Genomic DNA, 57,671 nt, shown 5'->3' with positions numbered 1-57,671 from the left:
GCCGAAACGTAGACGCCACGATGAGATCGGGCTTGAGTAGCGCGATGGTTTCCAGACTGGGTTGTGTTTCCAGCCCGACCAGCGTCACGCCTTGTAATGCGGGGCGAAGGTAGCGATAAATCGGCTTCTCCGTCCATGATTCCACCACGCCAATCGGCTTGATTCCCAGTGCCACGGCAGAGTCGGTTGCACCCTGAAACAGCGTCACGATACGCAGCGGCGTCCCGTCCACGGTGGTCACGCCCAACGCATGATGAATCTGACGCGGCGATTCCGCCGCCTGCACGAACGTCACCAGCAGAAAAGACAACAACACGGCCAGCGTAAAACGCTGCCGTGTTGCTGAATTGAGAACGGAATTAAATCGGTTAAGCTTAGAAATCAATCGAATAACCCAGCGTTACCGTGCGGCCGCGCCCAGAGAAATAGCGCGTATCGTTAACAAGCCCCGCCTGCGAATAGTAGGTGATGTACTGTTTATCCAGCAGGTTCGCCACCGCAACGTTGAGGCGACCATACGGCAGCTTGTACCCCACGGCAGCATCCATCAGCAGGTAGCCGTCAAACGCCATCCCCGCATCGTCAAAACTGCGGCCAAAGGCGTAATTCGCCTGCACGAACGAACTCCATTTATCATTCCAATTCGCCGACCAACTGGTGATCAGACGATCCGGCGCGATATTCAGGCCGTTGAATTTTTTATCCACTTTGCCATCTTTATTGTCGTCATACTTTCCTTCACTGTGCGCATAGGAAGCATTAACTTTGTGCTGCTCGTTGATCTGATAGCCCGCAGTCACTTCAACACCGCGAATCTGTGTGCGCTGGCGTTCGGACAAAAATACGCCACCGCTCTCCGTCACGTTTTCGCCCAGTTTCGATTTGGACTCATAATAGCTGGCTTCAAAATCAAACTTATCCCGCTTAAAACGGAACCCCGTCTCTACGTTATCTGTCACAATCGGCTTAAAGCCGTCAAAGTTTTTCAGACTAACACCTGAACGCCTGATGGAACGCAGCGCACGCCCCACATCCGGCATACCAAACCCTTCCGAGTAGTTGGCAAACAAACTCAGTGAATCCGTTGCAGCATAGACGATACCCGCGTTATACAGCGTTTCATTAAATTTAGGGCTACCGCCTTGTACCGTCACGCTATTGTTGGACGCCAGCGTTTGATAGTCACCGACCTGAAGCTTAGCGATCTCGTGGCGTACACCCGCGTGCAATGTGACGTTATCCAGCAGTTGATATTCACCCTGAATAAACGGTGAATAGTTGGTGTACTCCATCTCCGGCACATAGGTACGCTTGGTCAGGTAGAGGTCTTGTTTACCCTTATCGTACAGCGTATCGAAACCGACCGTGACTTTCAGCGTGTCATCCAGCAAGTCGTCTTTAGTCAGCGCCAATTTAGTGCCGTACTTATTGGCTACTGAGCGAGATTGATCGTAAAGCGTCCCGCTGGGCGCTATCGCAGGGTCTTGAAACGTGTTCGAGTTCGTTGCGCCGAATAGCGCCTCATAGCGCTGATTAAATACCAACGCAGAGAGTTTCATTCCTGCCAGATCGTGGTGTTCATAAGTTAAGCCGGTCGTCCATATGCTGTTATGTGGCGCTTCACCCGGTGGTGTGCCACGCACTGAAGTAGTAGGAATACCCTGATTACGAATACCATTCACGCTGAGGTAGTTATTCTCATTTTTAATGTTATAGCGGTTTACACTCAGTTGAATGCGCTGATAGTCATCCAGCCAGTACCCGACTTTCGCTAACAGGTCATAAGAACGGGAGTCCATGGTGTCGCCCTGGGTGTTATCCACACCAACAGGCCGATTGTTGCCGTCCAGATACAGCCCCTGATTCTCATAGCCAATCGCGAACAGATAGTCGAGATAGTCTTCACGCCCATCGACCCGATAGGTAGTTTTATAGCTGGCGGTTTCACCGCGAATCTTTTCGGTGGGAATTGTGGTTTGCACGTTGACGTGCTGATTAAATGAGCCGTTTTCCGGTCGACGGGTAATGATGTTAATCACGCCCCCCGTTGCGCCCATGCCGTTGGTGGCGTTCGCGCCATGGATCACTTCGATGCGCTCGACCATCGAGTAGTCTATCGTGTGCATCTCACGCCCGGTCGGACGTAAGGGGTTGGACTGGGGAATACCGTCGATCATCACCAGCGCGGCACGACCGCGGAAGGTTTCACCGCTGCCGCTCATTTTTTGACGGCTGGGGGAGAACGAAGGCAGCAAGTTGCTTAGAATTTGTGACGAGTCGGAGGTGACCTGCATCTGCTGCTCGATTTGCTCTTTGGTAATCACCGTGACCACCTGCGGCGCTTTCTGCTGCTGGATATTCGAGCGTGAGGCGGTAATCACCATCTCATCACCGCTCGTCTCATCCTTTTTGGTCGTGTCATCCTGTGCATACGCCGGAGCAATCAGCACGCATGGCATCAATGCGAGTAAAGTGCGCATCTGGTTCACTGTCCTTCCCCTTTGGTTATGTATCCAACCGTCAATAAAAGTCACCGTCCGTGACGAGGTGCTTAACTGGAAACCACCGCCTCGGCACAGACAAAAAAATGCCAAAATGCTTCGTCTCACGCGAAACATCTTGGCGGGTATGATCGATTCATGCATAAAACGCACAGTATTTTATTCTGTACGCCGCGATCCTTACTGTCAGGTCACGATGTCAGTACCAATACACATGTAATTACTAATAACAATTATTATCATTCAATTAGATAAATTACAATCCTTTCGAATTATTCCAATTTCTCTAAAAAAATAAAGGTGTTACGCCAAATACGGGCAGTAGTAGGTGAAAAAACCGCCCGAATGCAATGTATTTTTGTGAACTTGATCACTCTATATCGCCATACCCCCTGTAACCCGTCATATGATTAATAGCTTCCAAAAATAAGTGACGAGGCGTCCTCTGAACAGCCTGTGGGATCGCTACCGCTGACAAGCAGACCGCTGATAAACAAGGAACTATTCTTGATAAACAAGGAACTGTGCGTGATGAACAAGAGAAAACTGGCGTTCGTTGCACTGGTTCTTGTCCTGCTCGGTGCGGGTTATGGTTTTTATCACCACCAGCAACAGCAGGAAAAGCCGTTAACGCTCTACGGCAATGTCGATATCCGCACTGTCAATTTGGCCTTCCGCGTCGGCGGTAGAGTGGCCGAGCTGAACGTTGATGAAGACGATGCCGTGCAGACAGACCGGTTCAACGCAGCAGGCGTTTATCGGCGTGTTCGTCTTCCTGATGCCCGCGATTCTGCTGTCCGGCTATGTGTCGCCAGTTGAGAACATGCCGATCTGGTTGCAGCACATCACTTGGGTTAACCCGATTCGCCACTTCACCGATATAACGAAGCAGATTTACCTCAAGGATGCGGATTTCAGCACTATCTGGGGCAGTTTATGGCCGCTGTTCATCATCACGCTGACCACCGGCTCGGCGGCCTACGCGATTTTTCGACGGAATACTGCGTAATAGCAGGTAAGGGAAAAAGATAGGCAGGACGCTATCTGGCGCGGAAAAGCGCCAGATAAATGAGCAAGAATTAACGACGATTGCCGAAAATACGCAGCAGCATCAGGAACAGGTTGATGAAGTCGAGATACAGGGTCAACGCGCCCACGATGGAGTATTTACGGAAGCTGTCTTTGTCATCAACGGACAACTGCTCGCCGATGTTTTTCAGCTTCTGGGTGTCATAGGCGGTCAGACCGACAAATACCACAACACCGATATAGGTCACTGCCCACATCAGCGCTTCGCTTTTCAGCCACAGGTTCACCAGCGAAGCCAGCACAATCCCGATCAGCGCCATGAACAGCATGCTGCCGAAGCCGCTCAAATCACGCTTCGTGGTGTAGCCGTACAGGCTCATCGCCCCGAACATCCCCGCCGTAATCACAAAGGTGCTGGCGATGGATTCACCGGAGTACATAATGAAAATGCTGGAGAGCGTTAGCCCCGTCAGCGCCGAATAGAGCATAAACAGCGACGTGGCGACCGTACCGCTCAGGCGCTGTACCATGCCGGAAATCACAAAGACCAGCCCCAGTTGGGCAATGATCAGTCCGAAGAAGGTGATCTGGCTGGAGAAAACAAAGTTCAGTACGGCGGGCGTATTCGCCGCATACCACGAGACGAACGCCGTCAACAGCAGGCCGCAGGTCATCCAGCCATAAACCTGTGCCATATAGGCCTGAAGACCAGACTGCGAGCGTTCAACGATTGAACCCGAGCGTGGATATCTGTCCATGATGTTACCTTTGCATAAAGTTATCTGATTAACGCGGCGCAAACCGCCCGTTTGAGGAAAGGACACTAAAAAACGCCTTCCCCGCATCCTTTTATCCTAACACAGAAATGGACTACCAGCGCTGCGCGGCCTGCTTATCACTGTCGCGTGATTCCACCCAGCGTTCGCCTTCCGGCGTCGCTTCCCGCTTCCAGAATGGCGCGCGGGTTTTCAGGTAATCCATAATAAATTGGGCGGCATCAAACGCCGCGCTACGGTGAGCGGCACTGACGCCAACGAACACAATTTCATCGCCCGGATAGAGTGCGCCCACCCGATGAATCACGCTTACACGCGGCAGTTCCCAGCGCTCGCGGGCAAGATCGACAATCTCTGCCAGCGCCTTTTCCGTCATGCCGGGATAGTGTTCCAGCGTCAACGCGCTAACGTCTTTCGCCAGATTGTGGTTACGCACCTTACCGGTGAACGTCACGACCGCGCCGTCTTCATCACACTGCGCCAGCCACTGATATTCATCACCTACGTTGAAGTTCTCTTCGCCGACCCGAATACGCGTCTCTGCCACGATCAACCTCCCGTTACCGGTGGGAAAAACGCCACTTCATCACCGTCCTGTAGCGGGTGCGTGAGCTCAACCAGCGACTGGTTCACCGCAGCCAGTAGCTTGCCGGACTCCAGCGCCAGCGCCCAGCGTGCGCCGCGTTGGCATAGCGCCTGCCGGACGTCTTCTACGGTGGCATACTCGGCAGGCAGCGACAGGCTGTCTGTCTCTATCAGTTCACGGACTTGTGCAAAAAACAGAATCTTGATCATGCGCCCTCCGCCGTAAAGTCGCCGGATTTTCCGCCACTTTTCGCCAGCAGACGCACCGGACCAATCACCATGTCTTTCTGCACGGCCTTGCACATGTCATAGATGGTCAGCGCGGCGACGGAGGCTGCCGTCAGCGCTTCCATCTCAACGCCGGTTTTCCCCGTCAGACGACACACGGATTCGATACGAACCCGATTGTTCTCCGGCTGCGCTTCCAGCTCGACAGCAACTTTGCTCAGCAGCAGCGGATGACAAAGCGGAATCAGTTCCCAGGTGCGTTTCGCCGCCTGAATCCCAGCGATGCGTGCGGTGGCGAACACATCGCCCTTGTGGTGGCTGCCGGCAATAATCATTGCCAGCGTCTGCGGTGCCATTTCAACGAAGGCTTCCGCGCGGGCTTCGCGCACGGTTTCAACTTTGGCGGACACATCCACCATCGCGGCTTCACCAGCGGCGTTAATGTGGGTCAATTGTGGCTTAGATGATGACATAATGAATAAGGCTTATCGTTAAGAGGTTTTTTTCACGTGCGGGTAAAAATTGCACGGTTTCTGGCGCGCATCCAGCTGTTCCTGAATGATGCGTTCCCATGCGGTGCGACAGGCGCGAGTCGAACCCGGCATGGCGAAAATCACCGTCTGGTTAGCCAGACCGGCAAGCGCACGGGATTGCAGCGTCGCCGTACCAATATCTTCGTATGACACCATGCGGAACAGCTCGCCAAAACCTTCGATTTCCCGATCGAACAAGACGCCAATAGCTTCCGGCACCACATCCCCTGCGGTAAAGCCCGTCCCGCCATTAATCAAAATGCCCTGCACCTCGTCGCTGGCAATCCACGCCGAGACCCGTGCCCGAATCTGGTACAGGTTCTCTTTCACGATGGCGCTGTCGACGATGCGGTGCCCCGCAGACTGCGCCGCTTCGCGCAAATAGTCGCCGGAGGTGTCATCTTCCGCCGTACGGCGTTCGGAAACGGTCAGAACCGCAAGATTGAGAGAAACAAATTCGCTGCTGACTTTGCTCATGTCAGGCTCCTTTAAGAATCAGTGATGTCGCGGATTAACCGCCGATAAATGACAGGTTTTGCGTGATGCCGCTATTCCCTTCATGCAGGAAGTGGGTCTGCTTCTTCGTCAATAATCCACCCGAGATACGCATTTTCAAATCATCGAGGTGACGATCGTCGGCCAGTAAATCGCGCAGTGGGATACCCTGTTCGCCAAAGAGACACAGGTGAAGATTCCCTATGGCCGAGACGCGAAGACGGTTACAGCTCAGGCAGAAATCTTTCTCATACGGCATAATCAGCCCAATTTCGCCCTGATAGTCAGGATGGCTGAATACCTGCGCGGGGCCGTCGCTGCGTGCACGTTGCTGCTGCTGCCAGCCTTGCTGCAACAGTTGCTGGCGAATTACCTCGCCGGAAACGTGGTGGCGGCGAAACAGATCGCCTCCTTCTCCGGTTTCCATCAGCTCAATAAAGCGTAGTTGAATCGGGCGGTGTTTAATCCAGTCGAGAAAGGTTTGCAGGCTGCCCGCGTTCACATCACGCATCAGCACCGTGTTAACTTTGACCTTGCCAAAGCCACAGTCAAAGGCAGCGTCGATGCCGTCCATCACCTGCCGGAATTTGTCCTGCCCGGTAATGGCGTGAAACTGGCGTGCATCCAGACTGTCCACGCTCACGTTCAGCGCCGTTAGCCCCGCATCGCGCCACTGTGCGACATCCCGCGCAAGGCGATAACCGTTGGTCGTGACCGCCAGCGTGCGAATCGCGGAATTTTCACGAATGGCTGCGATGATATCGACAAAGTCACGGCGCAAAGACGGCTCGCCACCGGTGAGGCGGACTTTTTCCGTCCCTAATTCGGCAAAGGCGCGGCTGACGCGACGAATTTCATCGAGTGATAAAAAGCGATGTGGATTAGTGCCATTGGCCTGATAACCATCCGGCAGACAGTAGGTACAGCGAAAATTGCAGACGTCTGTGATAGACAGACGCAAATAGTAGAACTTGCGCGCAAACGCATCAGTCAGTTGACTCACCATAAACACCTTTCCAAATTCGGGAGATGCAGGCATTTCTGCCTCGCACCCTGGTGACCGCGAAGGCCACGGCCAGGGCACCGTATCACACGCACTACGCGCATCACTTAGGCACCAAGGCTAGGAGTTTGATTCCACTCAGTTATCCGTTAAACAGCAGCGAGATAACCGATCAGGAATCGTGATTTCATTAAGCAGTCTACTGCGAAAAAGCACAGTCAACCACTCTCAAAATCGATATATAATTAAATATATAGCGAATTTTCAATATCTTATGATGTACAGCATACGGAAAAATATGCGACAGAAATTGTCTTAGGTCATGCCTGCGTGAGGATTTTTCGCGTTTTAAGGTGAAATCAGCTACCTTAGCGACAATTGTCACACGTTATTCATATTCCTCTGGCTTATTCATAAGGTTTTCTATGCGCAATCGCACGTTGGCCGACCTCGACAGGGTTGTCGCACTCGGAGGTGGACACGGTTTAGGTCGTGTGATGTCTTCGCTCTCTTCCCTGGGTTCACGGCTAACCGGCATTGTCACGACGACAGATAACGGCGGTTCAACTGGCCGCATTCGTCGCTCTGAAGGCGGCATTGCCTGGGGCGATACCCGTAACTGTCTGAATCAACTCATTACGACGCCCAGCGTGGCATCTGCAATGTTTGAGTATCGGTTTAACGGTAACGGCGAACTTGCCGGACACAATCTGGGTAACCTGATGCTAAAAGCGCTCGACCACCTGAGCGTGCGACCGCTAGAAGCCATTAACCTGATTCGCAACCTGCTCAAAGTGGACGCTTTTTTAATTCCGATGTCCGAGCATCCTGTCGATTTGATGGCAATTGATGAACAGGGCAACCCCGTTTATGGTGAAGTCGAGATCGATCAGTTGGCAGCCTTGCCACAGGATTTGATGCTGTACCCGACGGTGCAGGCCACGCGCGAGGCGATTGATGCCATCGCTAAAGCTGACCTGATTTTGATTGGTCCCGGCAGCTTTCTGACCAGCCTGATGCCGCTGCTGCTGCTGGACGATCTGACACAGGCGCTCCGCCGCACGCCCGCCCCCATGGTGTACATCGGCAATCTGGGCAGCGAGCAGAGCAACCCCGCCGCCCGCCTGACGCTGGCGGAGAAATTGGACTGGATTGAACACAAGGTAGGAAAACCCGTGGTTGATGCTGCGATCGTCGGTCCAAAAGTCGATATCAGCCGGATTGGCGACCGGCTGGCCGTGCAGCAGGCGCTGGCCGCAGAAGATGTTCCTCACCATCATGACCGTGAGTTACTGCGCCAAGCAATCGATCGTGCGCTACAGCTGTTGGGCTCTCAATCCCGCAGCCACGGCGTATAAGTCACGCCAATCAGAATGCCTTCGGGACTCAGGAAACGCGTGACCTGCTGTCCCCAAGGCTCAAGACGATTTTCCACCAGCAACACATAGCCTTGCGCTTTCAGAGTGCTGGTCGCTTCCACCATGTCAACCACTTCGAACTCCAGCCAGCTTTGCGGTTCAGGAAGATCCGTAGGCCAACTTCCGTGCCCGAAACAGGACTCACTAGCCTGTGACAGCGGCCACAGCGCGAAATGCTTTACGCCCTCCATCTCATCACTCACCAGATAGTCGCTCCCTTCCGCAACGGGCTTCAGCGGCAACTTCAGCGTATCAACATAGAGCGCATGGCTGGCAGAAAGTGATTTCACGATCGGCCCGAAACCCGCCACAAACAACACTTCGACACTCGGTATAGTCTGATCCATCATTGATCCTCAGTGAGCGTTTGCATCGTTAAGATACCGCGATAAATTGTGCGCGCAGTGCTTGTACTTCATCGCGTAGCGCGGCTGCCTCTTCAAATTCAAGGTTCTGCGCGTGCGTCAACATCTTGCTTTCCAACTCGCGAATTTTCAGCTCCAGCGCCTTCGGCGTCATAAGTTCATAACGTGCTGCTGGCTCTGCTGCTTTACGATTGCCACGCCCTTTGCCTTTGTTCGCCGACTGGCCCAATTGCAGGATATCGGAAATCTTCTTATTGATTCCCTGCGGCACAATGCCGTGCTCGGTGTTGTAGGCTTCCTGCTTCTCGCGGCGACGCTCCGTTTCACCAATAGCTTTCGCCATTGACGCCGTAATCCTGTCGCCGTAAAGAATGGCTTTGCCGCGCAGGTTACGTGCCGCACGGCCAATCGTCTGAATCAGGGAACGTTCAGAGCGCAGGAACCCCTCTTTATCGGCATCCAGAATCGCCACCAGCGACACTTCAGGCATATCCAGTCCTTCACGCAGCAGGTTGATACCCACCAGCACGTCGAACTCGCCAAGGCGCAAATCACGGATAATTTCCACACGCTCGACGGTATCGATATCCGAGTGCAGATAACGTACCCGCTCGCCGTGTTCTTCCAGATATTCCGTCAGGTCTTCCGCCATTCGCTTGGTCAGCGTGGTGACCAGTACCCGTTCGTTAATCGCGGCACGCAGGCGAATTTCGGAAAGCAGATCGTCCACCTGTGTTGCGACAGGCCGCACTTCGATGATGGGATCGAGCAATCCGGTGGGACGCACCACCTGATCGATCACGTCACCGCCCGATTTTTCCAATTCATAGTTACCCGGCGTCGCAGACACGTAGATCGTCTGTGGTGCCAGTGCTTCAAATTCTTCAAATTTCATCGGTCGGTTATCCAGCGCCGAAGGTAGCCGGAAACCGTATTCGACCAGCGTCTCTTTACGCGCGCGGTCGCCGCGATACATACCGCCGATCTGAGGAACGGTGACGTGGGATTCATCGATGACCAGCAGCCCGTCTGCAGGCAGATAGTCAAACAGCGTCGGTGGCGGCTCACCGGGACCACGACCAGAAAGGTAGCGCGAGTAGTTTTCGATACCGGAGCAGTAGCCCAGTTCGTTCATCATCTCCAGATCAAACTGCGTGCGCTGACTCAGCCGCTGCTCTTCCACCAATTTGTCATTCGCTAGCAGCACCTTTTTACGGTCGGCCAGTTCAACCTTGATGTCTTCCATCGCCTGCAAAATACGCTCGCGCGGCGTGACGTAGTGCGTTTTCGGATAGATGGTATAGCGCGGCACCGTCTGGAGGACGTGCCCCGTCAGCGGGTCAAACAGCGACAGCCGCTCGACTTCCTCATCGAACAGTTCAACACGCAGCGCGATTTCATCAGATTCCGCAGGGAAGATATCGATCACCTCACCACGCACGCGGAACGTACCGCGCTGAAACGCCTGATCGTTGCGGGCATACTGCAATTCCGCCAGACGTCGCAAAATAGCGCGCTGGTCAATCAGCATGCCCTGTGTCAGGTGCAGCATCATTTTCAGATAGAGATCGGGATCGCCCAGACCGTAGATCGCGGATACCGAGGCCACGACGATCACATCGCGCCGCTCCAGCAGCGCTTTTGTCGCCGAAAGGCGCATCTGTTCGATATGTTCGTTAACTGACGCGTCTTTTTCGATGAAAGTATCCGAGCTTGGAACGTAGGCTTCTGGCTGATAATAGTCGTAGTACGACACGAAGTACTCGACGGCATTATCAGGAAAGAATTCTTTCATTTCGCCATACAGCTGGGCTGCCAGCGTTTTATTGGGTGCCAACATCATCGTCGGCCGATTGAGGTCGGCAATCACGTTAGCGATCGTGAACGTCTTACCTGAACCTGTTACCCCAAGCAGCGTTTGGTGCGCTAACCCGTCTTCCAGGCCCTCTTTTAAACGACGAATGGCCTCAGGCTGATCGCCTGCCGGTTTAAAGTCGGAATTCAGTGTAAATACTTTACTCATCGTTAGGCACGCTACTTATCGTTATTACCCATCGCGCAATGCGACGTTCGTGGATGGATACTTTATTTTGAATTCCAATGATGAAATTCGCCACCGCAATGATACTGGATATAAAAACAGCATCAAGGGAATTATCGCTGGATTGGATGATTAATAGACAAATGAATTTCCTAGCACATTCATATTCAATCTACCAGATAAAATCATCATCATTTATCCCCAGACTTGGTAAAAATGTAACATGTGGGGACGCCCGATGACGTTAATTTATGCAACTACGCCCCATTGATGTTCAAGATGCTTGATTTTACTTAAGCATATGATAATAAATAGATTAGCAAAACCGTGGAGAATAGCGCCAACCTAGCGACAACCCGCGCCAGCTCTCGCTTAGGGCGCGTTGTCTATCCATAATACACATAGTTATCCACAGAAATGGTGGATAACTCCCACAACCCCGCATCAGCACTGAGTTAGAGAAATACCCGCTTCATTCGCTATTCCCCCTGACATGGATTTTCTTCACACTCTTTCCGTGATTTATCGCATAAGTATTAGACGGAAAAAGACTAAAAACAGCAGAGAGCTACATCGCAACAATTCAGGCATGGCGCGGAGTTAGGGGAAAACTCAAGAAGGTTTTAGCTATTAATCGACATGAAAATATAGGTTTTATACTCATAAAAAGATGCCAATAAAAAACAATAAAAAACCGGTGCTTGATTAAACGCAGGCGAATGTTAGCAAAAATGATTACTCCGCTAATAACCCAATATCAACGTACTGCCCCAGATCATGCCGTTGAAGATCCGATACATAAGGAATTTCACCCAGCATCGGCGCGGGCAGGCGTTGTTGCAGCGTTTGCAGATACGGCTGGTGCCATTTTCCGGGCGGCGTGATGTCATTAGCAATCCAGCCGCCGAGTCGCAGGCCCGCGTGCTGAATGGCGTGGGCCGTTAACATCGCGTGGTTGATACAACCCAGCTTGATGCCGACCACCAAAATCACGGGAAGCTGTTCTTGAACCACCCAGTCAGCAAACGTATCCTGCGCCGACAGCGGCGTAAACCACCCGCCAGCGCCTTCGACCAGCAGCCAATCTGCCTGCGTTTCTAATGCCCGTAGCCCTGCGGACAACGCGGGGAGATGGATAGGCCGCTGCTCCACCGCACTAATAATATGCGGTGACGTCGGTTCCATAAACGCCAGCGGGTTCACCGCCTGATACTCCAGCCGGACGCTGCTATTGGCCTGAAGCGCCAGCGCATCGCTGTTGCGAATGCCGTCGGCCGTCATTTCACAGCCGGACGCCACGGGTTTATAGCCTACGGTGCGGTATCCAGCCTGATTCGCTGCCTGAAGTAGCGCCGTACTCGCGACCGTTTTCCCAACTTCGGTATCCGTGCCCGTCACAAACCAGCGCTCAATCACGATAAATCACTCCATAAACCAGTTGATAGCTGAGCGGGTAGCCACCCTGCTCTTGCGGATAATGGGCAGACAACGCCGCCAGACGTGTCCGGCTCAATAGTCCCGGCGTACGCCCTTCGTGCAGCCAGGTCGCGCCAATTCCTTTCAGCGATTTCATCAACGTCAATACATCGGGAAAGAGGCAGACTTCACGTTCTTGTACTAAATGATGCCGGTAAGGCTGACAGGCCGCATCGATAGCGGAGAGCGGCAGAAAGCGATTCGTCCGCTGTGTGCCGTCCAGCCGCTGCCACGCCTGTGACAGTTCGCTTAAGGAGCCGTCCGCCAGCGTCGCAAACGCAATCACACCCCCTTCCCGCGTAACCCGATACAGCTCGGCCAGCGCACGCGGTAACGAGTCGCACCACTGCACGGCCAGATTGCTATAGCTGATGTCTACACAGCCATCCGCCAGCGGCAGATTTTCGATATCCCCTTCCTGATAGCAGTCTGCTGCGTCCAGTTCACGGGCATACGCCAGCATGTCTACCGACAAATCCAGCGCGGTCACATAGTGACCAGCCTGACGCCAGTGGCGGCTAAAATGCCCGGTTCCGCACCCCGCATCCAGCACCTGTAGACCGCCGTGCGGCGGCATCAATGCCAGCAGACGTTCTCCGCTGGTACGTTGCAGCTCGGCAAAGCGATCGTAACACCCCGCCGCACGCCCAAACGCCTGCGCAATCGCCTGCTTGTTATAGTTTTCTGTCAGCATGGTGCAATACCGTAAGCAAGCGACTGATATCTTCCGGCTGATGTTCCGCCGTTAGCGTAATGCGCAGACGCGCGCTGCCGACAGGCACTGTCGGCGGACGCATCGCACTGACCCACACGCCCTGTTCACGCAGATGACTCATCAGGGCCATTGCCCGCGCGTTCTCACCGACAATCAGCGGCTGAATCGCACTCTGTGAATCCATCAGTTGATAGGTGGAGTTGGAAAAACCTGCGCGGAACTGGGCGATGTTACGTCGTAGCGCATCGCGCCGCGCGTCGCCCTGTCGGACACAGTTAACTGCCGTACTCAGCGCACAGGCCTGTGCGGCAGGCATCGAGGTGCTGTAAATCAAATGACGAGCGAATTGCAGGAAATACTCGGCCAGCGGTTCGGCGCACAGTACCGCCGCGCCGCTCACCCCGAACGCCTTGCCAAACGTGACAATCAGCAGTTCGGGTTTAACACCCTGCTGCCAACAGCTGCCGCAGCCTTCATCACCCAGCACGCCAATCCCGTGTGCATCGTCCACCATCAGCCAGGCATTGTGCGCTCGGCACTGAGCCTGCAGCGCCGACAGCGGTGCGGTATCGCCATCCATGCTGAAAACGCCTTCGGTCACCACCAGTGTCTGACCGCCCGTTGGTTTTTCCAGCAGCGCTTGCAGGCTATCGACCTGATTGTGTTTAAAACGGCGCAGCGTCGCGGGTGACTGTGCGGCCGCTTCCAGCAGTGAAGCATGGCTGAGTTTATCGGCGAAAATACGGTCTTCCGCCTGTGCCAGCGCAGCCACCACCGCCTGATTCGCGGCATAGCCGGAAATAAACAGCAGCGCACGCGGGTAGCCCAGCCAGTCGGCAAGCTGATTTTCCAGCGCGGCATGGGCATCGGTATACCCCGTCACATGCCCGGAACCACCGCTGCCAATACCGTATTGCTCAGCGCCCTGCTGCCAGGCACGCACAATCTCCGGGTGGTGACTCAGCCCCAGATAGTCGTTGCTGGAAAAATTCAGGTAGCAGCGGTCGCCCTGCATCAGCCAGCGCCCGCTACCGCCTTGATTCACCCGCCGCACACGGTAGGCATCATCGCGCTGGCGTTGTACCAGCGCGGCGTCAATACGTTGCTGCCAGCTCATGATGCAATACACCTTGCCCGACGGTTTGCAGGCTGGAGGTTATACCGCAGCATTATAAAACTGCTCGCTATCGGCATTAACCAGCTGTTCCGCCAACCGCTGTTGCTGTTGGTTATCCCCGTATTCGGTCGCCGTCTGCTGCGGATTCAGACCCAGTTTGAGGAACAGCGCCAGATCCTTGTCTTCTTTCGGGTTTGGCGTGGTAAGCAGTTTGCAGCCGTAGAAAATGGAGTTCGCCCCCGCCATAAAACACATTGCCTGCGTTTGCTCACTCATCTGCTCGCGCCCGGCGGACAGGCGCACATAGGAGGCCGGCATCATGATGCGTGCAACGGCAATAGTCCGAATGAAATCAAACGGATCGACATCATCGTTATCCGCCAGCGGTGTACCTTTCACCTTCACCAGCATGTTGATCGGCACACTTTCCGGCGGCGTCGGCAGGTTAGCCAGTTGCACCAGCAGCCCGGCGCGGTCGCGCACGGTTTCCCCCAACCCAACGATGCCGCCAGAGCAGACTTTAATGCCCGCGCCGCGCACTTTATCCAGCGTATCCAGGCGCTCCTGATACGTGCGAGTCGTGATGATGCTGCCGTAAAATTCTGGTGAGGTATCGAGGTTATGGTTATAGAAATCCAGCCCTGCAGAGGCCAAACGCTCGGCCTGATCGTTGTGCAGCGTCCCCAGCGTCATGCAGGTTTCCATTCCCATCGCTTTCACGCCTTGCACCATCTGTTCCAGATACGGCATGTCACGCTCGTGCGGGTTTTTCCACGCCGCCCCCATACAAAAGCGCGTCGATCCTGCGGCTTTCGCCTGACGGGCCGACTCCAGCACCTGTTCAACCTGCATCAGACGTTCGGTATCAATCCCGGTACGGTAGCGGGAACTTTGCGGACAATACTTACAGTCCTCAGGACAGGAACCGGTTTTGATCGACAGTAGCGTACTAACCTGCACCTGACGGGGATCAAAATGCTGACGGTGGATCTGCTGCGCTTCAAACATCAGTTCCAGAAAGGGTTTATTAAATAAGTCTTGCGCTTGCTCAAGCGTCCAGTACATGCGGTCAGCCACTTCGGCATCTCCAAACTAAAAACGTTTCGCCAGTGTAAATTAACCCGATATACTGTCAACCAGATAGAATCTATTTTGGTTTACGAAAGATCATCATGAGCCCGGAAGACATTGCTTTTGACCAGCGCCACATTTGGCATCCCTACACCTCAATGACCGAACCGCTGCCCTGCTATCCGGTCGTATCGGCCAGCGGCGTCGAGCTTCAGTTGGATGACGGACGTCGCCTGATTGACGGTATGTCATCGTGGTGGGCAGCGATTCACGGTTACAACCATCCAACGATCAATCAGGCAGTACAGGCTCAGCTCAGCCAGATGTCGCACGTGATGTTTGGCGGGATCACCCATCCGGCAGCGGTGGCGCTGTGCCGCCAACTGGTGGACATCACACCGGATGCGCTGGAATGCGTGTTTCTGGCGGATTCCGGCTCGGTAGCCGTCGAAGTGGCGATGAAAATGGCGCTGCAATATTGGCAGGCTCGCAGTGAAATCCGTCAGCGCTTTCTCACTCTACGTCATGGCTATCACGGTGACACCTTCGGTGCGATGTCCGTGTGCGATCCGCAAAATTCGATGCACAGCTTGTATCAGGGCTATCTGCCGACTCACCTGTTTATCGATGCGCCGCCATGCGCCGATATCAACGAAGGCGGTTTTACCGATGACTGGCAGGAAGCGGATATCGCGCCGCTCCAGTCGATGCTGTCAGCGCACGCCCATGAGGTCGCGGCTGTGATTCTGGAACCCATCATGCAAGGCGCGGGTGGGATGCGCTTTTATCATCCGGCCTATCTGCGTCGGGTTCGGGAACTGTGCGATCAATGGGGGATCTTGCTGATTGCCGATGAGATCGCGACCGGATTTGGCCGCACCGGCAAGCTGTTTGCCTGCGAACATGCGGAAATTTCACCCGATATTATGTGTCTGGGAAAAGCGCTTACCGGCGGCTATATGACGCTCTCCGCCACGCTGACCACTCGGACAATTGCGGAAACCATCAGCAACGGCGCGGCGGGCTGTTTTATGCACGGCCCCACATTTATGGGCAATCCACTCGCCTGCGCGGCAGCCAACGCCAGTTTATCGCTGCTGGCGGAGAACCGCTGGCAGGGGCAGGTCAAACAGATTGAACGGCAGCTGCGAGAAGCGCTGCAACCCTGTGCGGACTCGCCGCTGGTGGCAAACGTTCGCGTTCTGGGCGCTATCGGCGTGGTGGAAACACAGCGTCCGGTTAATATGGCGCGGCTACAGCGTTTCTTCGTCGAGCGCGGCGTGTGGATTCGCCCCTTTGGCCGACTCATTTATCTGATGCCGCCGTTTATCATTCAGCCTGATGAACTGCGTAAGCTGACCGACGCGGTCTGTGACGCGATTCGTGACGAGCAGCTATTTGATTAACGACTATTTGGATCAATGAAGTATTTGGATCAATAAAACATTTGGCTCAATAAAGGCTTGGGTGCGACACGTTTGCTGTCGCCCTCAGGCCATTCACCCCATATCCCCTAGCTTGCTTTGCCGCATAACGTTAGCAATGTGCGCTGTGGCACGTAAATTCCATTAGCGTTATGATAATCCCCTCAGCTAATCAGGAATGTCCCATGCGTAATACGTTCATCGTGTGCTGGCAGTATTTACGCGCTTTCGCATTGATTTATCTCTGCCTGCTGGCAGGCAATGCGGTATCCGCGTTACTTCCGTTGACTATCCCCGGCAGTATCATCGGCATGCTGATCTTGTTCATCCTTCTCGCTTCGCAAATTCTGCCCGCGCAGTGGGTAAAACCAGGTTGCCACCTGCTTATTCGTCACATGGCGCTGCTGTTCGTCCCAATCGGCGTCGGCGTGATGAATTATTACGATCTGGTCAGCCAACAGTTTGGCCCTATCGTCGTTTCCTGCCTGATCAGTACCTTTATTGTGATGTTGGTTGTGGGTTTCAGTACCCAGATAATGCAGCGTGAACGAGCCGTGGCTGGCGATCGCACGCCGCCGAAGGATAATGAATAATGTTCAGCTATTTGTGGTGGTCGCTGCCCCTCACTCTGAGTGTCTTTTTCGCCGCGCGTAAACTGGCGGTGCTGACCCGGATTTCCCTGTTGAACCCGCTGCTGGTGTCGATGGCGATTATTATTCCGCTGCTGCTGGTATTGAAGATTCCCTACGAGCACTATTTTCAGGGCAGTAAAGTCCTTAACGATTTGCTGCAACCGGCGGTGGTCGCGCTGGCGTTCCCGCTTTATGAACAGCTGCACCAAATTCGCGCGCGCTGGAAGTCGATCATCAGTGTGTGCTTTATCGGTAGCCTGACTGCCATTATCTCCGGCACGCTGGTGGCGCTGTGGATGGGCGCATCGCCAGAAATCGCCGCCTCGGTGCTGCCTAAATCCGTCACCACGCCGATTGCGATGGCCGTCGCCAGCTCGATTGGCGGGATTCCGGCTATCAGCGCCGTCTGCGTGATTTTTGTCGGTATTCTCGGTGCAGTCTTAGGCCACAGTCTGTTCAACCGCATCGGTATTAAAACCAAAGCCGCGCGCGGGCTGTCGATGGGCACCGCCTCACACGCACTCGGTACGGCGCGCTGCGCGGAAGTTGATTATCAGGAAGGTGCATTCAGTTCGCTGGCGCTGGTCATCTGCGGGATCATCACGTCGCTGATTGCGCCGTTTGTCTTTCCTCTCCTCTTGCACGTCGCTGGCTAAATCTGGTGGGGCGGTGCGTACCTCGCATCTCCCCGCCATAAAATTGAGATACATCTCGCATTTAGTAGTTAATTTGCAGTCATTTCATTCAATAAAGAGATTTTGATCACAATTTATTGCTACTCTGCTACCTAACATGACGTCATTGACGGGTAAAAAGAGTAAGCCACTATGCATCCACGATTTGAAAACGCCTTCCAGCAATTACCTGCCAACCTGCAAGCCGCGATCCGCCCATTGCTCGATAAACCGGATTTCGCCGCCATGCTAACCGCGGACGAGGTGAATGCCGTCTGTGAAGCCAGCCAGTTAGACACCGATGCATTGGCCTTTGCGCTATTGCCACTGGCCGCCGCCTGCGCACAGGCGCCTATCTCGAATTTTCAGGTTGGCGCAATTGCGCAAGGGCTTAGCGGCAATTTCTACTTTGGTGCCAACATGGAGTTCAGTGCCGTTCAGCTTCAGCAAACGGTACACGCCGAGCAGAGCGCCGTCAGTCATGCCTGGCTGCGTAATGAGCGGGGATTGCAGGCTGTCACCGTGAACTACACGCCATGCGGCCACTGCCGCCAGTTTATGAACGAATTGCGCAATGCGGCATCGCTGCGTATTCAACTACCGGGTCGCCAGCCTGCCGTACTCAGCCACTATCTGCCGGATTCCTTCGGCCCTGTCGATCTGCAAATTGATACCTTACTGATGGATGACGTCAACCACGGTGCCACCTTGCAGAATGTGAATGCACTTGCGCGTCAGGCGCTGGATGCCGCCAACCGTAGCCATGCTCCCTATAGCAAAGCTATTAGCGGCATTGCGTTGGAAACGTCAAGTGGCAATACCTATACCGGGCGCTACGCAGAAAATGCGGCATTCAACCCTAGCCTGCCGCCTTTGCAAGCCGCATTAAATCTGATGAACCTTGCTGGGGAAGATCTGTGCACAGTGAAACACGCCGTTGTCGTTGAACGTCGCAACGCGGTTGTCAGCCACTGGGCTATTTCGCAAATTATGCTAGCCGAGTTGGGCTGCACCGACGTTGAACACCACTTTATTGAGGAATAACAGCGGAGGGATGTGCAGGATTTCAGCAAAGGGAAGTGTGAAAAACGAGAGGTGAATCGATAAAGCCTGCATTTCAACTAAGATGCAAGCCATCTGTAACTATTTTAATTAACAATTTCTGTACATATTCTCTGGGTAATTTAAGATCCGCAACAGTTTTTATCGACAACACCTGAGTTTTTTTCTGTTATCCGAGAGTAAAAAGTCATGGAATTAGAATACGAAAGCAAACGTCCTCTCCATATTCCCTACGCTGGCCCAATCTTGCTTGAATTTCCCCTGCTGAATAAAGGCAGCGCGTTTACCGAAGAAGAACGCGCTAACTTTAACCTGCATGGTCTGCTGCCTGAAGCCGTCGAAACCATCGAAGAACAGGCAGAACGCGCCTGGCGTCAGTATCAGGAATTCAAACACGATATTGAAAAACACGTTTACCTGCGCAACATTCAGGATACCAACGAAACCCTGTTCTACCGCCTGTTGGACGGTCACCTCAGTGAGATGATGCCTATCATCTACACCCCGACCGTTGGCGAAGCCTGTGAGCACTTCTCCGATATCTATCGCCGCGCCCGTGGCCTGTTTATCTCTTACCCTAACCGCGCACATATCGATGATATGCTGCAAAACGCCACCAAACAGAACGTGAAAGTCATCGTTGTGACCGACGGTGAGCGTATTCTGGGTCTGGGCGATCAGGGCATTGGCGGCATGGGGATTCCAATCGGTAAGCTGTCGCTGTACACCGCGTGTGGCGGTATCAGCCCAGCCTATACCCTGCCCGTCGTTCTGGATGTCGGCACCAACAACCCGCAGCGCCTGAACGATCCGCTGTACATGGGCTGGCGCCACCCGCGTATCACTGACGATGAATACTATGAATTTGTTGACGAATTCATTCAGGCCGTTAAACGCCGCTGGCCGAACGTGTTGTTGCAGTTTGAAGACTTCGCACAGAAAAATGCGACGCCGCTGCTGAACCGCTATCGTGATGAGATCTGTAGTTTTAACGATGACATTCAGGGCACCGCCGCCGTCGCGATCGGCAGCCTGATTGCCGCCAGCCGTGCAGCAGGCACTCAGCTACGCGATCAGACCGTTGCCTTCCTAGGTGCGGGCTCCGCAGGTTGTGGTATCGCTGAGCAAATCGTCGCGCAGATGAAGTCTGAAGGGCTGAGCGAAGAAGAAGCACGCGCACGCGTCTTCATGGTAGACCGCTTCGGTCTGCTGACTGACAAGCTGCCGAACCTGCTCGATTTCCAGAGCAAGCTGGTGCAGAAAAGTGAACTGCTGGCTGATTGGGATTGCAACAGCGACGCGATTTCACTGTTGGAAGTGGTACGCAATGCCAAGCCGACCATCCTGATCGGTGTATCCGGCCAGCCGGGTCTGTTCACGGAAGAAATCATCCGTGAAATGCACAAGCACTGCGCGCGTCCTATCGTGATGCCGCTGTCTAACCCGACATCCCGCGTAGAAGCCCGTCCAGAAGATATCATTCGCTGGACAGAAGGCGCAGCGCTGGTCGCAACCGGCAGCCCGTTTGCTCCGGTTAACTATCAGGGCAAAATCTTCCCTATCGCCCAGTGCAACAACTCCTACATTTTCCCAGGTATCGGGTTAGGTGTACTGGCGTCGGGTGCCAAACGTATCACTGACGGTATGTTGATGGCCGCTAGCCGTGCGCTGGCTGACTGCTCGCCGCTGGCGAATAACGGTGAAGGCGCGCTGCTGCCGGATCTGTCCGATATCCAGCAGGTGTCCAAGCGTATTGCACTGGATGTGGGTAAAGCCGCACAGTTGCAAGGTGTGGCCGTCGTCACCTCTGCCGATGCATTGCAGAAGGCGATTGAGCACAACTTCTGGCAACCGCAGTACCGCAGCTACAAACGTACCTCGTTCTAATGGTGTGTGGCTGCAAAGGCCGCCAAGCGGCAGTAACGGATAGATCGTAAAGACGCTACGAGTACGTCCATGTAAGCTCGGATTGCGCCATCCTTGGCGCAAACGCTTTACTCTTCTATTCCGTTACTCCCGTTTTCGTTCGGCAAATAGGTTTGTCAGTGGTCTGAGCGCGGCACTTGCCGCGCTTTTTTATCACTGCTTTTTATTTATTCAGCTTTTCAATTTTGGGTCGAGCGCATCGCGCAAACCGTCACCCAGCAAATTAAACGCCAGGACCGTCAGAAAGATCGCCAGACTAGGGAAGATCGCGACGTGCGGGGCAATCACCATATCCGACCGCGCTTCATTCAGCATCGCACCCCACTCCGGCATCGGCGGCTGTGCACCCAACCCCAGAAATGACAGGCTGGCTGCCGTGATGATCGACATCCCAATGCGCATCGAGAAAAACACCACGATGGAAGACACCGAGCCGGGCAGAATATGCCGAAAGAGGATCGTCCGGTCGCTGGCACCAATGCTGCGGGCCGATTCAATATAGGTAAGTTGCTTCAGCACCAGCGTATTGCCGCGCACCAGACGGGCGAAAGCCGGAATGCTGAAAATCGCGACAGCAACAATCACATTCGCCATCCCACTGCCCATCATCGCCACAACGGCAATCGCCAGCAGAATACCGGGGAAGGCAAACAGCACATCGCAGAGGCGCATGATGATCCTGTCCGCCCACCCTTCGTAGTAGCCCGCCACCAGACCGAGTGTCGTGCCGATAATCATCCCGACCAGCACCGAAAGAATGCCCGCCGCCAGCGAGATACGCGTCCCCATCAGGATCCGGCTGAAAATATCACGTCCTAATGAATCCACCCCCAGCCAGTGTGCCGCCGACGGGCCTTCATTCAGGCGTTCATAATCGAAATAGGTCTCGGCATCATAGGGGATCAGGTACGGTGCCAGAAACGCGATCGCAATCAGCAGTAGCACAAACACGCCTGCAATGACCGCGACATGTTGCCGAAGAAAGCGCCGCCAGAATTCACGCCACGGCGTACGAACCGATTTATCCCTAATGACAGGGAGCGTCGCCAGCATAGCGTTACGTCGCCAGTGTCTCATTCCCTTTCCTTATTTATAACGAATGGCTGGGTTAATCGCGGCATACAGCATATCCACCAGCAGATTGATCAGAATAAACTCCAGCGAAAACAGCAGCACCTCTGCCTGAATCACCGGATAGTCGCGCATCTCCACCGCATCCACCAGCAGCCGTCCTAGCCCCGGCCAGTTGAAGACCTTCTCCACGACGATTGAGCCGCCGAGCAAGAAACCAAATTGCAGCCCCATCATCGTAACCACCGGAATCAGCGCATTGCGCAGCCCGTGCTTCACCACCACCAGCGATTCGCGCACGCCCTTTGCCCGCGCCGTACGCATATAATCTTCTTGCAAGACATCAACAAACGACGCACGGGTAAACCGCGCCATCACTGCTGCGACCGCTGCACCCAGCGTCAACGAGGGCAAAATATAGTGCAGCCAGGTGTCTGCCCCCACCGTCGGCAGCCATCCCAATTCAACAGAAAAGACCTGCATTAACAGCATGCCGAGCGCAAACGCAGGGAAAGAGAGACCGGAGACCGCCAGCGTCATCCCGATTCTGTCCGGCCAGCCGTTGCGCCACACGGCAGACACGATACCGATCGCCATGCCAAAAATTACGGCCCACACCATGCTGCACACCGTCAGCCAAAACGTCGGCATAAAGCGCATGGCAATCTCTTCGGTAACCGGTCGTTTCGAGACTATCGATGTGCCAAAGTCCCCTTTCAGGATATTGGTAAAGAAGTGCCAGAACTGGTGCGGCAGCGGTTTATCCAACCCCAAATCCTGCCGGACCATCTCAATAACGGCAGCATCCGCTTCCCGCCCGGCAGCTAAACGCGCCGGATCGCCGGGTAACAGATGAACGAACAGGAACACCAGCACCATCACAATCAGGAGCGTGGGAATCAGTCCCAGTAGTCGTTTAATAAAATAATTCAGCATGAACAGTTTTCCACAGACATGCGTCGGACTCCCTATAAGTGAACGTGTGTTGACCACCGCGGGCAGCCTTACGGCCACCCGACTCCCTGGTCATTCTTTTGCGGTGAATTATTCCTTCAGGTCGGCCTCTTCAAAACTGAACAAGGTATCCGGCATCACGTAAAACCCGGTCAGTTTTTTGCTGTTGGCCGAGACTAAACGCTCTGTCGCCAGGAAAATCCACGGCGCATCTGCCCAGATTTTGTCCTGTGCATCCTGATACAGTTTCTGTTTTTCCGTCCGATCCGTGGTTTTCAGCGCATTCGCCAGATCCGCATCAACCTGTGGGTTGCTGTAAAACGCCGTGTTGAACTGCACGGGTGGCCAGGAAGCCGTCGCAAACAGCGGCGACAGCGCCCAATCCGCCTCACCCGTCGACGCTGACCAGCCGGTGTAGAATAGGCGAACACCCGTTTCTTTCACGCCTTTACCTTCCACTTCCGCCGCGCGCTGCCCTGCATCCATGGCGGTCACCTGCACTTTCACGCCGACCTGCGCCAGCTGTTGCTGTGTGAACTGCAAGACTTTCTGCGCCGTACTGTGGTTATGCGACGACCAGAGCGTGGTGCTGAAGCCGTCAGGATAGCCCGCTTCTTTCAGCAGCTCACGCGCCTTCGCCGGATCGTAAGGCCACGGCTGGTATTTTACTGAATAATCAATGCTGCCCGGCAGTGGCCCTTCGGCGGGCGTCGCATAGCCGGAGAACGCGACTTTAATCAGCGCCTCTTTGTTGATCGCGTAGTTCAGCGCCTGCCGGACTTTCGGGTTATCAAACGGTTTCTGCGTCACGTTCATGCTGATGTAACGGTGCAGAATTGACGGCGACGCCACCAGCGCCAGCTTGTCATTTTTCTCCAACACCTTGGCCTGCTCGAACGGGATGGGATAAGCGAACTGTGCTTCGCCGGTTTGCAGCAGTGCCGCGCGCGTGTTGTTATCCACGACCGGACGCCAGGTAATGCTGTCCAGCTTCGGCAAACCCGCCTTCCAGTAGCCGCTGAATTTCTCGACTTTGACAAAATCGGTCTGATTCCAGGCCACAAAACGGTACGGGCCGGTGCCTACCGGATGGAAGCCAATATCCTTGCCGTACTGCTTTAATGCCGCCGGAGAAATCATCACCGCCGCCGGATGCGCCAGATTGTTAACGAACGCCGAGAATGGCGTCTTCAATGTAATTTTTACCGTCAGATCGTCAACCACGTCGGTTTTTTCGATCATCTTGAACAGGTTATATCGCTTCAAGCGGTTGTCTGGATTACTGGCGCGATCCAGATTCACTTTCACTGCAGCGGCGTTAAACGCCGATCCATCGTGAAATTTGACGCCAGGATGCAGCTTAACGGTATACGTCAGGCCATCCGGACTCACGTCATAGCTGTCCGCCAGCACGTTCACCAGCTTCATCTCTTTGTCGAAGCCAAATAACCCCTGATAGAAGGACTTCGCTACCGTCTGCGATAGCGAATCGTTGGCATCGTACGGATCCAGACTGGTAAAAGTGGAACCCACGGCGATAACCGCATCTTTGGCTGCCCAGACGGGTGAAGCCGCCATGGCAGCGGTTACCCCTGCGGCGACTAACCAGCCCCGTTTTATCGTCATTACGCTCATGCTACGTTCTCCTTGTGAATCCCTGTCAGTAAGCGCCGGCTATCGGATGGTGTGCAACAAAATGTCGCTCACCTACCTGCACCAGAGGCGCCGTGATCGGCTCGTTGCCAAGCGCCCGAATCGGGCTGGGTATTTCGTCAACCAGCAGCACCTGCTCACGCTGGCGGCATGAGGGATCGGCAACCGGTACTGCCGACATCAGCTTGCGGGTATAAGGGTGCCGAGGGCGCTCGAAGACATCTTGCCGCGAGCCAATCTCGACAATTTGTCCCATGTACATCACCGCCACGCGATGGCTAATACGCTCAACCACCGCCATATCATGTGAAATAAACAAGAACGCGATGCCGAATTCACGTTGCAGTTCCAGCATCAGGTTGATGATTTGTGCCTGAATCGACACGTCCAGCGCGGATACCGCTTCATCCGCAATCACGACTTTCGGGTTCAGCGCCAGCGCTCTGGCGATGCAAACGCGCTGGCGCTGGCCGCCGGAAAATTCATGCGGATAGCGGCGAGCGTGTTCCGGCTCCAGCCCTACGCGCGACAACAGCCACTCAACGCGTTTTTCCGCTTCCTGCCGACGGCAAATGTTGTGCACCAGCAGCGGTTCCATAATGGAGAAACCGACCGTCAGACGGGGATCCAGCGACGCATAGGGATCCTGAAAAATCAGCTGAATATCACGCCGCAGGTGTTGTAACGCCGCCCCTTTCAGTTGATGGATTCGCTGACCATTAAAGGTAATCTCGCCCTTCTGGCTTTCAACTAGCTGGAGCAACGCACGGCTGGTGGTGGACTTGCCGCATCCCGATTCACCGACCAGCGAAAGCGTTTCCCCCGGCCAGAGATCGAAGCTGACGTTTTCCACCGCATGCACTTGTCGGGTCACGCGGTTCAATAAACCACTGCGAATGGGAAAACGCGTCACCAGATTGCTCACCTGTAAGATCGGTTCTGACTGCGCGGGAACAGTATCCTGCGGGTCGTTGTCCGCAATACGCCCCGAGTGTTGATCCAGCAGCGGAAATTTTTCCGGGAACGGTTGGCCGCGCATAGACCCTAATGCCGGTACCGCCGCCAACAGCCCCTGCGTATACGGATGCTGCGGTGCAGTAAAGATCTGCCCAACGCTCCCCGCTTCGACGCTTTCCCCACGGTGCATAACCAGTACGCGCTCGGCCATTTCCGCCACCACGCCCATGTCATGGGTGATAAAAATCACGGCCATTTCCATTTCACGCTGTAGCACACGAATAAGCTGCAGAATTTGCGCCTGAATGGTGACATCCAGCGCGGTCGTCGGTTCATCGGCAATCAGCAGCGACGGCTTGCAGGAGAGCGCCATCGCAATCATCACCCGTTGGCGCATACCGCCAGACAACTGGTGGGGATAGCGATCCAGCACGTTGCGCGCTTCCGGTATTCTGACCAGATCCAGCATACGCAAGGTTTCTGCCCGCGCGGCGCGTCTGTCCATCCCCTGGTGCAAACGAATCGACTCGGCAATTTGTTCGCCGACGGGAAAAACCGGATTCAGCGACGTCATCGGCTCCTGGAAAATCATCGCCAGATCCGCCCCACGCAATACGCGCATCGCACGCTGACGGGCACCGCGGATATCCAGCACCTGCCCATCGCGACGGCGAAATAGCATGTCGCCCTGATGAATCACGCCGCCCGCATGTTCAACCAGCCGCATCAGCGCCAGCGACGTTACCGACTTACCCGATCCCGATTCTCCGACGATAGCCAGCGTCTCGCCCCGATCGACAGAGAACGTCAAATTACGCACCGCATCTGTCCGCTGCCCCTGCTGCTCAAAATAGACGCTCAGGTTGCGCACCTCCACCACCCGTTTTTCAGGCAAAATCAGCCCCGGAACAGGGGAAGACAGCGAGGCATAATGATCCTGTGTGGGCGACATGAACGGCGAATCTCCATATAAATGCGGCTGGAATCAGCGCAACGCGGTCAGGGACAAATTATCAGCGATTTTCGACTATATTTAGCGCAAGGTATGATGTAAAGCGGAAACTGAAATCGGCACGGTGAAAAATTTCTTTTTATAACATTAAGTTAATTGTCATAAAGACACGCCATCAGGGGCAATATGTCCTGCAAATCCGTCCACTTTTGCCCGAAATGGTTCGACTTGTGGGAAAAAAGTGACGCTTTCGCACCCCGTCCCTGTCGTTTGATGCCTGACGAGTCATGCGCTATACCCTAAATAATTCNNCAAGAGAAGGCATCCCGATGAGCTGACTCAAGTAAGTGATTCGGGTAACTAAGCGCAGCCAACGCACATGCAACTTGAAGTATGACGGGTATAAAAGCCCTATTCATTGACCTGCGTACATTCACCCACGTTACGAACTCTGACATAATTAATACTGGCATAGGAAACGAGTTTTCGCCCATGAATGACGCGTTGCCGGAACACGATTCTTACTGATGAAATAAATCATATTAATGAAATCAGTCGTATTGATGAAACACACTGTGGAGTGAAGATGGAAAGCGTTAACGCAGGTTTACTGACTCTTGAACAAGCTCTGGAAAACATGTTTTCTCAGGTTCCTTCCCTTACCGAGACAGAGCGCGTATCCCTGTTCGACGCCGCAGGACGGATTACCGCCAATGCCATCGCCTCCCCGATTAACGTCCCACCTTTCGCCAATTCCGCGATGGATGGCTATGCCGTACGCTGCGCCGATTTGTCCGCTTCAACAACGCTGCCGCTGGCCGGCAAAGCGTTTGCTGGCGCGCCCTTCACCGGCGACTGGCCTGCTGGAACCTGCATTCGCATTATGACCGGCGCGCCGATTCCCGCAGGAGCCGACGCCGTCATCATGCAAGAACAGGCTGACGTCAGCGAGGACGGCATCCGCTTTCCGCACGAGGTAAAACCCGGCCAGAATATTCGTCTGGCGGGAGAGGACATTCAGGCAGGTGCCAGCGTGCTGCCTGCGGGCTGCAAGCTTGGCGTGGCGGAGCTGCCGCTGTTGGCCTCGCTGGGGATTGCACAGATTGACGTGGTACGCCGCCTGAAAGTCGCGGTGTTTTCAACCGGTGATGAGCTGCAACCCGTCGGCGAACCGCTGGCAGACGGCCAGATTTATGACACCAACCGTTTCGCCGTCCGTTTGATGCTGGAACAGCTAGGTTGCGAGGTTCACGACCTGGGGATTATCCGCGACGATCCGGCAGCGCTGCGCGCCGCTTTTCATGAAGCAGATAAGCTTGCCGATCTGGTGATTAGCAGCGGCGGCGTTTCCGTTGGCGAAGCGGATTACACCAAACAAATGCTGGATGAGCTGGGCGATATCCATTTCTGGAAGCTGGCGATCAAACCCGGTAAGCCCTTCGCTTTTGGCAAACTGCAACACGCCTGGTTCTGCGGCCTGCCGGGGAATCCGGTTTCTGCTGCGCTGACGTTCTATCAACTGGTTCAGCCACTGCTGGCTCGCCTGTCTGGCTATACGCAATGGCGCTTACCGCCACGGGTTCGCGTCAAAACCACCAGCGCACTGAAAAAGACACCGGGGCGCACCGATTTCCAGCGCGGTGTTTTCAGTCGCAACGCACAGGGTGAGCTGGAAGTCAGAACCACCGGGCATCAGGGTTCACATGTTTTCAGCTCGTTCAGCCTCGGTAACTGCTTCATCGTACTGGAGCAAGATCGCGGTCGCGTCGCCGCTGGCGAATGGGTCGAGATCGAGCCCTTCAACGCGCTGCTGGGGCACTGAGCATGTTGCCGGAGCTGAGCGATGAAGAGATGCTGCGCTACAATCGACAGATTGTGCTGCGCGGCTTTGATTTTGACGGGCAGGAAAAGCTGAAGGCGTCACATCTGCTGATTGTCGGACTGGGTGGGCTAGGCTGTGCCGCCGCGCAGTATCTGGCCGCGGCGGGCGTCGGCTATTTAACACTGCTGGATTTTGACACCGTCTCTCTGTCTAACCTGCAACGTCAGGTTCTGCATCGCGATGCCCGTATCGGCATGGCGAAGGTCGAATCGGCGCGTCTGACGTTATCCGATATGAATCCCCACCTTTCGCTCGAGACGGTTGATGGCGATCTCGATGACGAGGCGTTGAGCGAACTGGTCAGCAAACACGATGCCGTGCTGGACTGTACCGACAATGTCACCATTCGCAACCGCCTAAACCGCATTGGCTTTCAGCTCAAGAAGCCGCTGATCTCTGGGGCAGCAATTCGGATGGAAGGCCAAGTCAGCGTCTTTACCTATCAGCCCGAGGAGCCTTGCTATCATTGTCTCAGCCGTCTGTTCGGTGCTAATGCGCTGACCTGCGTCGAGGCAGGCGTGATGTCGCCGCTGGTAGGCACCATCGGCAGTTTGCAGGCGATAGAAGCCATTAAGCTGCTAACCGGTTACGGTAGGCTAGTGACAGGCCGACTGCTGATGTTCGATGCGATGACGCTGCAATTTCGCGAAATGATGCTGCCAAAAAACCCGCACTGCGACGTCTGCGGCGGAGCGGGCTGAAAAAGGAAAGATTGGCATCCGGCACGATAAGCCATTGAATACGGCGAAAATCAGTGACACATTATCAAGGCGAATCATCACGTAAACTGAGGAACACACCATGAGTAATGCTTTTTTGCAGTCAATCAAGGCCCGTCGTTCAATCTATGCCATCGGCAATACATTACCGATATCAGAAGATCAGGTTACCGCCCTCATTACCGAAGCCGTTAATGAAAGCCCCTCCTCTTTTAATTCACAAAGCTCACGCGTTGTGATTCTGTTCGGCGAGCAGCATCACAAACTGTGGGATATTGTTAAGCAGCAGTTGAAAAAAATTGTACCAGCGGACGCTTTTGCCCCGACAGAAAATAAACTGACTTCCTTTGCCGCTGGCGCAGGTACCGTCCTGTTCTTTGAAGACACCGCCGTGATTGAAGCGCTACAGGAAAAATTCGCGCTTTATGCCGATAACTTCCCGGTCTGGTCTGAACATTCAACCGGTATTGCTCAGTTTGCCGTGTGGTCTACGCTGGCGCAGGAAAAAATTGGTGCCTCCCTCCAGCACTACAATCCGCTGATCGATGATGATGTTAAAGCACAGTGGAATCTGCCAGCTAGTTGGAAACTGCGTGCTCAAATGCCATTTGGCTCAATCGAGCAGCCAGCAGGTGAGAAAACCTATATTTCCTTTGAAGAGCGTTTCCGCGTATTTAAATAATCCGCTGAATCAGCCTTTATCAATAAACAGGGACACCGCATAGTGTCCCTGTTGGTTTTCGACCCTATTTACGGCATCAACGCGGTGGCGCAAAAACCTGAATCGCCTTTTCTCTGATCCCGAATACCGCTGGCGTTTTGCCAACCAGCTCGCCGTCGGCATTGATATCGTGCGGCTTCGAAGTATGTAACGTCAGCTGTCTGGCGGAAAAGGCGCGGACTTTGCGCCAGCGACCGTGCGTTCCCTTGCGGATAAAGGGAATCAGCGCCACCATTTCCCACCAGTGGGACACCTCCAGGCTATACACATCCAGCCGACCATCATCGGGCGCGGCACTGTCTGCCACCGCCATGCCGCCGCCGTAGAAACGCCCGTTCCCCACCGACACCTGCACGGTTCTCACCCGCTCTTTGATGCCATCGTGCTCAATCTCGACGCGGAAAGGACGGCTTTGCTTCAAAAGCTTGAAGGCCGCCAGCGCATAGCCCAATGTGCCCCACCGTTTCTTGGATTTCGCCGACAGCCCGCGCGCCAATGCTGCAGAAAAACCAATACTGGAAACGTTAAAGAACAGATGCCCGTTGACCTCACCCAAATCAACGGCGCGCCGCTGTCCGCTAGCGATCACCTGCACGGCCTGCCGAATCTCTCGGGGAATACCCACCGTACGGGCAAAGTCATTCGCCGTCCCTAAGGGCAGCACGCCCAGCGGCAAGCCGGTATCTACCAGACCTGGCGCGGCTGAATTTAGCGTGCCATCGCCACCGCCGATAATGACAAAGTCCACCCGATCTGCATACGCACGTATAATATCGCTGTATGAACCCGTTTCTTTTTCATCAGGTTCGACGATACTGATCTGGCTTTGTTGCAATAATTCTTTCACATAGCGTGCTGAGGAATCACCATTCCGCGCCTGTTTATTAATCAATAAAAGCGCTGTTGAGCCTGATTCCTTCGCTGCTGAATAATGGCTCATGGTCATCCATCCAACGTTATCGTTTGATTAAATCTAACCATAGGAATAATCAAACCGACAAGGGAGCTTTAGCAAGCCCACAATAAAATACAAAACATTACGTTCCGGCAGTCTGCTGCTGATACTTCCACACAGGAACCACTATACTGAATCCAACAAGCCAGCGATTCCTTTACCCAGTTGTGCTATGGCGTCATTCCAGTAAAATGTCGCACCACTATTTTTAGGCGAAAACAGAGACTTATTACTTATTCACCTATCTCATGAATGATTCTCTGGGGAAACTATGTTGCAGACCGGATTCATTAATAACTCACGTTGGTTAGACAAAACGCGCGCAGTCGTAATACTTGGATCCATGCTGCTTGCCGCCTTTCTGGTTATCAGTTGGACCAGCTATGAAGTGGCTAAAGAATCACTGGAAGAAGAAATCGAAGAAAATACCCTGCCGCTCACCAGTGATAACGTCTATTCTGAAATCCAGCAGGATTTGTTGAAGCCTATCTTTATTTCGTCGCTAATGGCGCACGATACCTTTTTACGTGACTGGGTACTAAAAAATGAAAGCGATCCACAGGCCCTGTTCCGCTATCTGAAAGAGATCGATCGCCGCTTCAACACCGTATTTTCTTTTTTCATTTCTGATAAAACCGGGCTCTATTACGATCAGCAGCGCATCCTGAAAACCGTCTCGGAATCGTCCCCCGACGATCAATGGTATTTCCAGCATAAAGCGCTATCAGATGACATGCCTTACGTTGTCGATCTCCGCGTCGATCCTGAAAACCGCACGCGTCTGGACATTTTCATCAACCACAAAGTGATGGATTATGAAGACAACTTCATTGGCATTACTGGCGTGGGCATCCCGGTTGATCGTGTTAAGCACCTGATTGAAAAATACGAACAGCGCTATAATCGAACGATCTACTTTGTTGATAAACAAGGTAATATTACGCTACATGGAGAAAGTTACGCGTACCCGCTGCAAATTCAAGAACAAGAAGGACTGAACCGGATCGCGACCACGATTTTAACTTCTCCTGGTGGTACCTACGAATATGAAGCAAACGGGGAACATATTTTCCTCAATACCCGTTTAATCCCTGAATTCGGCTGGTATTTGATGGTTGAGCAAACCAGTCACCCCAGTGAAAAACGACTGTTCACCACATTGCTAAAAAATCTGGGCATCAGCACGTTTGTCAGCGTCCTTTTTCTGTTTCTGCTGTGGTTGACGATTGGCGGATATCAACGCCGTCTGGAACAGATGGCGACGACCGATAAATTAACGGGCCTCATGAACCGTCAGGCATTTGATTATTTATTCCATCGTCTCAGGACGAAAAATGCCTTACAACATAAATCGCTCTCTATTATTTTGATTGATATTGACCACTTTAAGAAAATTAATGACAAGTACGGCCACAACGTCGGGGATCTGGTGTTAAAAGAAATTTCCGCCCTCCTATCGGCCAATACCCGATCCAGCGATCAACCCTGCCGTTGGGGAGGAGAAGAGTTCGTCATTTTGCTCGACGATTGCGATCTCAACGCCGCACAACAGCGCGCCGAGGCCCTGCGTCAGAGTATTGAAACCACGCATCTTCCCTACCGTGAAGGAAGAATTCAGGTGACCGCCAGCTGCGGTGTTGCTGAATATCGGGCGGGCGAAACGCTAAACATACTGATTAACCGCGCCGATATCGCGCTCTATCAGGCAAAACAGCAAGGACGTAATCAGGTGGTCGGTTCCGCGTAATAGCGCAGCCATCAATAAAAAGGCAACGGGGAGCAGCATTATGTCTCCCCGTTATTTCATCCTACATCGTCAAACAGGCTTTCCAGCCACTAAATACCATCATCTTTTGTCTGCACCCAAAACGCATGCACCAACCCAGGAAAATAACCTAACAGCGTCAGGATAATATTCAGAATAAATGCTCCACCGATGCCTTTCCCCAGTAACACGCCCAACGGTGGCAGGAGAATAGTCAGTACAATACGCCAAAATCCCATATCAACCTCCGTAACGTGATGATTCCTTATGAAAGTAGTTCAGCACATGGGATTTGTCAGTACGGGACGAGATGATTGAGAGTAATCTTTGCAGAGCCGTTCCCATCACATGTGCACCTGAATACAGAGTGCCGACTTACAGAGGAGCAATCATGAAAAAGCGAGCCATTGCTCTTTTTGCGCTACTGCCCATCACTCAAGCCGCCGCCACAGATTGTGGTAACGCCAACACGCAGTTGGAGATGAGCCAGTTTGCGGCTAATGAATATAAAAAAGTGGATGGCGAGCTTAATCGGCTGTATCAGGATGTCGTCAAACGCCTGATGATTGAAGAACACAAGGCATTGCTCAAATCAGCGCAGAGAAAATGGATCGCGTAGAAGAATTCAAAAGCATGCTACGTTGTGAAGAAGGGGATTTGAGCTGTCCGCTTTAAGCCACTACCAAGTGTGGAAAGCGTCACAGACTCAATGCGGGGTAAGTGTTTGAATAGCGGTGGAGAGACGGGGGAATTTGAACCCTCGGCAGCATTGCCCACTCCCGTTTTCGAGACGGGTTCGGTCAGTCGCTCCAGCATCTCTCCGTTAGCAGTTGCCATGATGCCTACTTTTACGGCATGTTAACAGCACCCGCCCTCGCCTTTAAATTCAAGTGACGACTGAACGAGCAATAACAATGATTAAATGGCCGTGGAAAAACACTCAACCTCAGGTGCAGACGCTTGAACACTGGCACGCTGCGATTTCCATCCCGCTTCTCGCGCCGTTGAGCGATGAAGAGCGCCAGCAGCTGGTCGCCCTTGCCGATCAGTTTCTGAAGCAAAAGCGCCTGATTCCGTTGCAGGAGCTGGTGTTGACGGACATCATGCAGCAGCGCATCGCCCTGCTGTTTTCCCTGCCAGTGCTGTCGCTGGGAATGGATGCGCTGGATGGCTTCCATGAAGTTCTGATTTACCCCGGCCCGTTTATTGTTGAAGAAGAGTGGCAGGATGACATAGGGCTCGTGCATAAGGGGAAAATGGTGCAATCCGGCCAAAGCTGGGATCAGGGACCGATTGTCCTCAACTGGCAGGAAGTGCAGGATTCTTTCGACCTCTCCGGTTTCAACCTCATCATTCATGAAGTCGCGCACAAGCTGGACATCCGCAGCAGCGGCGAAGCGACGGGCGTCCCCCTTATCCCTCTGCGCGAGATTGCTGCGTGGGAACAGCATCTGCACGGCGCGATGGATGCCATGCAGGAAGAAATCGATCTGGTGGGCGAAGATGCCGCTAGCATGGATCCTTACGCCGTCCACGATCCGGCAGAGTGCTTTGCGGTGCTGTCGGAATACTTCTTCAGCGCCCCCGAACTTCTCGACGCGCGTTTCCCTGAGCTGTACCGCTGCTTCCAAAAGTTCTATCAGCAGGATCCGCTCACCCGTCTAAAAAACTGGCAAAGCAGTACCCATTACTGTGCGCCATCCATTTACTAACTCATAAAAAAACAGCGAATTGTACACAGCCTAAACAGTCAGACGATAAAGCTGATTTTGCCGTTGACAGTACCGCGGGTGGCGGATATCATGCGCCCCGTTCACACGATNNGAGTCCAGTCAGAGGAGCCAAATTTATGTTTTCATGCATCTTCACGAATCTTTATGCTTTTTAGATTCAAAGAGTTAGCGTGAAAAATCTTCCCGATGCATTTTCAGTTTTCCCTCCGCATCGGGAGAATTTGGTGGTCAGATTTGGGGTCATGTTGGTTCGATGACGGAGTGACCCCCAAATGTCTCTTAACGACTCAAAAATCCGCAACTTAAAACCATCCGAAAAACCCTTCAAAGTCTCCGACTCGCACGGTCTATACCTTTTGGTCAATCCAGGCGGTTCACGTCTCTGGTATCTCAAATATCGTATCAATAGAAAAGAATCACGCCTCGGCTTGGGTGCCTACCCTGATGTGTCTTTGGCTGATGCCCGTCAACAACGTGATGGTATCCGTAAATTGCTGGCGCATAATATCAACCCAGCACAACAGCGCTCCGCTGAAAGAGCCACTGTGTTGCCAGAAGAAACCTTCAAGTCTGTTGCACTGAGCTGGCATAAAAGCAACCGTACATGGTCAGAGAATCACGCCTCCCGTCTGCTTGCCAGCATGAACAATCATATATTTCCTGTGATTGGACACTTGCCGGTAGCTGAACTGAAACCTCGCCATTTTATCGACCTGCTGAAAGGCATTGAGCAAAAAGGTCTGCTGGAAGTCGCAGCACGTACCCGGCAGCATATGTGCAACATCATGCGTCATGCCGTACATCAGGAGTTGATAGAGCACAATCCGGCAGCAAATCTGGACGGTATCATCGCCCCTCCCGTTAAACGCCACTACCCTGCCCTTCCGCTGGAGCGACTGCCGGAGCTTTTGATTCGTATTGAGGACTACCAGCAAGGACGAGAGTTAACCCGTCTGGCAGTATCACTCACCCTGCACCTATTCATCCGTTCCAGCGAACTGCGTTTCGCCCGTTGGTCTGAGATCGATTTCAAAAATAGAATCTGGACCATTCCTGCCACTCGCGAGGCCATCCCCGGTGTCCGCTACTCCAGGCGTGGTGCAAAAATGCGCACTCCACATATCGTTCCACTCTCTCGTCAGTCCATTGCTATTCTGAAACAGATACGGGAAATATCCGGGCATCAGGTGCTGGTATTCCCCGGCGATCATAATCCGTATAAACCGATGTGCGAAAACACGGTCAATAAGGCGCTACGCCTGATGGGCTATGACACAAAAGATGAAATCTGCGGCCACGGGTTTCGGGCAATGGCCTGTAGTGCCCTCATGGAGTCAGGCCTGTGGTCACAGGATGCGGTTGAGCGTCAGATGAGCCACCAGGAACGCAATAGCGTTCGGGCAGCCTACATCCATAAAGCAGAATATCTCGATGCCCGTAAAGCGATGATGCAGTGGTGGTCGGATTATCTGGATATGTGCCGGAAAGCGTATGCCCCACCTTATATTTGTGGGAAGGAAATCAGTTGCACAATGGGATAACCCCTCTGACAAAATAAACCACAAAAATAGCCGTATCAGTCTGTACTGGTACGGCATTTTCTGGCTTCAATTCGGAGAAATTGTTAAGCCATTTTAAATGACTCTGAGGTGTCTGTTAAACCTGTGGCGATTCAGGGTCAACATCACTTCAGCTCTATTTTGAGAGTAAGGGGGCAGGCCCCCTTTCAAGGTGGGGGGTTAATACAATATAGCTGCGTGTTCCAGTAAAACCGTCAATTGAATGAATCACTTCCAGCAGGGCTTCAAGTGACTGAGTATTCTGGGTTCTGACTTTTAGCAGCATGGCACTATCACCTGCGACGGTGTGAATTTCCTCTACATCGGAAAGCGACTTTAAAGAGAGTATTGAGCGCGTTACAGCCCAACTCGATGTATCGACATGGATGAATGCCAGCAGCGGGCGCCCGATTTTGTTGCTGTCCAGCCTGGCCACTGTCCCTGTAATCACCCCTTCACTCTTAAGCCGTTTGACCCGCTCATGTACCGCCGGTGCTGAAAGGTGCAGTTGACGCCCAAGTTCCGAATAGCTTAGTGAGGCGTCTTCAGCCAGGATGGCTAATAATGTTCGGTCCTTCGCATCCAGTTTCGGCTGTTGAATCAGTTTTGTCTGAACGACATTCACATCTTTATCCATCTCAAAAAAACCTGTTGATAGACTAATTTTATAAGGTAATTATGAGAATACTTCTTATGAAATTCAAAAAAAAGTCATATGCAAAAGATTTATTTAGTTCCTCTGTTCCGGTCCTGTGTTGAGACAAACAGAATTAAAAACTCACTCTGCTTCAAATCAGGGTCAATAAAACGGAAAACGCCCGAGATTTTTGGCGACGACAAGGAAGAAATGCAACAACAGGACTGGAGTAGATGAGTATCACAGCACAGCAGTTAAGCTCCTTTCTGGTTCTGGCGATCGTTATGTCCGTCACCCCGGGACCAAACAACCTCATGGTCCTTTTTTCCAGCGTCCGCTTTGGAGCGCGTAAAACACTGGGTCACATCTCTGGCGCAAGTGCCGGAAGTGCACTCATGCTACTTTTAGTCGGCTTGGGACTGCATGAAATATTTACTTTATTCCCTTATATCCAGGTGTTCATGAAGTATAGCGGCGCAGCCTATATTCTTTATTTGTCCTGGAAGATTTTGGGAAGCACCGGTGAAATCAGGTCGGCAGACACATCACACCCAATGAGTTTTATCGGAGCCGCTTTTTTCCAGCTCATCAACCCGAAATCCTGGATTATGGCAAGTGTGGCAATATCCACATGTCTGCCCAGCGTGTTTTCATTCGAGGATATAGCGCTATACACCGTTCTTTTTGCTGCCGTGAGTTTTCCCTGTGTTGGGATCTGGGCCTGGTTTGGTGCAATGATCAAACACTACCTTACGGATGCGCGGTTAGTCAGGCGCTTTAACCAAAGTTGCGCAGGCATACTCGCTCTTTCTGCTTTGTCCATGACACTGTTTTAACCGTCATAAGATAGCACCAGAACCGCCAGATGATGAGAGGACCCTCTGCAAAACGATATGATGATCGGCGTTGGGCCCACCGGCAATTCATAAAGCAGTCTGCCATTCCCGATCCCGGCAGGAACCACTGGTGCAACTTACACTAACCCGCAGGGTATCAACCTGGCACCCTGCACCTACTGTGGTTTCTGCGGTTTTTACGGCTGTGGTAACTTCTCGAAATCTTCCCCGAATATCTGCGTGGTCCCGGCATTGATGGACCGAACCAACTTTATCCTGCTGACTGAATGTACCGCGTTGTATATCGATAAGGCCGAGGATGGCAAAACCGTAAGGTGTGTAACCTTCCTCGACTCTGATGGTAATACCGGCTTCCAGCCTGCCGATACCAGGACTGTTGCTGAGGCACGTAAGAAGATTAACGTCGCCCACTGACTAAGAGATAAAATAATAAGTAACACTCCACAAGTTTATTAACATACTTGTGGAGTTTTTTAGAGCTAAACGTTCAGTCTGCAGCCTTCCATTCAGAAAGCATTTTAAGGGCGCTGTCGTAGTGACCCGTCGCCCCGGCTGTACGTAAAAATTTGGCGCGCTCAACGATGATTTCATCAGGCGCCGGGTCTGCATGCAAAAGGTCGAGCGTCTCAGTCAGGAAGTCATCCAGCGGCATGGCATGCTCGTCATTTCCCTGTCCGAACAACGAGGTACGCACGCCAGGGGGCGCCAGCTCAATCACGCGCACGGGCGTGTCGGCGAGCTGAACACGCAAGCTTTCAGTGAATGAATGAACCGCAGCTTTTGTGGCGCTATAGGTCATGGCAATAGGGAACGGAACAAACGCCAGTGCGGAACTGACATTAATGATGACACTGTCATTCTTTTGAACCAGCTGCGGTAAGAACGCATAAGTCATACGAATTGTCCCCAGAAGGTTGATCTCAACGGTCTGTTGCGCAATCTTCACTGCATCCTGATCCAAAACATTTTCGCTCAACATAATCCCGGCGTTGTTGATGACGACATTCAGGTCGGGGTAGCGTGCTGCCGCGAGTTCGCTCGCCCGGGTAATGGATCCGGCATCAGCAATATCGAGTTCAATGGCCTCGATGCCGGGATAGTCGTTTGTGATTTGATCAAGTAATGCCTTGCGACGGCCAGCGACAATGACCTTATTGCCTGCTTCATGAAAACGTACCGCAAGGCCCAGCCCTATCCCCGAGGTGGAACCCGTGATGAGGATCGTATTACCTGAAACTTTCATATGTTTCTCCGGATTGATGAAAAAGGTAGAATACCAAACGGACAACTATCCGCTTGGGAAAACTTAACGGACAACTGTCCGTTAAGCAAGTTTTAATATTATGGACAGGAGGACTGGTGACACAACAACAAAAAACGGAGCGCCCGGCACGCGCTGATGCGCAGCAAAATCGCGAACGTATCCTGTCGGTTGCACTTCAGGAACTGACCGTTTCCGCAGACGTGCCGCTAAGCACGATCGCGAAGAAGGCAGGTATCGGGCAGGCCACTTTTTATCGCAACTTCCCGACACGGGAGGTATTAGTGATGGAGGTTTATCGCTATGAGATGTTGCAGGTCACAAAGTTTGCAGAACATTTGCTCCGGACCTGCGCACCCGAACAGGCGTTGCGTGCCTGGATGAATCGCCTTGCCGAATACGCGATGACCAAAGCAGGCCTGGCCAATGCCATTCGCAAGGTATCGCTCTCGCGGGACTGTCCGGAAAAGGCAGGCTATGCCCCTGTCATTGCTGCCGCTCAGTTGTTACTTGATGCCAATAAGAAAGCGGGAACTATCCACCCGGGGGTTACCACTGACGACTTTTTCCTGGCAATTGCAGGGATATGGCAGCTCGATTTTAATGATGAGTGGCAGCCCCGGCTAACCTGGCTCATCGACATGGTGATGGCGGGACTGCGCGCGGGGGCACCGATACGCACTGTTTCTCAGTAGACGCCCACCACAGCGTACATGCAGGAGAGTGACGAAACCGCCGAAGTATCCCGGGGGGTCTGAACAATAATTGCCTCGCCTTTTCATTATTTTTTAAGCCTGGTATTGGTTGATATTTGCAATACGTGGATCTGGTTAAAAACATCAGGCGCAAAGGCGTTCTTATTTGCCGGGATTACTACATGCTCCATCCTGACAGCGCCTCAGTCGCAAACTTCACTCACACCGCAACTTCCGGGTCGAGCCGTCCAAACCCGGGCCGGTTATCGATCCTATGCGGAGCAGACGCGATGAAGCAAACTGGTTGTACAGGTAAAAAGCGCGCGGTTGGAAATAGCACTGTGCACTTCCGACCTCATCAACGGTAAGAATCTCAGAGCGTTGTTGAGTACATAACGGGCCATTGACCGACGCACGAGAAGTTGCCGAAATCATCAAAAAAATCCAGTCAGGGAGATGTGCCACGGTTTCATAATATTGATGTTGGAAAACGCCTGAATATGTTCCGATTGTCATATTTGGCCGTCTACGAAAATTTCCCACAACTCTTCTACTGCCCGGGACATCCTTGCTGCGGGTCTGAAAAGTCTGATGTCTATGGGTATCCAAAGCGCACTGTCTTTCTTAGCCGCAACGGCAATGGAGCCGGCATCCACATCCGGCGCTGCTAGGGTTTCTGGTAGCCATGCGATGCCGTCGCCGGCCCTGACCATAGCCAGTAATGTGGCAGCAAGATCGGCAGTGAACGCGATATCCATCCCACGTCTGGCACGATTTACCTGTGAAGTGTTGGAAAGGATCCGGCCGAGTCCGGACTCCGCTGAATAGGACAGGAAGGGAAACTTTTTACTGCCTGAAGCATGCCAGACCGGCTCGCGGGTTGCCGGATCGCATCTGGAATAAGGCAGTAAAGTTTCCCGTCCGAGCCGGACGCTGAGGTATTTGGACTGATCGAGATTGATGTGCATATGAGGATGGTAATAACAAAGTAGAAACTGTGCGTCACCTTTGTCAATCATACGTTCGCAGGCACTTAACGTGTCAGATAACAGGCGAAAAGAGCCGAAGCGCGCGATTTTTTCGTTATTACGCATCAGCGCCGGAAAAAATGAAAATGACAGAGAGTGTGTAGCGGAAAAAATAACGTCCGGTTTGGTTTCTCCCGCTGCTTCTATAGATTCACTTCTCAGGGTATAGAGTGCGCGAATAAGTTCAGGGATCTGCGTGACGAAAACCTCCCCGGCGCGCGTCAGGCTGACGCCCCGACGATTTCTTTCAAAAAGCGGGGTTCCAAGCCACTCTTCCAGCGAAACAATTCTCCTGCTGAATGCTGGCTGCGTCACATATCGTGAAGCTGCTGCACGGGAGAAATTCAGGGACTGTGCCAGAGCCACACAGTCCTCAAGCCAGGTTAACTCAAGATGATGCCTGTTTTGCATTACAGCCTGCCTCTTTGGCATTAGAACGGAATCCCTAAACTGCTTAGGATGGAGTCAGACAGGGCAAGAAGGTCCCTGAACACTACGCCAATGTATTATGCCAATAAATATATGGCATGACATAACCCATTGCGTAGGTACGTAAGTTAGATGTTATTTGACTAAGAACTGCCGGAGAGAACATGCGTATCCTTGACGTTGTAGAAATTACCAAACCCATTGCTTCCCCTATCCGTAACGCTTACATCGATTTCAGCAAGATGACGGCCAGCCTGGTTGCCGTTGTGACAGATGTTGAGGTAGACGGACGCCGCGTAGTGGGATACGGCTTCAACTCTAACGGCCGTTACGGCCAGGGTGGGCTTATCCGTGAACGCTTCCGTAACCGCATCCTCGAAGCCGAACCTGAAAGCCTGCTGAATGCCAAAGGCGACAACCTGGATCCGCATAAGATCTGGGACGTCATGATGAGCAACGAAAAGCCGGGCGGTCACGGCGAACGTTCAGTTGCGGTAGGTACGCTGGACATGGCTATCTGGGATGCAACCGCAAAAATTGCTAACAAGCCGTTGTTCCGCCTGCTGGCAGAAATGAAGGGGGTTGAGGCTAATCCGCGCGTCTTCGTATACGCAGCTGGCGGTTATTATTATCCGGGTAAAGACCTGAGCGCGCTGCGTCAGGAAATGCGCGGCTACCTGAACCGCGGCTACAACGTCGTGAAAATGAAAATTGGTGGCGCATCTCTGGAAGAAGACCGCCGTCGTATTGAAGCCGTGCTGGAAGAAATCGGTAGCGAAGCACGACTCGCCGTTGACGCCAATGGCCGCTTCAATCTGGAAACCGGTATTGCCTACGCGAAAATGCTGCGCGAATACCCGCTGTTCTGGTATGAAGAGGTCGGTGATCCGCTTGATTACTCCCTGCAGGCCGCGCTGTCAGAGTTCTACCCGGGCTCAATGGCCACGGGTGAAAACCTCTTCTCTCATCAGGATGCCCGTAACCTGCTGCGTTATGGCGGTATGCGGCCTGACCGTGACTACCTGCAATTTGACTGCGCGCTCTCTTATGGTCTGGTTGAGTATCTGCGCACGCTTGATGTGCTTGAGCAGTTTGGCTGGTCACCGTCACGCTGCATTCCTCACGGCGGTCACCAGATGTCCCTGAACATTGCCGCCGGTCTCGGCCTGGGTGGCAATGAAAGTTATCCCGATCTGTTCCAGCCTTACGGCGGTTTCCCGGACTCAGTGAAGGTAGAAGGTGGCCATATCATCATGCCGGAACTGCCGGGTATTGGTTTTGAGGGTAAATCAGACCTCATCAAAGAAATGCGAGCTCTGGCTGAATAAGTTCCTGCTGGCATATCGTCTTGCTTAATTTAATGACGCCCTTCCGTTATGTCGAAGGGCGTTGCGGGAAAAGTATATGAAGCTTTTAAGTTATCTCACACCTGAAGGATATAAAAGTTACGGTATTCTACAGGGCGAGGCAATTATTGATCTAAGAAGCCGGACAGATATTGATACCACCGATCTGAAAAGTTTTATCAGAGAAAGGGGCATAGCTGCTGCTGGCGGATATATCAGCCATGAACCGGATTATCAGCTTTCTGAGATTACCTTTCTTCCTGTAATTGAAAATCCGGGAAAAATACTTTGCGTTGGTATGAATTATCAGACCAAGCGCACGGAGTTCAGCATTACTTCGGATGCGCCTACCCTATTCATCCGGTTTCCTGATTCTCAGACTGCGCATCTGGGCGAGATCATGAAACCTGTGCTAAGCGACCAGCTCGATTATGAAGGTGAGCTGGTTATCATCATTGGAAAACCCGGCCTGAACATCACCGAGCAAGACGCCGCAGAATACATCGCGGGTTATTCCTGCTATATGGATGGCTCCGTGCGTGACTGGCAGCATACCTGGTTCACAGCTGGCAAAAACTGGAGCAAAACCGGTGGGTTCGGTCCCTGGCTGGTTACATGTGATGAGGTTCCGGATCCGCAAAAGCTCCAAATAAAAACCTGGCTAAATGGTGAAAGTGTTCAGCAGGACAACACAGCCAACATGGTTCATGCAATAAGCAAAATTATCAGCTACGTGAGCACCTTCACGCAGCTGTCTCCGGGTGATGTCATTTTGACAGGATCGCCAGGCAGCGTTGGCCGTTCACGTAATCCGCAGGTATTTCTTAATGACGGTGATGTTATAGAAGTTGAAATTGAGTCAATCGGGCGTCTGACTAATTTCGTCGTCGCAGCTTCAAAATAATAAATAAAAATTTACCTGACTGATATTCAAAAGGACCTGGGATCAGCATTTCCTCCCCCTACATCTGCTTCAAATGAGGAAGTTATCATGAGTGAGAATGCTCTTAAAGGTAATGCACTTATCGGGAAAAATCGCTGGACAATAATACTCCCCGCCGTGTTTATCATGTATACCATTTCTTTTTTCGACCGGGTGAATATTGGCATGGCACTGCCCCATATTACGGCCGAAATGGGGCTCAGTTCGGTTGAAGCTGGCTGGCTTGGGAGCGCATTTGCGTGGGGCTACGTGGCTACGCAGTTTACCTCCGGTTGGCTGGCACTCCGTTTTGGTTCGCGCAGAATTATTGGCGTCAGCCTGTTTCTTTTTGGTGCCTGCGCCATGCTTACCGGCCTGACGCGAAACTTCGGTGAACTGGTTGCGATCCGCTTCTTGCTGGGACTCGCTGAAGGCCCGATTCAGGCCGCCACGGCGATGTTTCTGGCGCAGTGGTTTATGAAGCCGGAACGGGGTCGCGCTTTTGGTATCTGGAATCTCAGCCTGGGTGCCGGGGCGTTTCTGGCCGGTCCGATATCTGGCTGGGTCCTCGCGCACCATAACTGGCGCATGATGATGGTGATTGAAGGTGCACCGGCGTGGCTGTTCTGCATCATCTGGTTTTATGTTGTACCCAAAAGCATTCAGGCCGCAAGCTGGCTGAGCGCCGAAGACCGGGATCATATCCAGAAAGACCTGGCGGCTGAGCAGTCAAACTATGTGAAAGAGAAATCCGATCCATGGTGGACCATTCTTAAAATACCCGCACTCTGGCTGATGCTTATCGGCTACTCCCTGCATAGCATGCTGGCTTACGGCTTTACCCTCTGGCTGCCGACGGCACTCAAGGATTACGGAACGCTCAGTGAATTCATGGTGGGTCTGATCAGCGGAATGCCCTTCCTGATGACCATGGTGGGCATCTGGTATATCACCCGACGGTCAGATAAATACAATCAGGAGCGGCGGTTGCATGCCGCTATTCCCACCGTCTTGTGTGGTGTCGCTTTATTGACTGCCGCTTTTGTGCCGCTGTCATATTACTGGGTTCAGATAGCATTGTTCATGTTTGTCGGCCTGACAATGAAGATGCTTGTGCCGCTGGTTTACGTCCGGTTGACTGAAGTCCTCCCGACAAAGAAAGCGGTCCCTGCGGTGGCATTCGTAGGCGCATGCAGCAATTTCATTGGACAGTTTGGCGGACCGCTCGTTGCCGGCTACCTGAAACATCTGGGGGGGGGCACTGATATGACGCTCGCCTGGGGCGTTCTGGGCCTGTTCTCAATCGTTGGTGGAGTGCTTTTTGCCCTTGCCGTAGGCCGTGAAGAACACGTCTGGGACATTCGACAGGCATTCAGGGTTTCTTCCCACAGGACAGTTTCCGCACGGGAATAAAAACAGGGCCTGCCCCTGCCGTATGGGGCAGGCAGACTTTTTCAACAGATTACGTGTATCAATCGGGAGTGCAATGCGAGGTTACATATCAGAGAGTCCTTGCGGTTTTCTGGCCCGTGCCAGACGACTATTTTCTCACGACAGGGTAGTCTCTGCAGTTAAGTCCTGGTCGCAAATAGCGCTGGCTGCTAAGCGCTAAAAACGGGGGCTCCTTCTGATCAATTAACAATCGATTTGAGCTTTTTTGTCAGTTACAGGTATGTAATAACCCCCCCGGAAGCTTAACTCACCTTTATATGGTTCCACCTTACTTTCACATATAAAAAAATCATGTCCGGTCCGGCGGGCTTCGCGTCTGAGTGGCATAATATGGTCGTAAATATTTACCTGCATTTCTGTCAACTGCTCAGGTGTTCCCTGAAAAGGAAACCGTAGAAATGCCGCTGCTCCATCTAAGCTGGTGTGGCCTTCCGGGATAACTTTTGCAAACGTCAGGCTGAAGTTTATTTGTTCAGCGTTACTGGAAGACGGTTCACACATTGCAGCGAAGGATATCGGAAATACATCATTCGGCATTTTTCCGGCTATGCGAAATAATGCCTGGCGCTGCTCGGTGTGGAGCCGCACATTACCAAACCAAGATCCGTACTGTTACAGTTATAGCTCAGACTGATACCCGGTAGTGTATGCAGACTTGCCATAATACGCTGCGGGGCTGGCAATACTGGATATTCTCCAGTAAATTCTGGGATAAGCCCGTCAAAATCCCAGAGCTCAGACTCACGATAGCGACCTGGCGCCAGACCAAAATGACGCTTGAAGGTACGGGTAAATGTTTGCTGCGTACTGAAACCCAACCTATCAACTATTTCGATAACGGAAAGGCTGGTCATTTTCAGCATGATTGCAGCCCTGTATAGCTTTCTTTGGCGGATGTAGGAAGCGAGTGTAAGTCCGGTTTCAGCCCTGAACAGTCGCTGAAGATACCACTTACTGTATCCTGCCCTTACAGAAACATCTTCTAGAGAAATTTTCTGGTCAAGATTTTTTTCAATCCAAATCAATAAATCTCGCGTAAAGCTGTTCATTTTCAATTCCGAAATCTGTACGGATAACCGTCTATGTTCTGATTAGAATGTTCACGCCTGGCATCAGCGATAATGGAGCCTGCTGCAGCATTCACTTAGCTTCAGTCACATACATGCTTTTAGATGACACTCTCAGCAGAAGTATGGCCTAAAATTCAAGGGACTATTGTGTAACCATCACAAACAATGTCAGCTCTTCGGTTGTGTTTCACTTGCCCCCCATCCTTTCTTCAGCATGTCGCTAAGTACAACTCGTGTCCGTTGGTCTGCGACCTTAATGCCGCTTGCCCATGCTACAGCCAAGGCTGCGATGAAAATGTCACGCCCGTTCAAATCCCGACGGGCAAGCCCATCATTTTGAGCTGCCTGAAGAATAGTCTCAGTCTTGTCGATGACATTAAGGCAGGCAGGAGTCAAAGCCGACTGAGCCTGACATGCAGCCTGCAAAGGTTCAGGAAGGCCGTGATAAGCAAGCATCCAGTCGCCCAGCGCGTCGATCCACTTCTCCAGTGATCGTCCGCTATCGCTTTCTTCCGCCTCAATGATCAAACGCTGTTGTTCCAGTACTAAATGATGGTGATCCAGCAGCGAAGCAAGCAATGCATCTTTACTTGGGAAATGACGATAAAGGGTCCCGGCCCCCACCCCTGCTTTTTTGGCAATTGCATCCATAGAAACATTGACGCCCTCGCTCACGAATGCCTGGCGGGCTACATCAAGAATGTGCTTTCGATTACGTTGTGCATCCTTGCGGAGCCCAGCCAGGGAAGACATAACAGTCATAGCAACTTTTGACCTTGAAAAGTGGAGAAACTCTCCGTATATTCTATTAAACGGAGATACACTCCGAATGATACAGAGTGTGGCTGCGTTGTACAACCGGGCAGCATAGATAACGATATATGAAGACCAGACACATGATGCTCGGCAGGCACTTCAGCAACGATGATGGTGATCAAACGGACTGAGGGCATATAGCCGTTTATCACATAAGATCTGCGCCCGCGACGTGATGACACATCATGCTCAGGGTGGGGGAAAGTACAAGTCACGGCTCCTGTTTTACATCCTTTTTCTCAATGAAAATGGCGAAAGAGTAAACGAAGCGACGATGGCTACCGTCTCCCACACTTTGAATTTTGGTATTTTCAGCATTACTGGAGTGAGTACTGTTCGCGAAATTATAACGAACCGGTACACAGTGCACATCAAGCGGCGATCGTGATAAGCAAGGAAAGTTGAGTTTTCACTAAGTATTAAGCAGTCAGTAACGCAAACTGGAGAAATCATTATGAAGATAGGTATTTTAGGCACTGGTAATATCGGGAAAACACTCGTCCAGAAACTGACCAAAGCAGGCCATGAAATTAAAGTCGCGAATTCTCGCGGGCCCGAGACGATTGATGCTCAGATCCTGACTTCTGGCGCCCGTGCGGTAACATCTCAGGACGCGATGAAGGACGTAGACGTAATTATTCTCTCAATTCCCTTTGCGAGCCACTCGACGATTAAGCCCCTTATGGCAGACGTTCCTGAGGAAACTGTAGTGATCGACACTGCTAATTATTATCCGGTACGGGACGGTATAATTCAGGATATTGAGAACGGCATGGTGGAAAGCCTGTGGGTTGCCGAGCTGTTGGGTAGGCCGATTGCCAAGGCATGGAACGCAATAGGAGCACGTGCTTTTGCCGAATCAGGGATGGTGTCAGGCAACCCAGACCGTATCGCAATTCCCGTCGCAGCAGACCGAAAGAATGATCGTGATATAGCAATGCGATTGGTAGAAGCAACTGGTTTCGATGCATTCGACGCTGGCACTCTGGCTGATTCATGGCGTCAGCAACCCGGATCGCCAGTTTACTGCACAAACCTCACAAAGCATGAGATGGCTACAGCGTTGGATACGGCAGAAAAAGCACGTCTCCCCAAACGCCGTGACCTGGTAACAGCAGTGGTACTAGAACGTTTCGGCGCAGAGAAGTTGAGTAATTCCGATGCAGATTTCCTCACGACTTTGAACCGCATCATTTACAGATAGATTATGGATTTACGCTCCATGACCCGGCTGTTTTGAGACAGCCGGCTTCCATTTGCTTTTCCGGGACATGTATTGAATCTGTACTATCATTAGCGCCGGTTCAGCCTGTCTGCGCTGGTGCCTGTAGCAGAATATTGAATTTGGTCCCTCATAAATCAAGAGCAATTGCATCTGTGTTGGGGGTCAAGTATTTATTCCTAACGCCGCCAGCAATGTACTGATTTTAGGCGAACGATGGCGCGATTTTGCATAAATTAATGAAAGCGGAATCGAAGCCTCGGAGTATTCTTGTAGTAGCTCGACCAGTTTACCGTTTTCCAGATATTTACCGACCGCAAAGTCCATTATTTGAACAACCCCCATCCCGCTGAGTGCCGCCTCTAACAGTACATCCGCAGTATCGACGACCAGATTACCCTTAATATCAAAAGCCTGCTGTTCTCCCGCTATATAATAAAACCACTTTGTGCTACGCCCAGTTTTCTGTGCTTTAACAGCCAGACAGTTATGCTGTACCAGTTCCGCTGGCTCTTTAGGGATTCCGTGGCTGTTTAAATATTCCGGTGACGCAACGGTGACAAAGCGTAAATGCTTGATGGTTCTTGCGATAAGCCGTGAGTCCTGTACGCTGCCAATTCTAATCGCCGCGTCAAAGCCTTCTTCCACCAAATCAACCAATCGGTCAGTCATAACCGCGTCAATTGTTAATGCCGGATATCTGTCCAGGATCTCTTTGAGCATAGGAATAATTACCAATCGGCCATAGGCAGAAGGTGTCGTTATTTTTAGTTCGCCTTCAGGGAATACAGTTCTGCCGGTAATCGAATGCCCAACCTCATCCATTTCATGCATCAGGCTTCTTGAGGATTCATATAAAAAAACGCCATCGGTAGTCAGACTTACAGAGTGGGTATTGCGGTTAAGCAAGGTAACACGGAGGTCGAGCTCGAGTCTGGTAATTGCACGCGAGACCCCTGATTGGGTGAGGCCCAATGCCTGCGCAGCTTTGGTAAAACTCTGCGTTTCCCCTACCTTGATAAAGATTTTAAGCGCGTTTAAATCCATAAGTCTTCTCTTGCATCTCTTACACGAACATCTATGCCTCGTGGAGGTATCAAGATACAAAAAAACCTGACAGAAGTTAAATATCAATGTGTGATTAGTTAAAAGATAACGCTATGTCGCCACAATTATTGCAATATCCTTGCGTGGCGACATCATAGAGGACTATGTACGAGTTGAGCTTAGTCCTGAGGTACGTTGAGCGTGACTTTGCCTGGAGCGAGAAGATGCAGGAAATCCTGTTTAATGACTTTGTCCCAACTACCAATATTATCCGCGTATACTTTAATAATCTTCTCGTCAACGAGAGTGAGCAAGGTGTTTAAATCTTCTCCGGCCGGGGAATAATCCTTATAAGAAATCAGATCGATTCCTCGTGATACCAAAATTGTGGTGTCTATGCTCGCCACCTGCCCCGAGGCAACGCCCAGAATGAGAACTGTGCCATTAGGGACAACATTGTCTAATAGATGAGCCAGTAAATCGCCACCGACGGTATCGACCAGTGCATCAAAGGTTCCCTCAAAAGGGAATTCTTTAGCCAATAGTACCTCGTTGGGTTTAACGTCGCTGGCTTGCAGCCAATCGAATCCACGCTGACTGTGCGCCACCGCCGTAACTTTAATACCGGCATGCATTGCCAACTGAACCAACAAATGCCCGACTCCGCCCGTTGCGCCGGTAACGGCCAGAGACTGGCCCGGCTGCAAATGAAGGGTCCGCAGAGAACGCAGCGCCGTTAATCCTGCCACCGGCAACGCTGCTGCAACCGCTGCTGATACACTCTCTGGCACGATAGCGACATTGGCACGATCGACAACGCGATATTGGCTCCAGGCACCCGAAAAACTCCATGTTAACACCCGCTCCCCAATTTTCGGTCCCTGACCGTCGGTGCTGGTCTCGATCACAATACCAAATGCATCCCATCCGGCAGGCTTATCCGATTCCCAGGGAAAGTCTAATTCTCCCCGATTAAGTGATATATTGGAAACTCTGATTAAAATATCACTTTCCGTCCTTCTGACCGGCCGCTGTACGTCGGTGAATCTAAAACCACCGATATCTGATTTCACAATTGCTTGCACGTATTCACTCATTGTTATTTTCCTTTTCAATATTTACACATTCATAAAAATCCATTAAATAACATTATCTATTTTTAAGATAAGCCAATGACGATTTAATAACAAAAATTCGATATCTCAACCTCCTAACCTAACACGACAACTCGATAAACCATCCGATTATATTGGTGAAAAATGTCATAACAATTATGATTCATATTCTGTTTACAAAAGCTAATAATCAAGGGTATTAGTTTCATTACTGTTAATCACATCGAGTGAATTTTTATGAACAAACCACTTCCAGCGGCAATATATGTTTTAGGTTTTACTCTATTTGCCATGACAACATCTGAATACATGGTCGCAGGATTAATCACATCCATGTCATCTGATTTAGGTGTTTCCATTCCTAAAGTTGGATATTTAATTACCATTTATTCATTAGGTATGGTTTTCGGTGGTCCCTTGCTTGCTACATTTTTAGTTAAACTTAGCAATAAAGCAGCATTATTGACTATTACCGGCATATTTCTTGTCGCCCAAGTCGTCGCAACCGTTTCTGCAACTTATGATCTTTTAGCAGTAGCGAGGTTTGCGACCGGATTATCTTCGGCAGCCTTCTTCGGTTTTGCGCTGTTGACAGCGGCAAAAATGGTTCCACCGGAACGCTTTGGCGTTGCAGCCTCCATCGTATTGGGCGGGATGATGATAGCGACGGTGGCGGGACTGCCACTATCAGCAATACTTGATCAGTATTATGGTTGGAGAGTTTCCTTCGCATTAATTATTGTCCTTACAGCTTTAGCTGGAATAGGTATTATACTGATTGTTCCTAAATTCAAGGCGGAGGTTAAAGGTAGTATTAAGGCTGAATTCGGTTCAATTATAAACAGATCAATCTGGGGGGCATTTATTACGAGTTTCTTTATTATTGCTGCAACATTCGCGACATTCAGTTACTTCGTTCCCTATTTTGAAAACACTGTCGGTTTCGATACTCCATATATCCCGGCTATTCTTTTCGCTTACGGTGCATTCACGGTAATTGGTAACTTCCTGGTAGGTCGACTAGCAGATAAATCGCCGATTAAAGTTGTTTTCACCGGTAGCGTCGTGCTAGTACTTGCACTGTTTGGGCTTTATACCTTCTACGACAATAAAATATTAGTGCTGATATCTGTAATGATTTTAGGACTTACTGGTATTACTCTCACTCCTGCCATGTCCTCACGCGTGTTTAAAGCAGCACCAAATACCTCATTGATTAACACCATGCATACTTCTGTCATTTGTCTTGGTGTAGTGATTGGCTCTTGGGCCGGTGGCTATGCAATCGATCAAGGTTATGGTTACCGTGCACCGGCGCTCATCGGCATTTTTTTAGCCGGATTGGCGATTGTCACCCTACTCCCTGTTTTGAGGAATAACCGTTACGATGAGCCTGCTGTTAATCCTCAGGCAAATATCTGACTATATCTATAGGAATAGACCATGAACAGTGAAATTAATTCATTAGACTATGAAAATAATATTCAAACTATTCCGGAGTCACATTTATTTTCCGAAAATAATTATAAACAAGGAACCCCAATTATTTACCACAGCGAGAGTGATAAAATTATTGACCAACGCTGTGAGACAAGGTTATTAGATGAGACACCCAACAAGAAGTCAATCACACATAAAATTCATGTAATACGAAAATGCAAGCCAGAACACATCGGGGATATTTTCTTGCGCTCATCAGAAAATGATGAGAACAGTATTATTTGGGATATTAAAATTCATACACCCTTAGGAGAAAAAATAAAAACCGGACTATTCCGAACACTTTCGTTGCTTTTATTTAAAAAATATAAAGCACTGAGAATTGAGACGCGAACTCTGATTGACAATCATAAAATTATTAATAGTCTTGTATTGAGTGGGTACAGTTTTGAAGGCATTTCACAAAAACTCAATTCAAATTCAAAATTACAGGAATTCGCAGTTTTTTCCTTATTGAGGGATCACAGTAATGCGGCAAAAAGTCTATTATTCCCTGCAGTGGATAGCAATATTTATCGCGATGAGAAAATTGCACTGCGTTTGGCTGAACCAAAAGACACATTTTGTATGTGGCTAGAGCAATCAAATCCTGAATCATCTAAGTGGGGTTTATTCGAAACAGCATCGCTTGATGAAATCAAACAAAAAATTAGTCGTTGTGGGCTTAATTCAGCCGTAGGCCCTAATATTTTGCTCACTATTATAGAATGCTCAACAGGTAATGCTGTGGGAAAGATTGTTATCCGTAATGTTGTACCACCTCATGTAGGTGATGTTGGTTACGGGATATTGCCGGAATATCGTGGTTTGGGCTACGCCGTAAGGGCACTGAATCTTTTGAAAAACTGGGCCTTTAATGAAGCTGGTTATGTACGTTTAGAACTTGGTGTCAAAGAAGGCAATATCGCGTCAGAAAGAGTCGCGCAAAAGGGAGGGTTTGAATTTGAGGGGATGCGTCCGGGACGATTGAAAAATCACGATGGTTCATACAGTAATGAAATGCACTATTTCTTTCTGAATCCGAATATTAGCTATCGTAAAATAGAGGATTGATTAAATGAGCAAAAAGTTCATCTCCTTTCTCGAACAGCATTTAGATCATAAAAACGTCGTCGCCTATGTAAACACACCGAATGATGTTGGCGAATATACTTCCCCATCGGTTTCTGGCCGAGTGGATGTTTCCAGTATTGAACAAGTAATTCGTATTGTTAAGCTGGCAGATCAATTTGACGGGGAAACAGCGCTTTATCCCTACTCAACTGGATACAATTGGGGGTTAGGTTCAACAAAACCTCCGTCAGACAACGCCGTGCAATTAAAGCTGACCGGATTAAATAAAATTCGCGAGATTAATATCGCAGAGGGTTATGCTGTCATTGAGCCAGGTGTGACGCAGGGAACATTATCGCAAAAATTACTGAACACCCATCGCTTTATTAATGTAACAGCCTCATCTGCAGAAACGAGTTTTTTAGGTAATGCTCTCGATCGGGGCGTCGGGTTGAGGCACCAGCGTACAGAAGATCTTCTCGGCCTGGAAATTGTTCTCGCCAACGGGACACTGCACCGAGTGGGCTGGTGGCCGGAACAGGGAAAACATAGCGCATTATACTCCCACGGGATTGGCCCTTCACTGGTACAATTATTCACCCAATCGAATCTCGGAATTATAACCGGTGGCGTTGTACGACTACTTAATCGACCAGAAAAATCTCGCGTCGCCTATATTTCCTTTTCTCCCGAAAACTTAGAGTATGCTATCAATACCTTCCAGCGTTGGTCAGCACAAGGGTTAATTCACGGTGTACTTAAGGTTTATGATGAAACCTCAACACTGACGTATGGTGCGAATAAGGGCGAGTTTCTCGTTCACCTGCCCCTTTCGGGAGCCGCCTCAGTAGTGTCGGCACTTTCCACCGCGCTGGAAACCGAGTTTGTAAAAGCTGGCGAGAAATTCATCTCTTTGATCTGGAGCGACAGCCCTACGAATCCTTATCAAGATGATATCGTTGCCAATCTAGTCACCGCTGCCTATCAAGGGGATACTAAATATCATGATATCCTTCTGGAGAAGACGCTCGGTACTACACCGGCTGAAATAGATACCGAAGGTAAAGGCTGGATATTTTTCTTGCCTCTGCTTCCTTTTACCGGTCAGGCTATTAAACAGGCTTATCTTCATTTTGACGATATCTTCGAGTCTACTGGCGTGCGCTGCGGCGCCACAATTAATACGCTGAGTGATCAGATTATTGATCTCGTTGTATCCATTCGTTTTGAACGCGTGGAAGAGGAAATAATAAAAGCTCATCAGGCTCTGAAACTTCTTCATGAAAAATTCAGTGCTTCAGGTTTTTATCCTTATCGTTTGGATGTCGAACATCCTCTCGCCAATAGTCGTAATGCTAGAACGCTTCGTGAAGGCGAAATCATCAGAAGCCTGCAAAAATCTTTAGATCCAAAGGGAATTTTCGCATCCGGGCGATATAATTATTAATAATACCTAATATGTATTTTTAATATTTAATTAAATAGGTTCATTTATTAAGGTGTATCCATGATAACTCATGACGTTAATACATTTAGCAATATATTAGTTAATCTAAGAGATTTACGCGGTGAATTACGTAACTCCTCTCGTGAAATAGAAGAGCATCGCAGGATACCACTCAATATTATTGAAAGACTACGTGGCATTGGGATATTTGGAATGTGTTTCCCGCAATCATGGGGCGGTGCCGGACTGACGTCGATTGAGCAAATCCTTGTGCTGGAAGAACTCGCCCGGGGCGATACGGCTACCGCCTGGTGCGCCATGATCGGTTGTGACTCGGGTATTTATTCAGGTTTCTTGGAAGAAAAAAGCGCCAAAGAGATCTTTCCACACGCCAATCTGGCCGTGGCGGGTTGGATACACCCGCAGGGAAAAGCCGAGATAGTTGATGGCGGCTACATCGTCACTGGAAAATGGCGTTTTGCCAGCGGATCGCCTCATGGCGATGTCATCTCGGCAGGTTGCTTCCTCTACCGTAACGGCAATCTTGTACTGGATGACAACGGCAAGCCCCTTTGGCGAGTCATGCTGGCGCGTCCTGCCGACTACCTTTTTTCCGATACCTGGTTCACCACCGGCCTGCGGGGAAGCGGCAGTCAGGACTACTCCACGCAAGGATTGTTCATTCCCGAACAGCACGCGTTCAATTTCTCGGCACCAAAACGTCAAGGGCCACTGCACAAAACGCCGGATGCAATTTTACGCAAAATGTCCGGTATCCCGCTGGGGCTTGCGAGAGCCTGTCTGGACTATATCTACGACGTCGCCGACGACCGCACAGACAGAATCAATGATGTGAAATGGCGAAACTCAAAGCGCGTACAGACGGCGGTGGCTAACGCAGAGAATCAGTTATTTATCACCAGAAACGCGGTGCTCACCAGCGTAAGTACATTATGGCAGGCGCTCGAAGCCGATGCCGCTCACGACGATATTACTCATTGGCGCGTACAGTCAGCTCTGAGTAGAAGAAATGCCTTTCAAACCGCACGAACCATCGTTTCAAGCTTGTATGACCTACAGGGCGGCGGTTCTATCTACACCCATGAAACACCTTTTGACCGCGCATTACGTGATATCAACACCATTTGCCAGCACGCTGTCGCGCAGGAAAAAGTCCTGCAGGTGTGCGGCGATATTCTCTTTGGTGGCAAAGTCGAAGATTACTTTATATAAGGAAGAGAACCGATGAGTGGTATTTTTTCGCAAAAGAAAATTCTTGTAACCGGCGCAGGCAGTGGACTTGGCAGAGAAATAGCCTTGGCATTTTCACGACTTGGCGGAACCGTTATTCTTGCAGGCCGAAATACGCAGAAACTCGAAGAAACGGCGCAAGCGATCTCCGAGACTCCTGGCAAATCATGGGTTATTCCTTTCGACGTAAATAATAATCAATCAATAGATAATCTGTTTGATGAAATAAAACATAAAGTCGGCGCTCTTGATATTGCCGTTAATAACGCCGGAGTATTTTCTTTTGGTTTTCTCGATGAAACCTCCAGTGAAGACTTTAATCACATATTCACTACTAATGTCATTGGTTTGTTTGAAAGTCTGAAGCGCGAACTTCAGTCGATGAAAGAAAACCGGGCCGGGACTATCGTTAATATTTCATCAAATATGTCTATCGGGCTGAATATTCCGGGCACGGCGGCCTACACCGCTTCAAAGGCTGCCGTCGATGCATTGACCCGCGTCTCGGCAAAAGAAGCTATCACGCACGGTGTGCGGGTTTTCTCAATAAACCCTGGCCCATTGGCCACCGAAATGACCCAACTTCCCGGCGAATCAGCGGCAGACCGTGACAAAAGATGGCGCGATTTGATCCCCATTGGGCGTATTGGCGATGTTAAAGAGATCGCTGAAGCCATTATTTGGTCCTGCTCCGGCCAGTCTGACTACTTAGTGGGTTCGCGAATAGTTATCGATGGTGGTCATTCTCTTTAAATTATTATTCCTGAGGTATAGATCATGCAGCCATTTATTATTCGAGACAATGAAGGTGTTCCACTTTGGTTAAATAACGACACCTATACTATAAAGCTGGATAAAGAAAACACCGGGGGAAATATTTCTATTATCCAGGGATTTGTGGGTCCAGGCGGGGGTCCGATTTGGCATCTTCATGAAGACGCTGACGAGATTTTTTATGTACTAGATGGACAATTAACAGTAAGAGCCGGAGAAAATATTTTTCATGCCAATCCAGGCGATTTTGTTTATGTTCCCAAGGGGATTTATCATCAATTTAGAAATAACAGCATTAAACCTATCAAGATATTACTGATGTTCTCTCCTGCTGGATTCGAAGGGTTCTTTAGGGAAACAGGAGTCGTAGCAAAACAGGGCGTTATACCACCACTACATATTCATGATGCCGAAGCAAACAGACGGGCTATTAAGATTGGTGGGAAATATCTTTCTTTTGTTCCTGACTTTGAAAATCCCGATGTTAATCCAAATTTGTAAGAAACCAAAATGCCGCGAAGTCTTTGCGGCATTTTTATATTACAAATAAATCTGAACGGGTGTTACTTAAAAAAGCCATCTAACCTTCCATCAACCGTCATCCTTTATTCATCTTATGTGAGGACATCAAATTTATCAGCACGGATATGTAAAAGGAGATATGTTATGTCAGACAGGCTCGCTTTTTTTAAGAATAAAAATGTAAACTCAGACTGGTTAACTATCAAAGAAGCAGTAAAAACATCAAAGAAAAACGGCATCAGGAAAATACAAGAAAGTGATATCTATCGATATGCTTTGCAGGGTAAAATCCTCCTTTCGATATACTTTCAATCTCCCATTACCTTGAGGAAAATAAAATCCCATAACCATAAATTAAAGCTAAAACCTAAAAACAATAACTTACCGGACGACAAAACTTTGTTGGATCAAAGCGATTTTTTTAGCGAGAGTAATTTAACTTTTAGCACCGAAGGTAAATATTTTCACACTGCTCATGGCGTCATTGATACAAATCTTTTTGGATATGAATATTTTCTCATACAATACCTACTTGCTCACAATCTAAAAATACCATCACCTGTACTAAGAGGGAACAATAACTATGGCATTACTGTTTCCTTATCAGGGGAAGTCTTTCTAGTTCACAATAAAATTTCATTACGCGATGGAATGTCATTAAACGGCATAGATTTAAGCTTTAATGATGCCTATTTACCTATTTATAACTTACCGAAGGATGCATGTTTTGTTATCAGGCAAACTGAGTTAAATAAACTATTCAACTGGCTGGCTGGAAAAAAAATCACCCTCGGATTCTTCCACACGCATATCATCCCCTCTATCAAGACTATTTTGGCTTGCCTGTAGAAATAATGAAACTATCAGCCCGTTGATAGGAAAGCCTTACAAGTTGCTATCCATTTTTGAACAATGGGCATCTGAGGAAGGCATTACTGATCGATTCAGTGGCGACACGCTGAAGACTGCGCTTGAACGCGGCTCGCCCTCTTCCATACAAACACAAAAGTAAGATGATGTCCCTTAGCTAGGATAACCCGTATTAAGGATTGTATTTTCCGTAATACGGGTTCATCAACTTTCTCCACACCACGACTTTGTGTTGTCGTGTTATCTCCCGGCTAGCGCAATATTTGCCACAGGAGAATACCGTGACATCTCATCAGCTATTACGCCTGAAACAGGTTGAAGAAAAAACTGGCCTGAAACGTTCTCAAATCTATCTGTATATGAAA

Annotated in this window: 55 protein-coding genes, 1 tRNA gene, 2 pseudogenes and 1 riboswitch (1 of these 59 running past the window's edge); of the genes and pseudogenes, 29 read left to right on the top strand and 29 right to left on the bottom strand. The window is 51.1% G+C overall.

Features of this window, described 5'->3' with window-relative positions; translation table 11 throughout:
* Both H0248_RS11400 and H0248_RS11395 read right to left on the bottom strand, forming a co-directional pair.
* Positions 1–385 carry the 5' end (the start) of an ABC transporter substrate-binding protein gene (locus tag H0248_RS11400; RefSeq protein ID WP_180786016.1) on the bottom strand. Its footprint begins 635 nt before the window's first position, so 385 of the gene's 1,020 nt are visible here — the first part of the coding sequence; its start codon is at positions 383–385; the stop codon falls past the left edge of the window.
* On the bottom strand, positions 375–2,480 hold the full coding sequence (locus H0248_RS11395; RefSeq protein ID WP_180786015.1) for a TonB-dependent receptor: 2,106 nt from the start codon (positions 2,478–2,480) through the stop codon (positions 375–377). The genes H0248_RS11400 and H0248_RS11395 overlap by 11 nt, the downstream gene beginning before the upstream one ends.
* A 552-nt stretch (positions 2,481–3,032) precedes the next feature.
* Between H0248_RS11395 and H0248_RS11390 the strand changes: the two are divergent.
* Positions 3,033–3,230: pseudogene (locus H0248_RS11390) on the top strand (secretion protein HlyD); the annotation flags it as partial.
* Between the two features lie 16 nt (positions 3,231–3,246).
* A pseudogene (locus H0248_RS11385) lies at positions 3,247–3,510 on the top strand (ABC transporter permease); the annotation flags it as partial.
* Between the two features lie 70 nt (positions 3,511–3,580).
* Here H0248_RS11385 and H0248_RS11380 read toward each other — a convergent pair.
* The 6 genes from H0248_RS11380 to moaA all read right to left on the bottom strand — a co-directional run bounded on the left by H0248_RS11380 (position 3,581) and on the right by moaA (position 7,153).
* The gene (locus H0248_RS11380; protein WP_010297658.1) at positions 3,581–4,288 is read right to left on the bottom strand and encodes a Bax inhibitor-1/YccA family protein; all 708 of its coding nucleotides are present in this window, start codon (positions 4,286–4,288) and stop codon (positions 3,581–3,583) included.
* A 112-nt stretch (positions 4,289–4,400) separates the two neighbouring features.
* Complete coding sequence (moaE, locus tag H0248_RS11375) at positions 4,401–4,853, bottom strand: molybdopterin synthase catalytic subunit MoaE (RefSeq protein WP_180786014.1); 453 nt, start codon at positions 4,851–4,853, stop codon at positions 4,401–4,403.
* A 2-nt stretch (positions 4,854–4,855) separates the two neighbouring features.
* On the bottom strand, positions 4,856–5,101 hold the full coding sequence (moaD, locus tag H0248_RS11370; protein WP_010280925.1) for a molybdopterin synthase sulfur carrier subunit: 246 nt from the start codon (positions 5,099–5,101) through the stop codon (positions 4,856–4,858).
* Positions 5,098–5,592: a cyclic pyranopterin monophosphate synthase MoaC gene (gene moaC / locus H0248_RS11365; RefSeq protein WP_180786013.1), complete on the bottom strand. Its 495-nt coding sequence runs from the start codon at positions 5,590–5,592 to the stop codon at positions 5,098–5,100. Before moaC ends, moaD begins: the two co-directional genes overlap by 4 nt.
* A gap of 18 nt (positions 5,593–5,610) precedes the next feature.
* Positions 5,611–6,129 (bottom strand): molybdenum cofactor biosynthesis protein B, encoded by a 519-nt coding sequence (gene moaB, locus H0248_RS11360; protein WP_039499377.1) that lies wholly within the window; start codon positions 6,127–6,129, stop codon positions 5,611–5,613.
* 34 nt (positions 6,130–6,163) lie between these two features.
* A complete protein-coding gene (gene moaA, locus H0248_RS11355) occupies positions 6,164–7,153 on the bottom strand; it encodes a GTP 3',8-cyclase MoaA (RefSeq protein ID WP_180786012.1) in 990 nt (329 codons plus the stop codon).
* Positions 7,141–7,289: riboswitch (molybdenum cofactor riboswitch) on the bottom strand. (Overlaps the previous gene by 13 nt.)
* Positions 7,290–7,575: 286 nt before the next feature.
* On the opposite strand from moaA, the gene yvcK reads away from it, so the two are divergent.
* A complete protein-coding gene (yvcK, locus tag H0248_RS11350) occupies positions 7,576–8,508 on the top strand; it encodes a uridine diphosphate-N-acetylglucosamine-binding protein YvcK (protein WP_180786011.1) in 933 nt (310 codons plus the stop codon).
* Here yvcK and H0248_RS11345 read toward each other — a convergent pair.
* From H0248_RS11345 to bioB, 6 genes are all read right to left on the bottom strand, one after another.
* Positions 8,484–8,915: a glyoxalase gene (locus H0248_RS11345; RefSeq protein WP_180786097.1), complete on the bottom strand. Its 432-nt coding sequence runs from the start codon at positions 8,913–8,915 to the stop codon at positions 8,484–8,486. The genes yvcK and H0248_RS11345 overlap by 25 nt on opposite strands.
* Positions 8,916–8,943: 28 nt before the next feature.
* Positions 8,944–10,956, bottom strand: a complete 2,013-nt coding sequence (gene uvrB / locus H0248_RS11340; RefSeq protein ID WP_180786010.1) for an excinuclease ABC subunit UvrB — start codon at positions 10,954–10,956, stop codon at positions 8,944–8,946.
* A gap of 753 nt (positions 10,957–11,709) precedes the next feature.
* Positions 11,710–12,390 (bottom strand): dethiobiotin synthase, encoded by a 681-nt coding sequence (gene bioD / locus H0248_RS11335; RefSeq protein ID WP_180786009.1) that lies wholly within the window; start codon positions 12,388–12,390, stop codon positions 11,710–11,712.
* Positions 12,383–13,144, bottom strand: a complete 762-nt coding sequence (bioC, locus tag H0248_RS11330; RefSeq protein WP_180786008.1) for a malonyl-ACP O-methyltransferase BioC — start codon at positions 13,142–13,144, stop codon at positions 12,383–12,385. Before bioC ends, bioD begins: the two co-directional genes overlap by 8 nt.
* Complete coding sequence (bioF, locus tag H0248_RS11325; RefSeq protein ID WP_180786007.1) at positions 13,125–14,282, bottom strand: 8-amino-7-oxononanoate synthase; 1,158 nt, start codon at positions 14,280–14,282, stop codon at positions 13,125–13,127. Before bioF ends, bioC begins: the two co-directional genes overlap by 20 nt.
* 39 nt (positions 14,283–14,321) lie before the next feature.
* On the bottom strand, positions 14,322–15,359 hold the full coding sequence (bioB, locus tag H0248_RS11320; RefSeq protein WP_010303333.1) for a biotin synthase BioB: 1,038 nt from the start codon (positions 15,357–15,359) through the stop codon (positions 14,322–14,324).
* A gap of 95 nt (positions 15,360–15,454) precedes the next feature.
* Here bioB and bioA point away from each other — a divergent pair, with 95 nt between their 5' ends.
* The 5 genes from bioA (at position 15,455) to H0248_RS11295 (ending at position 21,032) form a co-directional block, all read left to right on the top strand.
* Positions 15,455–16,759 carry an adenosylmethionine--8-amino-7-oxononanoate transaminase gene (gene bioA / locus H0248_RS11315; RefSeq protein WP_180786006.1) on the top strand — a complete coding sequence of 435 codons (1,305 nt, stop codon included), beginning with the start codon at positions 15,455–15,457 and terminating at the stop codon, positions 16,757–16,759.
* Between the two features lie 203 nt (positions 16,760–16,962).
* Positions 16,963–17,370 (top strand): CidA/LrgA family protein, encoded by a 408-nt coding sequence (locus H0248_RS11310; RefSeq protein WP_180786005.1) that lies wholly within the window; start codon positions 16,963–16,965, stop codon positions 17,368–17,370.
* Positions 17,370–18,065 (top strand): CidB/LrgB family autolysis modulator, encoded by a 696-nt coding sequence (locus tag H0248_RS11305; protein WP_180786004.1) that lies wholly within the window; start codon positions 17,370–17,372, stop codon positions 18,063–18,065. Before H0248_RS11310 ends, H0248_RS11305 begins: the two co-directional genes overlap by 1 nt.
* Before the next feature lie 171 nt (positions 18,066–18,236).
* Positions 18,237–19,127 (top strand): cytidine deaminase, encoded by an 891-nt coding sequence (gene cdd / locus H0248_RS11300; RefSeq protein ID WP_180786003.1) that lies wholly within the window; start codon positions 18,237–18,239, stop codon positions 19,125–19,127.
* 207 nt (positions 19,128–19,334) lie between these two features.
* Positions 19,335–21,032, top strand: coding sequence for an NAD-dependent malic enzyme (locus tag H0248_RS11295; RefSeq protein WP_180786002.1), 1,698 nt, complete (start codon positions 19,335–19,337; stop codon positions 21,030–21,032).
* 210 nt (positions 21,033–21,242) lie between these two features.
* On the opposite strand, the gene gsiD is transcribed toward H0248_RS11295, so the two are convergent.
* The 4 genes from gsiD to H0248_RS11275 form a co-directional block, all read right to left on the bottom strand.
* Positions 21,243–22,148, bottom strand: a complete 906-nt coding sequence (gene gsiD, locus H0248_RS11290; protein ID WP_180786001.1) for a glutathione ABC transporter permease GsiD — start codon at positions 22,146–22,148, stop codon at positions 21,243–21,245.
* Between the two features lie 9 nt (positions 22,149–22,157).
* Positions 22,158–23,078, bottom strand: a complete 921-nt coding sequence (gsiC, locus tag H0248_RS11285) for a glutathione ABC transporter permease GsiC (protein WP_039558211.1) — start codon at positions 23,076–23,078, stop codon at positions 22,158–22,160.
* Positions 23,079–23,186: 108 nt separating this feature from the next.
* Positions 23,187–24,731 carry a glutathione ABC transporter substrate-binding protein GsiB gene (gene gsiB / locus H0248_RS11280; protein WP_180786000.1) on the bottom strand — a complete coding sequence of 515 codons (1,545 nt, stop codon included), beginning with the start codon at positions 24,729–24,731 and terminating at the stop codon, positions 23,187–23,189.
* Between the two features lie 25 nt (positions 24,732–24,756).
* A complete protein-coding gene (locus H0248_RS11275) occupies positions 24,757–26,658 on the bottom strand; it encodes a dipeptide ABC transporter ATP-binding protein (RefSeq protein ID WP_180785999.1) in 1,902 nt (633 codons plus the stop codon).
* Positions 26,659–27,244: 586 nt separating this feature from the next.
* Here H0248_RS11275 and moeA point away from each other — a divergent pair.
* From moeA to H0248_RS11260, 3 genes are all read left to right on the top strand, one after another.
* On the top strand, positions 27,245–28,480 hold the full coding sequence (gene moeA, locus H0248_RS11270; protein ID WP_180785998.1) for a molybdopterin molybdotransferase MoeA: 1,236 nt from the start codon (positions 27,245–27,247) through the stop codon (positions 28,478–28,480).
* Positions 28,481–28,482: 2 nt separating this feature from the next.
* Positions 28,483–29,241: a molybdopterin-synthase adenylyltransferase MoeB gene (moeB, locus tag H0248_RS11265; RefSeq protein WP_180785997.1), complete on the top strand. Its 759-nt coding sequence runs from the start codon at positions 28,483–28,485 to the stop codon at positions 29,239–29,241.
* Between the two features lie 100 nt (positions 29,242–29,341).
* The gene (locus tag H0248_RS11260; protein ID WP_180785996.1) at positions 29,342–29,941 is read left to right on the top strand and encodes a nitroreductase family protein; all 600 of its coding nucleotides are present in this window, start codon (positions 29,342–29,344) and stop codon (positions 29,939–29,941) included.
* Positions 29,942–30,017: 76 nt separating this feature from the next.
* On the opposite strand, the gene H0248_RS11255 is transcribed toward H0248_RS11260, so the two are convergent.
* Entirely contained in the window at positions 30,018–30,926 is a 909-nt protein-coding gene (locus tag H0248_RS11255) for a lipid kinase (protein ID WP_180785995.1), read from the bottom strand.
* Positions 30,927–31,209: 283 nt separating this feature from the next.
* On the opposite strand from H0248_RS11255, the gene H0248_RS11250 reads away from it, so the two are divergent.
* The gene (locus H0248_RS11250; protein WP_180786096.1) at positions 31,210–32,682 is read left to right on the top strand and encodes a sensor domain-containing diguanylate cyclase; all 1,473 of its coding nucleotides are present in this window, start codon (positions 31,210–31,212) and stop codon (positions 32,680–32,682) included.
* Between the two features lie 89 nt (positions 32,683–32,771).
* On the opposite strand, the gene H0248_RS11245 is transcribed toward H0248_RS11250, so the two are convergent.
* Positions 32,772–32,939 carry a YqaE/Pmp3 family membrane protein gene (locus H0248_RS11245; RefSeq protein ID WP_010280855.1) on the bottom strand — a complete coding sequence of 56 codons (168 nt, stop codon included), beginning with the start codon at positions 32,937–32,939 and terminating at the stop codon, positions 32,772–32,774.
* A gap of 152 nt (positions 32,940–33,091) precedes the next feature.
* Between H0248_RS11245 and H0248_RS11240 the strand changes: the two genes are divergently transcribed.
* Positions 33,092–33,319, top strand: coding sequence for a lysozyme inhibitor LprI family protein (locus tag H0248_RS11240; protein WP_374705272.1), 228 nt, complete (start codon positions 33,092–33,094; stop codon positions 33,317–33,319).
* A gap of 116 nt (positions 33,320–33,435) precedes the next feature.
* Here H0248_RS11240 and H0248_RS11235 read toward each other — a convergent pair.
* A tRNA-Ser gene (locus tag H0248_RS11235) sits at positions 33,436–33,522 on the bottom strand.
* Positions 33,523–33,614: 92 nt separating this feature from the next.
* On the opposite strand from H0248_RS11235, the gene mtfA reads away from it, so the two are divergent.
* Both mtfA and H0248_RS11225 read left to right on the top strand, forming a co-directional pair.
* Positions 33,615–34,412, top strand: coding sequence for a DgsA anti-repressor MtfA (gene mtfA / locus H0248_RS11230; protein WP_180785994.1), 798 nt, complete (start codon positions 33,615–33,617; stop codon positions 34,410–34,412).
* 293 nt (positions 34,413–34,705) lie between these two features.
* Entirely contained in the window at positions 34,706–35,974 is a 1,269-nt protein-coding gene (locus H0248_RS11225) for a tyrosine-type recombinase/integrase (protein ID WP_180785993.1), read from the top strand.
* A gap of 154 nt (positions 35,975–36,128) precedes the next feature.
* Here H0248_RS11225 and H0248_RS11220 read toward each other — a convergent pair whose 3' ends face one another.
* Entirely contained in the window at positions 36,129–36,629 is a 501-nt protein-coding gene (locus tag H0248_RS11220; protein ID WP_015697692.1) for an Lrp/AsnC family transcriptional regulator, read from the bottom strand.
* Between the two features lie 233 nt (positions 36,630–36,862).
* Between H0248_RS11220 and H0248_RS11215 the strand changes: the two genes are divergently transcribed.
* On the top strand, positions 36,863–37,465 hold the full coding sequence (locus H0248_RS11215) for a LysE family translocator (protein ID WP_015697693.1): 603 nt from the start codon (positions 36,863–36,865) through the stop codon (positions 37,463–37,465).
* Between the two features lie 508 nt (positions 37,466–37,973).
* Here the strand turns inward: H0248_RS11215 and H0248_RS11205 are convergent.
* Positions 37,974–38,729 (bottom strand): SDR family oxidoreductase, encoded by a 756-nt coding sequence (locus H0248_RS11205; RefSeq protein WP_180785992.1) that lies wholly within the window; start codon positions 38,727–38,729, stop codon positions 37,974–37,976.
* 116 nt (positions 38,730–38,845) lie between these two features.
* Here H0248_RS11205 and H0248_RS11200 point away from each other — a divergent pair, with 116 nt between their 5' ends.
* The gene (locus H0248_RS11200; protein ID WP_180785991.1) at positions 38,846–39,442 is read left to right on the top strand and encodes a TetR/AcrR family transcriptional regulator; all 597 of its coding nucleotides are present in this window, start codon (positions 38,846–38,848) and stop codon (positions 39,440–39,442) included.
* Positions 39,443–39,954: 512 nt separating this feature from the next.
* Here the strand turns inward: H0248_RS11200 and H0248_RS11195 are convergent.
* Positions 39,955–40,881 (bottom strand): LysR family transcriptional regulator, encoded by a 927-nt coding sequence (locus H0248_RS11195; protein ID WP_015697700.1) that lies wholly within the window; start codon positions 40,879–40,881, stop codon positions 39,955–39,957.
* A gap of 182 nt (positions 40,882–41,063) precedes the next feature.
* On the opposite strand from H0248_RS11195, the gene H0248_RS11190 reads away from it, so the two are divergent.
* The 3 genes from H0248_RS11190 to H0248_RS11180 all read left to right on the top strand — a co-directional run bounded on the left by H0248_RS11190 (position 41,064) and on the right by H0248_RS11180 (position 44,580).
* Positions 41,064–42,227, top strand: coding sequence for a mandelate racemase/muconate lactonizing enzyme family protein (locus H0248_RS11190; RefSeq protein ID WP_180785990.1), 1,164 nt, complete (start codon positions 41,064–41,066; stop codon positions 42,225–42,227).
* Between the two features lie 76 nt (positions 42,228–42,303).
* Complete coding sequence (locus tag H0248_RS11185) at positions 42,304–43,149, top strand: fumarylacetoacetate hydrolase family protein (RefSeq protein WP_180785989.1); 846 nt, start codon at positions 42,304–42,306, stop codon at positions 43,147–43,149.
* 87 nt (positions 43,150–43,236) lie between these two features.
* Positions 43,237–44,580, top strand: coding sequence for an MFS transporter (locus tag H0248_RS11180; protein ID WP_180785988.1), 1,344 nt, complete (start codon positions 43,237–43,239; stop codon positions 44,578–44,580).
* Positions 44,581–44,802: 222 nt separating this feature from the next.
* On the opposite strand, the gene H0248_RS22165 is transcribed toward H0248_RS11180, so the two are convergent.
* The 3 genes from H0248_RS22165 to H0248_RS11170 all read right to left on the bottom strand — a co-directional run bounded on the left by H0248_RS22165 (position 44,803) and on the right by H0248_RS11170 (position 46,451).
* A complete protein-coding gene (locus tag H0248_RS22165) occupies positions 44,803–45,156 on the bottom strand; it encodes a hypothetical protein (RefSeq protein WP_257981556.1) in 354 nt (117 codons plus the stop codon).
* Positions 45,157–45,164: 8 nt separating this feature from the next.
* Positions 45,165–45,668 (bottom strand): helix-turn-helix domain-containing protein, encoded by a 504-nt coding sequence (locus H0248_RS22160; RefSeq protein ID WP_257981555.1) that lies wholly within the window; start codon positions 45,666–45,668, stop codon positions 45,165–45,167.
* Positions 45,669–45,857: 189 nt separating this feature from the next.
* Entirely contained in the window at positions 45,858–46,451 is a 594-nt protein-coding gene (locus tag H0248_RS11170) for a TetR/AcrR family transcriptional regulator (protein WP_180785987.1), read from the bottom strand.
* Positions 46,452–46,959: 508 nt separating this feature from the next.
* On the opposite strand from H0248_RS11170, the gene H0248_RS11165 reads away from it, so the two are divergent.
* On the top strand, positions 46,960–47,709 hold the full coding sequence (locus H0248_RS11165) for an NADPH-dependent F420 reductase (RefSeq protein WP_180785986.1): 750 nt from the start codon (positions 46,960–46,962) through the stop codon (positions 47,707–47,709).
* Between the two features lie 183 nt (positions 47,710–47,892).
* Here H0248_RS11165 and H0248_RS11160 read toward each other — a convergent pair whose 3' ends face one another.
* Both H0248_RS11160 and H0248_RS11155 read right to left on the bottom strand, forming a co-directional pair.
* Positions 47,893–48,774 (bottom strand): LysR family transcriptional regulator, encoded by an 882-nt coding sequence (locus H0248_RS11160; RefSeq protein WP_116164690.1) that lies wholly within the window; start codon positions 48,772–48,774, stop codon positions 47,893–47,895.
* A gap of 179 nt (positions 48,775–48,953) precedes the next feature.
* Positions 48,954–49,871 carry a zinc-binding dehydrogenase gene (locus H0248_RS11155; protein ID WP_180785985.1) on the bottom strand — a complete coding sequence of 306 codons (918 nt, stop codon included), beginning with the start codon at positions 49,869–49,871 and terminating at the stop codon, positions 48,954–48,956.
* A 255-nt stretch (positions 49,872–50,126) separates the two neighbouring features.
* Between H0248_RS11155 and H0248_RS11150 the strand changes: the two genes are divergently transcribed.
* From H0248_RS11150 to H0248_RS11115, 8 genes are all read left to right on the top strand, one after another.
* Entirely contained in the window at positions 50,127–51,311 is a 1,185-nt protein-coding gene (locus H0248_RS11150; RefSeq protein WP_180785984.1) for an MFS transporter, read from the top strand.
* A 21-nt stretch (positions 51,312–51,332) separates the two neighbouring features.
* Positions 51,333–52,442, top strand: coding sequence for a GNAT family N-acetyltransferase (locus H0248_RS11145; RefSeq protein ID WP_180785983.1), 1,110 nt, complete (start codon positions 51,333–51,335; stop codon positions 52,440–52,442).
* A gap of 4 nt (positions 52,443–52,446) precedes the next feature.
* On the top strand, positions 52,447–53,889 hold the full coding sequence (locus H0248_RS11140; protein ID WP_171278952.1) for an FAD-binding oxidoreductase: 1,443 nt from the start codon (positions 52,447–52,449) through the stop codon (positions 53,887–53,889).
* Positions 53,890–53,949: 60 nt separating this feature from the next.
* Positions 53,950–55,122, top strand: a complete 1,173-nt coding sequence (locus tag H0248_RS11135; protein ID WP_171278951.1) for an acyl-CoA dehydrogenase family protein — start codon at positions 53,950–53,952, stop codon at positions 55,120–55,122.
* A 12-nt stretch (positions 55,123–55,134) separates the two neighbouring features.
* Positions 55,135–55,893 (top strand): SDR family NAD(P)-dependent oxidoreductase, encoded by a 759-nt coding sequence (locus H0248_RS11130; RefSeq protein ID WP_171278950.1) that lies wholly within the window; start codon positions 55,135–55,137, stop codon positions 55,891–55,893.
* 24 nt (positions 55,894–55,917) lie between these two features.
* Positions 55,918–56,415, top strand: a complete 498-nt coding sequence (locus H0248_RS11125; RefSeq protein ID WP_171278949.1) for a cupin domain-containing protein — start codon at positions 55,918–55,920, stop codon at positions 56,413–56,415.
* 165 nt (positions 56,416–56,580) lie between these two features.
* Positions 56,581–57,285: a hypothetical protein gene (locus H0248_RS11120; protein ID WP_308415662.1), complete on the top strand. Its 705-nt coding sequence runs from the start codon at positions 56,581–56,583 to the stop codon at positions 57,283–57,285.
* Positions 57,286–57,587: 302 nt separating this feature from the next.
* Positions 57,588–57,671 (top strand): AlpA family phage regulatory protein (locus H0248_RS11115; protein WP_180786095.1); only part of this gene is annotated, 84 nt, incomplete at its 3' end.

Source organism: Pectobacterium brasiliense (genome assembly GCF_013449685.1).
GTDB lineage: Bacteria > Pseudomonadota > Gammaproteobacteria > Enterobacterales > Enterobacteriaceae > Pectobacterium > Pectobacterium brasiliense_A.
Note: the sequence above shows the minus strand (reverse complement) of the source record. Positions and strands in the feature narration are given on the sequence as shown.

What these genes read in the sequence shown, in the direction of transcription:
- moeA (WP_180785998.1), top strand. Translation starts at nt 27,245, where the DNA reads ATGGAAAGCGTTAACGCAGGTTTACTGACTCTTGAACAAGCTCTGGAA.
- H0248_RS11310 (WP_180786005.1), top strand. Translation starts at nt 16,963, where the DNA reads ATGCGTAATACGTTCATCGTGTGCTGGCAGTATTTACGCGCTTTCGCA.
- bioA (WP_180786006.1), top strand. Translation starts at nt 15,455, where the DNA reads ATGAGCCCGGAAGACATTGCTTTTGACCAGCGCCACATTTGGCATCCC.
- H0248_RS11160 (WP_116164690.1), bottom strand. Translation starts at nt 48,774, where the DNA reads ATGGATTTAAACGCGCTTAAAATCTTTATCAAGGTAGGGGAAACGCAG.
- moaC (WP_180786013.1), bottom strand. Translation starts at nt 5,592, where the DNA reads ATGTCATCATCTAAGCCACAATTGACCCACATTAACGCCGCTGGTGAA.
- H0248_RS11240 (WP_374705272.1), top strand. Translation starts at nt 33,092, where the DNA reads ATGAAAAAGCGAGCCATTGCTCTTTTTGCGCTACTGCCCATCACTCAA.
- H0248_RS11205 (WP_180785992.1), bottom strand. Translation starts at nt 38,729, where the DNA reads ATGAAAGTTTCAGGTAATACGATCCTCATCACGGGTTCCACCTCGGGG.
- yvcK (WP_180786011.1), top strand. Translation starts at nt 7,576, where the DNA reads ATGCGCAATCGCACGTTGGCCGACCTCGACAGGGTTGTCGCACTCGGA.
- H0248_RS11125 (WP_171278949.1), top strand. Translation starts at nt 55,918, where the DNA reads ATGCAGCCATTTATTATTCGAGACAATGAAGGTGTTCCACTTTGGTTA.
- H0248_RS11130 (WP_171278950.1), top strand. Translation starts at nt 55,135, where the DNA reads ATGAGTGGTATTTTTTCGCAAAAGAAAATTCTTGTAACCGGCGCAGGC.
- H0248_RS11185 (WP_180785989.1), top strand. Translation starts at nt 42,304, where the DNA reads ATGAAGCTTTTAAGTTATCTCACACCTGAAGGATATAAAAGTTACGGT.
- mtfA (WP_180785994.1), top strand. Translation starts at nt 33,615, where the DNA reads ATGATTAAATGGCCGTGGAAAAACACTCAACCTCAGGTGCAGACGCTT.
- bioC (WP_180786008.1), bottom strand. Translation starts at nt 13,144, where the DNA reads ATGCTGACAGAAAACTATAACAAGCAGGCGATTGCGCAGGCGTTTGGG.
- H0248_RS11245 (WP_010280855.1), bottom strand. Translation starts at nt 32,939, where the DNA reads ATGGGATTTTGGCGTATTGTACTGACTATTCTCCTGCCACCGTTGGGC.
- H0248_RS11295 (WP_180786002.1), top strand. Translation starts at nt 19,335, where the DNA reads ATGGAATTAGAATACGAAAGCAAACGTCCTCTCCATATTCCCTACGCT.
- cdd (WP_180786003.1), top strand. Translation starts at nt 18,237, where the DNA reads ATGCATCCACGATTTGAAAACGCCTTCCAGCAATTACCTGCCAACCTG.
- moaD (WP_010280925.1), bottom strand. Translation starts at nt 5,101, where the DNA reads ATGATCAAGATTCTGTTTTTTGCACAAGTCCGTGAACTGATAGAGACA.
- H0248_RS22165 (WP_257981556.1), bottom strand. Translation starts at nt 45,156, where the DNA reads ATGCCGAATGATGTATTTCCGATATCCTTCGCTGCAATGTGTGAACCG.
- H0248_RS11155 (WP_180785985.1), bottom strand. Translation starts at nt 49,871, where the DNA reads ATGAGTGAATACGTGCAAGCAATTGTGAAATCAGATATCGGTGGTTTT.
- H0248_RS22160 (WP_257981555.1), bottom strand. Translation starts at nt 45,668, where the DNA reads ATGAACAGCTTTACGCGAGATTTATTGATTTGGATTGAAAAAAATCTT.
- uvrB (WP_180786010.1), bottom strand. Translation starts at nt 10,956, where the DNA reads ATGAGTAAAGTATTTACACTGAATTCCGACTTTAAACCGGCAGGCGAT.
- H0248_RS11275 (WP_180785999.1), bottom strand. Translation starts at nt 26,658, where the DNA reads ATGTCGCCCACACAGGATCATTATGCCTCGCTGTCTTCCCCTGTTCCG.
- H0248_RS11305 (WP_180786004.1), top strand. Translation starts at nt 17,370, where the DNA reads ATGTTCAGCTATTTGTGGTGGTCGCTGCCCCTCACTCTGAGTGTCTTT.
- H0248_RS11170 (WP_180785987.1), bottom strand. Translation starts at nt 46,451, where the DNA reads ATGACTGTTATGTCTTCCCTGGCTGGGCTCCGCAAGGATGCACAACGT.
- H0248_RS11255 (WP_180785995.1), bottom strand. Translation starts at nt 30,926, where the DNA reads ATGACCATGAGCCATTATTCAGCAGCGAAGGAATCAGGCTCAACAGCG.
- gsiB (WP_180786000.1), bottom strand. Translation starts at nt 24,731, where the DNA reads ATGAGCGTAATGACGATAAAACGGGGCTGGTTAGTCGCCGCAGGGGTA.
- H0248_RS11215 (WP_015697693.1), top strand. Translation starts at nt 36,863, where the DNA reads ATGAGTATCACAGCACAGCAGTTAAGCTCCTTTCTGGTTCTGGCGATC.
- H0248_RS11225 (WP_180785993.1), top strand. Translation starts at nt 34,706, where the DNA reads ATGTCTCTTAACGACTCAAAAATCCGCAACTTAAAACCATCCGAAAAA.
- H0248_RS11135 (WP_171278951.1), top strand. Translation starts at nt 53,950, where the DNA reads ATGATAACTCATGACGTTAATACATTTAGCAATATATTAGTTAATCTA.
- H0248_RS11145 (WP_180785983.1), top strand. Translation starts at nt 51,333, where the DNA reads ATGAACAGTGAAATTAATTCATTAGACTATGAAAATAATATTCAAACT.
- H0248_RS11120 (WP_308415662.1), top strand. Translation starts at nt 56,581, where the DNA reads ATGTCAGACAGGCTCGCTTTTTTTAAGAATAAAAATGTAAACTCAGAC.
- H0248_RS11190 (WP_180785990.1), top strand. Translation starts at nt 41,064, where the DNA reads ATGCGTATCCTTGACGTTGTAGAAATTACCAAACCCATTGCTTCCCCT.
- moeB (WP_180785997.1), top strand. Translation starts at nt 28,483, where the DNA reads ATGTTGCCGGAGCTGAGCGATGAAGAGATGCTGCGCTACAATCGACAG.
- H0248_RS11220 (WP_015697692.1), bottom strand. Translation starts at nt 36,629, where the DNA reads ATGGATAAAGATGTGAATGTCGTTCAGACAAAACTGATTCAACAGCCG.
- gsiC (WP_039558211.1), bottom strand. Translation starts at nt 23,078, where the DNA reads ATGCTGAATTATTTTATTAAACGACTACTGGGACTGATTCCCACGCTC.
- H0248_RS11165 (WP_180785986.1), top strand. Translation starts at nt 46,960, where the DNA reads ATGAAGATAGGTATTTTAGGCACTGGTAATATCGGGAAAACACTCGTC.
- H0248_RS11140 (WP_171278952.1), top strand. Translation starts at nt 52,447, where the DNA reads ATGAGCAAAAAGTTCATCTCCTTTCTCGAACAGCATTTAGATCATAAA.
- moaA (WP_180786012.1), bottom strand. Translation starts at nt 7,153, where the DNA reads ATGGTGAGTCAACTGACTGATGCGTTTGCGCGCAAGTTCTACTATTTG.
- bioF (WP_180786007.1), bottom strand. Translation starts at nt 14,282, where the DNA reads ATGAGCTGGCAGCAACGTATTGACGCCGCGCTGGTACAACGCCAGCGC.
- gsiD (WP_180786001.1), bottom strand. Translation starts at nt 22,148, where the DNA reads ATGAGACACTGGCGACGTAACGCTATGCTGGCGACGCTCCCTGTCATT.
- H0248_RS11195 (WP_015697700.1), bottom strand. Translation starts at nt 40,881, where the DNA reads ATGCAAAACAGGCATCATCTTGAGTTAACCTGGCTTGAGGACTGTGTG.
- H0248_RS11380 (WP_010297658.1), bottom strand. Translation starts at nt 4,288, where the DNA reads ATGGACAGATATCCACGCTCGGGTTCAATCGTTGAACGCTCGCAGTCT.
- moaB (WP_039499377.1), bottom strand. Translation starts at nt 6,129, where the DNA reads ATGAGCAAAGTCAGCAGCGAATTTGTTTCTCTCAATCTTGCGGTTCTG.
- H0248_RS11260 (WP_180785996.1), top strand. Translation starts at nt 29,342, where the DNA reads ATGAGTAATGCTTTTTTGCAGTCAATCAAGGCCCGTCGTTCAATCTAT.
- H0248_RS11150 (WP_180785984.1), top strand. Translation starts at nt 50,127, where the DNA reads ATGAACAAACCACTTCCAGCGGCAATATATGTTTTAGGTTTTACTCTA.
- H0248_RS11395 (WP_180786015.1), bottom strand. Translation starts at nt 2,480, where the DNA reads ATGCGCACTTTACTCGCATTGATGCCATGCGTGCTGATTGCTCCGGCG.
- H0248_RS11180 (WP_180785988.1), top strand. Translation starts at nt 43,237, where the DNA reads ATGAGTGAGAATGCTCTTAAAGGTAATGCACTTATCGGGAAAAATCGC.
- H0248_RS11345 (WP_180786097.1), bottom strand. Translation starts at nt 8,915, where the DNA reads ATGGATCAGACTATACCGAGTGTCGAAGTGTTGTTTGTGGCGGGTTTC.